This is a genomic window from Burkholderia sp. D-99, assembly GCF_011605345.1.
Taxonomy (GTDB): domain Bacteria; phylum Pseudomonadota; class Gammaproteobacteria; order Burkholderiales; family Burkholderiaceae; genus Burkholderia.
On record NZ_JAAOXM010000009.1, the window covers coordinates 1 to 56,315 of the forward strand.

Annotated in this window: 49 protein-coding genes, 1 tRNA gene, 1 rRNA gene and 1 pseudogene (1 of these 52 running past the window's edge); 28 read left to right on the forward strand and 24 right to left on the reverse strand. The window is 64.7% G+C overall.

The genetic code is table 11. The features are described from left to right. Nucleotides 1-3: 3 nt before the first annotated feature. Nucleotides 4-116, forward strand: a 5S ribosomal RNA gene (gene rrf, locus HAV18_RS26960). 192 nt (nt 117-308) lie between these two features. After that, complete coding sequence (locus tag HAV18_RS26965) at nt 309-1,568, forward strand: site-specific DNA-methyltransferase (protein ID WP_166962250.1); 1,260 nt, start codon at nt 309-311, stop codon at nt 1,566-1,568. A 4-nt stretch (nt 1,569-1,572) separates the two neighbouring features. Here HAV18_RS26965 and HAV18_RS26970 read toward each other — a convergent pair whose 3' ends face one another. Further along, nucleotides 1,573-2,319 carry a hypothetical protein gene (locus HAV18_RS26970; RefSeq protein WP_166962253.1) on the reverse strand — a complete coding sequence of 249 codons (747 nt, stop codon included), beginning with the start codon at nt 2,317-2,319 and terminating at the stop codon, nt 1,573-1,575. Beyond that, the gene (locus HAV18_RS26975) at nt 2,320-2,541 is read right to left on the reverse strand and encodes a helix-turn-helix domain-containing protein (RefSeq protein WP_166962256.1); all 222 of its coding nucleotides are present in this window, start codon (nt 2,539-2,541) and stop codon (nt 2,320-2,322) included. Nucleotides 2,542-3,230: 689 nt separating this feature from the next. Between HAV18_RS26975 and HAV18_RS26980 the strand changes: the two are divergent. Further along, nucleotides 3,231-4,303 (forward strand): annotated as a pseudogene (locus HAV18_RS26980) (IS3 family transposase). Nucleotides 4,304-4,603: 300 nt separating this feature from the next. Here the strand turns inward: HAV18_RS26980 and gyrB are convergent. The 3 genes from gyrB to dnaA form a co-directional block, all read right to left on the reverse strand. Beyond that, nucleotides 4,604-7,078, reverse strand: coding sequence for a DNA topoisomerase (ATP-hydrolyzing) subunit B (gene gyrB, locus HAV18_RS26985; RefSeq protein ID WP_166962259.1), 2,475 nt, complete (start codon nt 7,076-7,078; stop codon nt 4,604-4,606). A 191-nt stretch (nt 7,079-7,269) separates the two neighbouring features. After that, nucleotides 7,270-8,376, reverse strand: a complete 1,107-nt coding sequence (dnaN, locus tag HAV18_RS26990; protein WP_006750113.1) for a DNA polymerase III subunit beta — start codon at nt 8,374-8,376, stop codon at nt 7,270-7,272. A 168-nt stretch (nt 8,377-8,544) separates the two neighbouring features. Beyond that, nucleotides 8,545-10,119, reverse strand: a complete 1,575-nt coding sequence (gene dnaA, locus HAV18_RS26995; protein WP_243771782.1) for a chromosomal replication initiator protein DnaA — start codon at nt 10,117-10,119, stop codon at nt 8,545-8,547. 421 nt (nt 10,120-10,540) lie between these two features. On the opposite strand from dnaA, the gene rpmH reads away from it, so the two are divergent. The 4 genes from rpmH to yidC all read left to right on the forward strand — a co-directional run bounded on the left by rpmH (nt 10,541) and on the right by yidC (nt 13,170). Further along, nucleotides 10,541-10,675: a 50S ribosomal protein L34 gene (rpmH, locus tag HAV18_RS27000; protein ID WP_004198824.1), complete on the forward strand. Its 135-nt coding sequence runs from the start codon at nt 10,541-10,543 to the stop codon at nt 10,673-10,675. Nucleotides 10,676-10,690: 15 nt separating this feature from the next. Beyond that, nucleotides 10,691-11,152: a ribonuclease P protein component gene (gene rnpA, locus HAV18_RS27005; RefSeq protein WP_166962264.1), complete on the forward strand. Its 462-nt coding sequence runs from the start codon at nt 10,691-10,693 to the stop codon at nt 11,150-11,152. Between the two features lie 75 nt (nt 11,153-11,227). After that, nucleotides 11,228-11,494, forward strand: a complete 267-nt coding sequence (gene yidD / locus HAV18_RS27010; RefSeq protein ID WP_059232865.1) for a membrane protein insertion efficiency factor YidD — start codon at nt 11,228-11,230, stop codon at nt 11,492-11,494. Nucleotides 11,495-11,502: 8 nt separating this feature from the next. Then, nucleotides 11,503-13,170, forward strand: a complete 1,668-nt coding sequence (yidC, locus tag HAV18_RS27015; protein WP_166962267.1) for a membrane protein insertase YidC — start codon at nt 11,503-11,505, stop codon at nt 13,168-13,170. Between the two features lie 102 nt (nt 13,171-13,272). On the opposite strand, the gene HAV18_RS27020 is transcribed toward yidC, so the two are convergent. Continuing rightward, complete coding sequence (locus HAV18_RS27020) at nt 13,273-13,704, reverse strand: transcriptional regulator (RefSeq protein ID WP_166962270.1); 432 nt, start codon at nt 13,702-13,704, stop codon at nt 13,273-13,275. A gap of 336 nt (nt 13,705-14,040) precedes the next feature. Here HAV18_RS27020 and mnmE point away from each other — a divergent pair, with 336 nt between their 5' ends. The 3 genes from mnmE to HAV18_RS27035 all read left to right on the forward strand — a co-directional run bounded on the left by mnmE (nt 14,041) and on the right by HAV18_RS27035 (nt 17,109). After that, nucleotides 14,041-15,435, forward strand: a complete 1,395-nt coding sequence (gene mnmE / locus HAV18_RS27025) for a tRNA uridine-5-carboxymethylaminomethyl(34) synthesis GTPase MnmE (RefSeq protein ID WP_166962273.1) — start codon at nt 14,041-14,043, stop codon at nt 15,433-15,435. A 170-nt stretch (nt 15,436-15,605) separates the two neighbouring features. Next, nucleotides 15,606-16,316, forward strand: a complete 711-nt coding sequence (locus HAV18_RS27030; protein WP_166962276.1) for a hypothetical protein — start codon at nt 15,606-15,608, stop codon at nt 16,314-16,316. Nucleotides 16,317-16,413: 97 nt separating this feature from the next. After that, nucleotides 16,414-17,109 carry a hypothetical protein gene (locus HAV18_RS27035; RefSeq protein WP_166962279.1) on the forward strand — a complete coding sequence of 232 codons (696 nt, stop codon included), beginning with the start codon at nt 16,414-16,416 and terminating at the stop codon, nt 17,107-17,109. A 313-nt stretch (nt 17,110-17,422) separates the two neighbouring features. On the opposite strand, the gene HAV18_RS27040 is transcribed toward HAV18_RS27035, so the two are convergent. The 3 genes from HAV18_RS27040 to HAV18_RS27050 all read right to left on the reverse strand — a co-directional run bounded on the left by HAV18_RS27040 (nt 17,423) and on the right by HAV18_RS27050 (nt 19,479). Further along, nucleotides 17,423-18,781, reverse strand: coding sequence for a sensor domain-containing diguanylate cyclase (locus HAV18_RS27040; RefSeq protein ID WP_166962282.1), 1,359 nt, complete (start codon nt 18,779-18,781; stop codon nt 17,423-17,425). Between the two features lie 109 nt (nt 18,782-18,890). Further along, nucleotides 18,891-19,139, reverse strand: a complete 249-nt coding sequence (locus HAV18_RS27045; RefSeq protein ID WP_166962285.1) for a DUF2795 domain-containing protein — start codon at nt 19,137-19,139, stop codon at nt 18,891-18,893. A gap of 169 nt (nt 19,140-19,308) precedes the next feature. Beyond that, entirely contained in the window at nt 19,309-19,479 is a 171-nt protein-coding gene (locus HAV18_RS27050; protein ID WP_006489933.1) for a hypothetical protein, read from the reverse strand. A gap of 139 nt (nt 19,480-19,618) precedes the next feature. On the opposite strand from HAV18_RS27050, the gene speG reads away from it, so the two are divergent. From speG to HAV18_RS27065, 3 genes are all read left to right on the forward strand, one after another. Beyond that, nucleotides 19,619-20,176: a spermidine N1-acetyltransferase gene (speG, locus tag HAV18_RS27055; RefSeq protein WP_060064019.1), complete on the forward strand. Its 558-nt coding sequence runs from the start codon at nt 19,619-19,621 to the stop codon at nt 20,174-20,176. Nucleotides 20,177-20,664: 488 nt separating this feature from the next. Beyond that, nucleotides 20,665-21,012 (forward strand): surface attachment protein Sap1, encoded by a 348-nt coding sequence (gene sap1 / locus HAV18_RS27060; protein ID WP_027788811.1) that lies wholly within the window; start codon nt 20,665-20,667, stop codon nt 21,010-21,012. A gap of 189 nt (nt 21,013-21,201) precedes the next feature. Further along, nucleotides 21,202-21,756 (forward strand): YaeQ family protein, encoded by a 555-nt coding sequence (locus HAV18_RS27065; RefSeq protein WP_166962288.1) that lies wholly within the window; start codon nt 21,202-21,204, stop codon nt 21,754-21,756. 21 nt (nt 21,757-21,777) lie between these two features. Here HAV18_RS27065 and HAV18_RS27070 read toward each other — a convergent pair whose 3' ends face one another. Next, nucleotides 21,778-22,191, reverse strand: coding sequence for a VOC family protein (locus tag HAV18_RS27070; RefSeq protein ID WP_166962291.1), 414 nt, complete (start codon nt 22,189-22,191; stop codon nt 21,778-21,780). A gap of 431 nt (nt 22,192-22,622) precedes the next feature. Here HAV18_RS27070 and ada point away from each other — a divergent pair, with 431 nt between their 5' ends. From ada to gshA, 3 genes are all read left to right on the forward strand, one after another. After that, the gene (gene ada, locus HAV18_RS27075; RefSeq protein ID WP_166962294.1) at nt 22,623-23,714 is read left to right on the forward strand and encodes a bifunctional DNA-binding transcriptional regulator/O6-methylguanine-DNA methyltransferase Ada; all 1,092 of its coding nucleotides are present in this window, start codon (nt 22,623-22,625) and stop codon (nt 23,712-23,714) included. A 17-nt stretch (nt 23,715-23,731) separates the two neighbouring features. After that, nucleotides 23,732-24,670, forward strand: a complete 939-nt coding sequence (locus tag HAV18_RS27080) for a DNA-3-methyladenine glycosylase (RefSeq protein ID WP_208102150.1) — start codon at nt 23,732-23,734, stop codon at nt 24,668-24,670. Nucleotides 24,671-25,147: 477 nt separating this feature from the next. After that, entirely contained in the window at nt 25,148-26,761 is a 1,614-nt protein-coding gene (gene gshA / locus HAV18_RS27085; protein ID WP_166962300.1) for a glutamate--cysteine ligase, read from the forward strand. 115 nt (nt 26,762-26,876) lie between these two features. Here the strand turns inward: gshA and HAV18_RS27090 are convergent, their stop codons facing one another. Next, entirely contained in the window at nt 26,877-27,188 is a 312-nt protein-coding gene (locus HAV18_RS27090) for a DUF4148 domain-containing protein (protein WP_166962303.1), read from the reverse strand. 441 nt (nt 27,189-27,629) lie between these two features. On the opposite strand from HAV18_RS27090, the gene HAV18_RS27095 reads away from it, so the two are divergent. Continuing rightward, nucleotides 27,630-29,270, forward strand: coding sequence for an L-lactate permease (locus HAV18_RS27095; protein WP_166962306.1), 1,641 nt, complete (start codon nt 27,630-27,632; stop codon nt 29,268-29,270). Between the two features lie 95 nt (nt 29,271-29,365). On the opposite strand, the gene HAV18_RS27100 is transcribed toward HAV18_RS27095, so the two are convergent. Further along, nucleotides 29,366-30,283, reverse strand: coding sequence for a LysR family transcriptional regulator (locus tag HAV18_RS27100; protein WP_166962309.1), 918 nt, complete (start codon nt 30,281-30,283; stop codon nt 29,366-29,368). 229 nt (nt 30,284-30,512) lie between these two features. Between HAV18_RS27100 and HAV18_RS27105 the strand changes: the two genes are divergently transcribed. Both HAV18_RS27105 and HAV18_RS27110 read left to right on the forward strand, forming a co-directional pair. After that, nucleotides 30,513-32,687: a phosphocholine-specific phospholipase C gene (locus tag HAV18_RS27105; protein WP_166962312.1), complete on the forward strand. Its 2,175-nt coding sequence runs from the start codon at nt 30,513-30,515 to the stop codon at nt 32,685-32,687. A 217-nt stretch (nt 32,688-32,904) separates the two neighbouring features. Then, nucleotides 32,905-33,633, forward strand: coding sequence for a phosphonate utilization associated transcriptional regulator (locus tag HAV18_RS27110; RefSeq protein ID WP_166962316.1), 729 nt, complete (start codon nt 32,905-32,907; stop codon nt 33,631-33,633). A gap of 101 nt (nt 33,634-33,734) precedes the next feature. Here HAV18_RS27110 and HAV18_RS27115 read toward each other — a convergent pair whose 3' ends face one another. The 5 genes from HAV18_RS27115 to HAV18_RS27135 all read right to left on the reverse strand — a co-directional run bounded on the left by HAV18_RS27115 (nt 33,735) and on the right by HAV18_RS27135 (nt 40,381). After that, the gene (locus HAV18_RS27115) at nt 33,735-35,123 is read right to left on the reverse strand and encodes an FAD-dependent oxidoreductase (RefSeq protein ID WP_166962318.1); all 1,389 of its coding nucleotides are present in this window, start codon (nt 35,121-35,123) and stop codon (nt 33,735-33,737) included. Between the two features lie 110 nt (nt 35,124-35,233). Continuing rightward, complete coding sequence (locus HAV18_RS27120; RefSeq protein ID WP_166962321.1) at nt 35,234-36,364, reverse strand: 2-aminoethylphosphonate--pyruvate transaminase; 1,131 nt, start codon at nt 36,362-36,364, stop codon at nt 35,234-35,236. Nucleotides 36,365-36,412: 48 nt separating this feature from the next. Further along, a complete protein-coding gene (locus tag HAV18_RS27125) occupies nt 36,413-38,140 on the reverse strand; it encodes a putative 2-aminoethylphosphonate ABC transporter permease subunit (RefSeq protein WP_166962324.1) in 1,728 nt (575 codons plus the stop codon). Beyond that, nucleotides 38,137-39,228: a putative 2-aminoethylphosphonate ABC transporter ATP-binding protein gene (locus HAV18_RS27130; RefSeq protein WP_166962327.1), complete on the reverse strand. Its 1,092-nt coding sequence runs from the start codon at nt 39,226-39,228 to the stop codon at nt 38,137-38,139. The genes HAV18_RS27125 and HAV18_RS27130 overlap by 4 nt, the downstream gene beginning before the upstream one ends. Nucleotides 39,229-39,325: 97 nt before the next feature. Next, nucleotides 39,326-40,381 carry a putative 2-aminoethylphosphonate ABC transporter substrate-binding protein gene (locus tag HAV18_RS27135; RefSeq protein WP_166962330.1) on the reverse strand — a complete coding sequence of 352 codons (1,056 nt, stop codon included), beginning with the start codon at nt 40,379-40,381 and terminating at the stop codon, nt 39,326-39,328. A gap of 208 nt (nt 40,382-40,589) precedes the next feature. Between HAV18_RS27135 and phnA the strand changes: the two genes are divergently transcribed. Both phnA and phnY read left to right on the forward strand, forming a co-directional pair. Further along, nucleotides 40,590-41,828 (forward strand): phosphonoacetate hydrolase, encoded by a 1,239-nt coding sequence (gene phnA / locus HAV18_RS27140; protein ID WP_166962333.1) that lies wholly within the window; start codon nt 40,590-40,592, stop codon nt 41,826-41,828. Between the two features lie 29 nt (nt 41,829-41,857). Then, entirely contained in the window at nt 41,858-43,312 is a 1,455-nt protein-coding gene (gene phnY, locus HAV18_RS27145) for a phosphonoacetaldehyde dehydrogenase (RefSeq protein ID WP_166962336.1), read from the forward strand. A gap of 86 nt (nt 43,313-43,398) precedes the next feature. On the opposite strand, the gene HAV18_RS27150 is transcribed toward phnY, so the two are convergent. Next, entirely contained in the window at nt 43,399-43,671 is a 273-nt protein-coding gene (locus HAV18_RS27150; protein ID WP_166962339.1) for a hypothetical protein, read from the reverse strand. A 326-nt stretch (nt 43,672-43,997) separates the two neighbouring features. Here HAV18_RS27150 and HAV18_RS27155 point away from each other — a divergent pair, with 326 nt between their 5' ends. From HAV18_RS27155 to HAV18_RS27165, 3 genes are read left to right on the forward strand one after another with little or no spacing between them, the layout of a single operon-like run. Next, complete coding sequence (locus HAV18_RS27155) at nt 43,998-44,780, forward strand: amino acid ABC transporter substrate-binding protein (protein WP_166962342.1); 783 nt, start codon at nt 43,998-44,000, stop codon at nt 44,778-44,780. Between the two features lie 14 nt (nt 44,781-44,794). Next, nucleotides 44,795-45,475: an amino acid ABC transporter permease gene (locus tag HAV18_RS27160; RefSeq protein ID WP_166962345.1), complete on the forward strand. Its 681-nt coding sequence runs from the start codon at nt 44,795-44,797 to the stop codon at nt 45,473-45,475. Further along, entirely contained in the window at nt 45,472-46,230 is a 759-nt protein-coding gene (locus HAV18_RS27165; protein ID WP_166962348.1) for an amino acid ABC transporter ATP-binding protein, read from the forward strand. Before HAV18_RS27160 ends, HAV18_RS27165 begins: the two co-directional genes overlap by 4 nt. 100 nt (nt 46,231-46,330) lie before the next feature. On the opposite strand, the gene HAV18_RS27170 is transcribed toward HAV18_RS27165, so the two are convergent. Further along, the gene (locus tag HAV18_RS27170; RefSeq protein ID WP_166962352.1) at nt 46,331-47,146 is read right to left on the reverse strand and encodes an alpha/beta fold hydrolase; all 816 of its coding nucleotides are present in this window, start codon (nt 47,144-47,146) and stop codon (nt 46,331-46,333) included. An 81-nt stretch (nt 47,147-47,227) separates the two neighbouring features. Here HAV18_RS27170 and HAV18_RS27175 point away from each other — a divergent pair, with 81 nt between their 5' ends. Then, nucleotides 47,228-47,842 carry a CGNR zinc finger domain-containing protein gene (locus tag HAV18_RS27175; protein ID WP_166962355.1) on the forward strand — a complete coding sequence of 205 codons (615 nt, stop codon included), beginning with the start codon at nt 47,228-47,230 and terminating at the stop codon, nt 47,840-47,842. 54 nt (nt 47,843-47,896) lie between these two features. Here the strand turns inward: HAV18_RS27175 and HAV18_RS27180 are convergent, their stop codons facing one another. Together HAV18_RS27180 and HAV18_RS27185 are read right to left on the reverse strand one after the other, a co-directional pair. Beyond that, complete coding sequence (locus HAV18_RS27180) at nt 47,897-48,799, reverse strand: DUF3592 domain-containing protein (RefSeq protein ID WP_243771783.1); 903 nt, start codon at nt 48,797-48,799, stop codon at nt 47,897-47,899. A 356-nt stretch (nt 48,800-49,155) separates the two neighbouring features. Next, nucleotides 49,156-49,231: transfer RNA gene (locus HAV18_RS27185), tRNA-Lys, on the reverse strand. Between the two features lie 190 nt (nt 49,232-49,421). Between HAV18_RS27185 and HAV18_RS27190 the strand changes: the two genes are divergently transcribed. Both HAV18_RS27190 and HAV18_RS27195 read left to right on the forward strand, forming a co-directional pair. Further along, a complete protein-coding gene (locus tag HAV18_RS27190) occupies nt 49,422-49,826 on the forward strand; it encodes a PaaI family thioesterase (RefSeq protein WP_166962361.1) in 405 nt (134 codons plus the stop codon). 8 nt (nt 49,827-49,834) lie between these two features. After that, the gene (locus tag HAV18_RS27195) at nt 49,835-50,701 is read left to right on the forward strand and encodes a patatin-like phospholipase family protein (protein ID WP_059900461.1); all 867 of its coding nucleotides are present in this window, start codon (nt 49,835-49,837) and stop codon (nt 50,699-50,701) included. A gap of 49 nt (nt 50,702-50,750) precedes the next feature. Here the strand turns inward: HAV18_RS27195 and HAV18_RS27200 are convergent, their stop codons facing one another. After that, a complete protein-coding gene (locus HAV18_RS27200; RefSeq protein ID WP_043184746.1) occupies nt 50,751-51,764 on the reverse strand; it encodes a D-2-hydroxyacid dehydrogenase family protein in 1,014 nt (337 codons plus the stop codon). Nucleotides 51,765-52,190: 426 nt separating this feature from the next. Here HAV18_RS27200 and HAV18_RS27205 point away from each other — a divergent pair, with 426 nt between their 5' ends. Continuing rightward, a complete protein-coding gene (locus tag HAV18_RS27205) occupies nt 52,191-53,240 on the forward strand; it encodes a LysR family transcriptional regulator (protein WP_166962364.1) in 1,050 nt (349 codons plus the stop codon). A gap of 133 nt (nt 53,241-53,373) precedes the next feature. Here HAV18_RS27205 and HAV18_RS27210 read toward each other — a convergent pair whose 3' ends face one another. Together HAV18_RS27210 and HAV18_RS27215 are read right to left on the reverse strand one after the other, a co-directional pair. Next, entirely contained in the window at nt 53,374-55,998 is a 2,625-nt protein-coding gene (locus HAV18_RS27210; RefSeq protein ID WP_166962367.1) for a DNA topoisomerase III, read from the reverse strand. 193 nt (nt 55,999-56,191) lie between these two features. Continuing rightward, on the reverse strand, nt 56,192-56,315 hold the 3' portion of the coding sequence (locus HAV18_RS27215) for a thioredoxin family protein (RefSeq protein WP_166962370.1). Its footprint extends 257 nt past the window's final position; 124 of the gene's 381 nt are visible here — the last part of the coding sequence; its start codon lies beyond the right edge, outside the window — the gene reads right to left on this strand; it ends in the stop codon at nt 56,192-56,194.

Genomic DNA, 56,315 nt, shown 5'->3' on the forward strand with positions numbered 1-56,315 from the left:
TTGCCTGATGACCATAGCGAGTCGGTCCCACCCCTTCCCATCCCGAACAGGACCGTGAAACGACTCTACGCCGATGATAGTGCGGATTCCCGTGTGAAAGTAGGTAATCGTCAGGCTCCCTAAGCCAAGAACCCCCGCCCGAAAGGCGGGGGTTTTTGCATTTCGGCGGCGGATTTTCACTGCATGAAATCCACCGCACGGGCCGAGATTTCGATGAACGACGAGTCAAGGGGCACCGGTCCATGACTCATGGCAATAGCAGCATATCCATGAGATACTCTTAGTCATCATCTACTGGAAAGCTATCAATGGTCGAAAACACGATCTCCTACAACCACATTCCTGTAAAGCAGTCAACATTCAAGGGCGGACTCGGCGCATCCATCCATCGCTGGTTTCGTTTAACACCCAGTTTTGGTCCTGAATTGGTCGTGGAAATGATGTCGAAGCTTGGGTGTCAAGCGTCAGATATAGTTCTTGACCCCTTCAGCGGAGCGAGTACCACGCTGATAGAAAGCGCACTCAACGGTGTCAGCTCATATGGCTTTGAAATCAATCCGTTGCTGCACTGGGTTGGAAAGGTTTGCATTGATTGGACACCTGACACAGATGCGTTACGGCGCGATCTTGAGGCAATTCTTCAAGACTATACAAATGAAGTCTCAAAGATTTCCTTCGATGACCTTAACAACAATGGGCTCGAAATACCTCCGATCCACAACCCTTTGCGTTGGTGGCGAAAGGATGTTTTGCGGGACTTGCTTGTATTGAAAAGGTCGATTCGTCAGCAGTGTCGGGCAGAGCGGAATGTTGAATTCTTCATGCTAGCCTTCGCGGGTGTCCTTGTTCCGGAACTGACAAACGTTACTCTCGGAAAGTTGCAGCTTCATTTTATCGAACGAGAGGATGACTTGATCGACGTGAAAGGCATCTTTCAGCGACATGCCAACACGATGATCGGTGATTTAGAAGTGGCGCAAAAAATTGCCACTCCCGGTAAGGCTAAGATATTTCACACAAATTCAGTAACTCTTGAGGGCGTTGAAATTGATAAACCCATCAGCTGTGTGATTACATCGCCCCCATACCCGAATAGGTATAGCTACGTTTGGAACACCCGGCCGCACCTCTACATGCTGGACTTCTTTTCCAACGCCAAACAAGCATCGGATCTTGACAAAAAAACCATCGGCGGCACCTGGGGTACAGCAACTTCGATGTTAGCCAAGGGACGCGTGGATTCGAACTTTGAATTCTTTGAGGAATCCGTCTCGCCGGTGATCGAAGCGATTCGAGAGCAAGACAATCTCATGGCCAACTATGTGATGAAGTATTTTAATCTGTTGGCCCATCAAATTAAGGCAATGGAAGGATTGCCTCAGAACGGGCTTCGTTGCGCGTACGTTGTCGGAAACTCGCGAGTGAAAGGGGTGTATGTTGAAACAGATGTGTTGCTTGCGAAGATTTTCATGGGCCTCGGATACAGCATTGATTCGATAGAGCGAATCAGAAAGAGGAATAGTGGCAAGGATCTCCATGAGTCCATCGTTTACGCATGGAAACCCTAATCAATCAGAATTGCTTGAACGCGTAAGATGTCTTAATATCGCTCATCATTCCACCTACCTCTTTTTCAATTTCCGCTTTTACCGCGGGACGATCAAGAATTGTGGAGAGGTCCAAACCCAACAGAGCTGTAGCGAAGTCCAAGGCCGGTTGCCCGACGATAAAATTCCAACCAGCTCTTTGCAGTCTAGCTATGGCTTCCTCGCGTGGACTGATAGAGCTAAAGACAAGATAAACGGGCGTCAATCCCGCCGCCTTTACCTTTGAGGCCATATCTTCGTCTTTCCTCAAACGGGAACTGTCGTTGGGATTAAAGTTGTATCGAATTTCAATGCCAATCCCGTTTGCTATGGTTGTTTTTGGTAAATGGACGGCACACGTTGAATCAACAAAATCAGCATCCTCCACCGAAATTTGGCTAAAAGATAAGCCAATATCCAACTCTAGGCCGCCAAACTTCGGCGCAACTTGCTCTGGTGAAAGATTATATCTAGCCGCGGCCAATAATCTTGGCACTTTGTCGTAAATTTCGCCAAGTCTGCGGCCAATGCTTATGCTAACTCTTCCCATGAAGCGAATGTTAACGTATCCTGGCGTATTAAGGAAAAATCTTGGGTAAACTGGATCGCGATTTAGTTCTGCGAGTTCAGTTTCAAAATTTTCCTTTGAAAAATCCCCTTGAACCTTCTGCCGCCATCCAGCCAAATGGTGGCGCAAATGGTTGATGAATTCATTTTCTAGTTGAGTTGTCATTTAGTCATCGCTATTGTTATGGAGTAGGATTGACATCTCCACCCCAAGAGCGATCGCAATCCGCTCTATGTTCACGAGGCTAATATTTCTCTCTCCTCGCTCAACGCCGCCGATGTAAGTTCGATGCAACTCGCACCTCTCGGCCAACTCTTCCTGCGAGATATTTGCTTTCAGGCGCAAGGCTCGCACCCTGCGGCCAAAACGTGTTTTGATGTCACCCATGGATTAATGGTTGCCGATGTGATGACTATCCGTCGACAGACTATAAGTAGCACATCTCGTTCTCGTATTAATGTGGGGCTACGTGCACAGCCTATTCGACGAGCGGGATGCTCAGCATTTAGCGCGCGTAGAAACCGTGAGTTTGGCTGCTCCAAAGTTGGCATGAGAAGCCTGCGGAATAAATGATATTTGCCGTTGAAGGTGCGTTTCTGGCATGCCTCCCCCTACCCTCGATGCATCAGCGTGTCGGGGACGCACTGAGCGCGAGCTATGGTGAAGCCAGCGCGGAGGAGTAGTCAGAAAGATGTCGCGCAAAGGATGATGAAAGCCAAACAGGATGCGGATGCGTTGGGTGTCGCGGATCACCACTGCATCGATCTTGAGTAGTCTGACGCGAGTTGTTGCAGCCGTTGCGCTCGCCAGCCGGTGACGATGCGCACGAGGCCACGTAGGCTGCGTCCTATGTGGTCGAGTTGCCAAACCACCGAGGTGGTTGCCCTCTCGCATTTCGGCCACGCACTCCTCAAGCTACGGACGCGCCACGGTTGCCTTGCCCTCGTAGACGCGCGAACATCCCACCTGCTTCAACGCATCAGATTGAAGGGCGGTCGACTGATCTCGGGCACACTGACCTGCTCCCCGCGTTTCGTGCGGTGACGGTGTAGAGTCCGTTCCACCGAGGAACGGCAATGAAAAAGCGATTCACGGAAGAACAAATCATAGGCATCCTGAAGGAAGCCGAGGTTGGCCTGAAGCCGGCAGGGCTGTGCCGCAAGTACGGCATCTCGGAAGCGCCCTACTACAACTGGAAAGCGAAGTTTGGCGGGGTGACGGTCTCCGAAGCGCAGCGCCTGGAGAAGCTGGGGCAGGAGAACCACAAGCTCAAGTGCCTGTTGGCCCAATCGATGCTCGAGAAGGCCGCGCTTAAGGACCTGCTGGCTCGAAAGTAGCAAACTCGCAGGCCAAGCGCGAAGCGGTCCGAATATTGATGACCGAACGCACCATGGGTGCTACCCGGGCTTGCGGGCTGGTAGGGGTTTCGCGCTCGCTGTTCCACTACGAATCACGCCGCTGAGTTGACGACGAAGCGCTCACTGGCCGGATGATGAACATCGCCGCGCAGAAGCGCCGCGACGGCTATCGATGGATTCACGTGCTGTTGCAGAGGGATGGCTGCTTCGCCAACCACAAGCGCATCTGGTGCCTGTACAGCAAGGCGGGACTGAGCGTGCGCAAGCGGCGACGTAAACGTATTACGCCAGTCGAACGCAGATCCTTGCCGGTACCAACGGGCCCGAATCAGAGTTGGTCGATGGACTCGGCTCTGACGGGCTGGCCTATGGTCGGCGGTTTCGACGCCTGAACGTGGTCGATGACTACACGCGTGAGTGCTAGGTCATTGAGGTCGATACTTCGCTGCCGGGCTTGCGAGTCTGAGCGGCTTGCCCATATCCATCACCGTCGACAACGGGCCGGAGTTCGCTGGTAAGGTGCTGGATGCATGGGCCTGCGAAGCCGACGTCACGCTGTCGTTCATTCGGTCTGGCAAGCCGGTGGAGAAAGCCAATATCGAGAGTTTCAACGGGCGGTCCGCGATGAATGCTTGAACGAGCACTGGTTCGTCTCAACGCGCAACGCCAAGCGGCTAATTGAGGAATGGCGTATCGAGTACAACACCGAGCGGCCTCATAGTTCACTCGGCAATCTGACGCCGGTGCAGTTCGCCCGAGCGCACGATGCAAAGCAACAGTTTTTAACATGAGACTCTAACTGCAATCCGGACTAAAACAGCGGGCAGATCACGACAGCCTTTTTTACCAGTGCTGAAAGGTGAGATAGAGATATAGCTCGGCGCCACAAATCTGCCACATACGATGTGCAGAAACCTGCGCCAGAAAGCAAAACAACGCACTACATCGCAAGACGTAGTGCATTGTTTTTATTGGAAATTTTTATGAGGTGAAGGAGGGCCGAATTCCCGGCGTTTGCATTGCTATTGCAATGTACTGACCGTGCCCGCACGTCTATAAAGCTCGTGCTGGGGAAGCCGTGTGATTACCCCTCAAACATCAATATTCCCCGCCCTCAACGCATTCGACTCAATAAACGCCCGACGCGGCTCCACATCATCCCCCATCAGCGTAGTAAAGATCCCGTCCGCAGCAATCGCGTCCTCGATCTGCACACGCAGCAGTCGCCGCACCGTCGGATCCATCGTCGTTTCCCACAGCTGCCCGGGGTTCATCTCCCCCAGCCCCTTATACCGCTGCTTCGAAACGTTCCGCTCGGCATCCGCCAGCAGCCACTTCATCGCGCTCTTGAAGTCGCTCACGGCCATGCTGCGCTCACCACGCTTGATGACCGCACCTTCCCCAATAAGCCCCGTGAACGTATTCGCGGTGGCCACGAGCTGCTGATAATCCGCCGTGTGCTGGAATTCCTGGTCGATGACCGAAACCCGCACATTGCCGTGATGGGTACGTTCGACATGCAGCGACCGCTGTTCGCGAACCGGATCATACGAAGGCACCACGCGCACTTCGTTCTTCAGCGCTTCATCATGCAACGCAGTGTGCAGCGCCTTCGCCGAAGTCTCAGTCGAAGCCTCGTTGGAGAGATCGATCGCCACACCATCCATGATCGCCTCAAGCGCCGCCGGGTCATACAACCGGCTCAACCGCTCGATCACGCTCCTCGACAGCAGATACGACCGCGCCAGCTCCCCAAGCGCATCGCCGGAAATCACGGCCGCATTCTCACCCGGCACCAACTCCGACCCTTGCAGCGCCAACCGCAGCATGTGCGCGTTGAGCTCCACGTCATCCTTCAGATACCGCTCGTCCTTGCCCGCCTTGATCTTGTAAAGCGGCGGCTGCGCGATATACACGTACCCGCGCTCGATCATGTCCGGCATCTGGCGATACAGGAACGTGAGCAGCAGCGTCCGGATGTGCGCACCGTCGACGTCCGCGTCGGTCATGATGATGATGCGGTGATAGCGCAGCTTGTCGAGGTTGTAGTCTTCCTTGCCGATGCCGCACCCAAGCGCCGTCACGAGCGTGACGATCTGCTCCGACGACAGCAGCTTGTCGTAACGCGCCTTCTCGACGTTCAGCACCTTGCCGCGCAGCGGCAGAATGGCCTGGAACTTCCGGTCACGCCCTTGCTTCGCCGAGCCACCTGCCGAGTCACCCTCGACGATGTAGATTTCGCACTTCGCCGGGTCTTTCTCCTGGCAGTCCGCGAGCTTGCCCGGCAGACCAACGCCATCGAGCACACCCTTACGTCGCGTCATCTCACGCGCCTTCCGCGCCGCATCCCGAGCACGCGCAGCTTCAACAATCTTCCCGCAGATGATCTTCGCGTCGATCGGCGTTTCGAGCAGGAACTCTTCCAGCGCCTTCGCCACGACTTCTTCAACCGGCGCGCGCACTTCGGACGACACCAGTTTGTCCTTCGTCTGCGAGCTGAACTTCGGCTCCGGCACCTTCACGGAAAGCACGCACGACAGCCCTTCGCGCATGTCGTCGCCGGTCGTTTCGACCTTCGCCTTCTTCGCGATTTCGTTGTCGGTGATGTACTTGTTGATGACGCGCGTCATCGCGGCCCGCAGGCCGGTCAGGTGCGTGCCGCCGTCGCGCTGCGGAATGTTGTTCGTGAAGCACAGCACGTTTTCGTTGTAGCTGTCGTTCCACTGCATCGCGACTTCGACGCCCACGTTATCTTTCTCGCCGGTGGCGAAGAAAATCGTCGGGTGCAGGTTGGTCTTCGTCTTGTTGATGTACTCGACGAAGCCCTTCACACCGCCGGCGAACGCGAAATCGTCTTCCTTGCCCGAGCGCAGGTCCGTGAGACGAATCCGCACGCCGTTGTTCAGGAACGAGAGTTCACGCATCCGCTTCGCGAGGATGTCGTAGTGATACTCGACCGTGCCGAAAATGGTCGGATCGGCCATGAAGTGCACTTCGGTACCGCGGTTCTCGGTATCGCCGGTCACCAGCATCGGCGACACTTCCACGCCGTCCACCGTATCGAGCACGCGATCCTGCGCGACGCCGCGGTGGAACTCCATGAAACGCTTCTTGCCGTCGCGGCGCACGGTGAGGCGCAGCCAGCTCGACAGCGCGTTCACGCACGACACGCCCACGCCGTGCAGGCCGCCGGACACCTTGTAGCTGTTCTGGTCGAACTTGCCGCCGGCATGCAGCTCCGTCATCACGATTTCAGCCGCGCTACGCTTCGGCTCGTGCTTGTCGTTCATCTTCACGTCGGTCGGAATCCCGCGGCCGTTGTCGGTCACGGAAATCGAGTTGTCGGCGTGAATCGTCACGTGAATATCGTTGCAGTACCCGGCCAGCGCTTCGTCGATCGAGTTGTCGAGCACCTCGAACACGAGGTGATGCAGACCGGTGCCGTCCGACGTGTCGCCGATGTACATCCCGGGGCGCTTGCGCACCGCTTCCAGACCTTCGAGGATCTGGATCGACGAGGCGCCGTAGCTGCTGTTATCGGGTTGCGTATTGTGCTGTTCACTCATGGATATCTTCCGGTTCTGCGAGGCCACTCTAGTGGCGGCGCGGTGCGTTTCAGCGAGAAATCGCCGGGCCGCTCCAGTTTCCTGGCTCGTCCACGGTGCCGGTCAGGCACCGAAAGGACGGGTTGTCGGTTCGCCATAAAAACGCCAAAGGGGCTTGCCGCCCCCTGGTGTGTGTCTTGATGTCGTGCGCGTCAGATGCGCATCGGCATCACGACATACTTGAACTCTTCGTTCTCGGGCACCGTGATCAGCGCGCTCGAGCTGGCGTCGCCGAGGCTCACCTGCACGGTGTCGACCTTCAGGTTCGCGAGCACGTCGAGCAGATACGTGACGTTGAAGCCGATGTCGACGGTATCGCCCTGGTAGGCGATTTCCAGTTCTTCCTGCGCCTCTTCCTGATCGGCGTTGGTCGACATGATCTTCAGCTGGCCCGGCGCGATGATGCAGCGCACGCCCTTGAACTTGTCCGAGGTCAGGATCGCCGCGCGCTGCAGCGAGCGCTGCAGTTCTTCACGGCCGATCTCGAACGTGTTCTTGTGCGCCTTCGGGATCACGCGCTGGAAGTCGGGGAACTTGCCCTCGACGAGTTTCGACACGAGCTCGACCTGGCCGAACGTGAACTTGGCCTGGGTTTGCGCGATGTCGATGGTGACGGTGTCGTCGATGTCTTCGAGCAGGCGCTGCAGCTCGAGAATCGTCTTGCGCGGCACGATGACTTCCTGGCGGCCGAACGTGCCGCCTTCGAGCTTCATCGACGAGAACGCGAGGCGGTGGCCGTCGGTGGCCACGGCCATCAGCTGGTCGCCGTCGACGACGAGCAGCATGCCGTTCAGGTAGTAGCGGATGTCCTGCTGCGCCATCGCGAAGTGCACCATGCCGAGCAGCTGGCGGAACGACTTCTGCGGGACGGTCAGGGTCGCGCCGAAATCCTTCGCCTGCGCGACGGTCGGGAACTCGTCGGCCGCCAGCGTCTGCAGTGCGAAACGGCTCTTGCCGGATTGAACGGTGAGGCGCTTGTCGGCGAGCGACAGCGTGACCTGGCCGTCAGGCATCGCGCGCAGGATGTCGAGCAGCTTGCGCGCCGCGACGGTGGTCGCGACCTGGTCGCCGCCGACGCCGAAATCGGCGCGCGTGGTGATCTGCAGCTCCAGGTCGGTCGACAGGAACGAAACGTCCGGGCCGTTCTTGGTGATCAGCAGGTTGGCAAGGATCGGCAACGTATGGCGGCGTTCGACGATGCCGCTGACCGTTTGCAGCGGCCTGAGGAGGGTGTCTCGTTCGGTCTTGACCAGTTGCATAGAGTTCCTTCGTTGAGTAACGGCCTGCAGCGCAGCAGCCTCGCAGCGCCCCGCCGGCCGGGCTCTTGGCCCGCCACCACCGGGGCGGTCAAACCAGTATTGTGCCTCAAAACCGAACCGCCCCCCTTAAATTGGGGCGGAGGCCGAATTATCAAGCGCGCCTCGCGCTCAGCCCTTCAGCGTCTGTTCCAGCACGTGCAGCTCATGGTTGAGCTGCGCGTCCTTGCTGCGCTCGTCGGCGATCTTGCGCACCGCGTGCAGCACGGTGGTGTGATCGCGCCCGCCGAACAGCTCGCCGATTTCCGGCAGGCTCTTCTGCGTGAGTTCCTTCGCGAGGTACATCGCGATCTGCCGCGGCCGCGCGATGTTCGCGGGGCGCTTCTTCGAATACATGTCGGCGACCTTGATGTTGTAGAAGTCGGCGACGGTCTTCTGGATGTTCTCGACCGAAATCTGCCGGTTCTGCACGGTCAGCAGGTCCTTCAGCGCTTCCTTGGTCAGCTCGATCGAGATCTCGCGGCCGTGGAACTTCGAATACGCGAGGATCTTGCGCAGCGCGCCTTCGAGCTCGCGCACGTTCGAGCGCAGGTGCTTCGCGACGAAGAACGCGACGTCTTCCGACAGGTTCACGCCTTCCGACTGCGCCTTGCGCATCAGGATCGCAACGCGCATTTCCAGCTCGGGCGGCTCGATCGCGACGGTGAGGCCCGAATCGAAGCGCGAGATCAGGCGATCGTCGATGCCCGAGATTTCCTTCGGATACGTGTCGCTGGTGATGATCACCTGCGCCTTGTTCGCGACGAGCGCCTCGAACGCGTAGAAGAATTCCTCTTGCGTGCGCGACTTGCCGGAGAAGAACTGGATATCGTCGATCAGCAGCAGGTCGAGCGAGTGGTAGTAGCGCTTGAAGTCGTCGAACGCCTTGCGCTGGTACGCCTTCACCACGTCGGACACGTACTGTTCCGCATGGATGTAGCGGATCCGTGCGCCGGCCTTGTCGAGCAGCAGCTGGTTGCCGATGGCGTGGATCAGGTGGGTCTTGCCGAGGCCGACGCCGCCGTACAGGAACAGCGGGTTGTACGAGATGCCGGGGTTGTCCGCGACCTGGATCGCGGCGGCGCGCGCGAGCTGGTTCGCCTTACCGGTCACGAAGTTGTCGAACGTGAGCACGGGGTTCAGCTTCGAACGTTCGTACATCGAATCGGCTTCACCGCCGGCGGCGGGCGCGGCGCCCGAGCCCGGTCGCCACGTACGGCGGCCGGCGGCTGCTTCGTGCGCGGGCAGGCTTGGCAGGTCGATGTCGGCGTCGTCGGCGTTCAGGTGGTGCGCGGCGGCCGCAGACGGCGCCATCGGCACATTGGCCGGCGCAGCAGCGGCATTCGCGGCGAGGTTGGCGGCGATCGCGGCGACCGTCGCGGCCGGGCCGCTCGGGGCCAGCGGCGCGCGCGGGGCAGCTGGTGCGGCGCCGGTCGCGGGCGCTGCGCTGCGCATGCCTGCCTTGGGATCGAGGACGAACTGGACTTCGATCGGCGCATTCCAGAAATCTCGGGCCAGATCGGAGATCCGTCCCGAAAACTGGCTCTTGACCCAGTCCAGCTTGAAACGGTTCGGCGCGGCGATGGACAGCGTGTTCGCCGACGCATCGAAGGCCACCGGGGCCAAGGGTTTGATCCACGTCACGTACTGCTGGGGCGTCAGCTCGCGCTCCAGCAGTGCGGAACAGTGTTGCCAGAAATCGTTCATCAAGTAACTGTCGTTTTTTGCGTGCACAGCGCGGCTCGCCGGCGCCCTTGTCGCGGTGGCGCAACAAGGCCCGAAGCGGTCGTGCGAGCGTGCTTCGGACGCCTGCATCACAGTGTTGGACGGGCAGGCGCGAGCCGAAGCGGCGTGCGGGATTCTTGGAGATAAGGCGAGATTCTACCGCCAAACGCGGCCACAGCGGGACTTATCCACAGGCTGTGATTGTGGGTCGCGGGGTCGGATCGGCCGGGGCGGGCACAGGCGAGCGACTCCTAAAGTATTGACCGTCAAGAGAAAAACGGTTTAAATAGCGGGTTCCGCGAAAACCAATCCTGTATTCCCGGCGATTGCGTTCGCCCGAATGCCTACGGTTAAGGGCACGCGGTCCCCTGAATTTCGACATTCTCGAACAAGTGAGAACATCATGAAACGTACTTACCAACCGTCCGTGACGCGCCGCAAGCGCACCCATGGCTTCCGTGTCCGTATGAAGACGGCAGGTGGCCGCAAGGTCATCAACGCTCGCCGCGCGAAGGGCCGCAAGCGCCTCGCCATCTAAGGCAGGTTGCGCGCTGTGTCCGCCGTCCGCAGTCCTGCGGAAGGTGCCGTCGAGCCGGGTGCGAATCCGTCGCAGACGAAAGCCGCCTTCCCGAAAGCTGCGCGACTTCTGAAAACGGATGAATTTTCATCCGTTTTTCGTTTGCGCCCGTGGCGGCGCTCCGCGCACTTCGTGATTTACGGCAAGCCGACCGGTCAGCCCGCGCGTCTGGGGCTCGTCGTCGGCAAGAAGTTTGCGCCGCGTGCAGTAACACGTAACCTCGTGAAGCGGCTGGCGCGCGATGCGTTTCGCTTGCGCCGGGCCGAATTCGCCGGTTACGACCTGCTGCTGCGGCAGCACACGCGCTTCGACAAGAAAGCGCTGCCGAGCGCGGCTTCCGCCCCGCTCGCGGCGATGTGCGCGGCCGAAATCCGCGAACTGCTCGACAGGGCAGTCCGGGAAATCGCCCGCCGGGCGTCGAAGCCCGCGTCCGAGTGACGCATCCGTGTCCGGTGCGGCGTTCGCGCCTGCCTGGCCGGTTTTGACGCGGTGCCGAACGGCGCCGCCCAAGGTATGGAAACGGTATTGATCGCCTTGCTGCGCTTCTACAAGGTTGCCGTGAGCCCGATGCTCGGCAACCGTTGCCGTTTTTATCCTTCCTGTTCGGATTACGCGCGCGAGGCAATCCAGTATCATGGCGCCGCGCGCGGCACGTATCTCGCCGTCAGGCGCGTGTGCCGATGCCATCCGTTTTCCGCGGGCGGCATCGACCTCGTCCCGCCGCCCAACTCCGACACTCGCGCTAGCGGCGAAGCCGACGCGCGGTCCCATCGACTCTGAGACAACGCATGGATATCAAACGCACCGTCCTATGGGTGATCTTCTTCATGTCAGCTGTCATGCTGTACGACAACTGGCAGCGGTCCCATGGACGCCCGTCGATGTTCTTCCCGAGTGCCACGCAAACGGCCCCCGCGGCCGCTGCCGGCGGTGCATCGGGCACGGGCGCGACGACGACGACCGCAGGTGAAGTGCCTGCCGCCGCAGCCGGCGCCGCTCCGTCGACCACTGCTCCGGCCGCCCAGGCGCAGCTCGTGAAGTTCTCGACCGACGTGTATGACGGCGAAATCGACACGCGCGGCGGCACGCTCGCCAAGCTGACGCTGAAGAAGCAGGGCGACGGCAAGCAGCCCGACCTGTACATCACGCTGTTCGACCACACGGCCGGCCACACGTATCTCGCACGCACGGGCCTGCTCGGCGGCGATTTCCCGAACCACAACGACGTCTACACGCAGCTGAACGCGGGCTCGACGTCGATGACGGGTGACCAGAACGCGCTGAAGCTGTCGTTCGAATCGCCGGTGAAGGGCGGCGTGAAGGTCGTGAAGACCTACACGTTCACGCGCGGCAGCTACGTGATCGGTGTCGACACCAAGATCGACAACGTCGGCACGGCGCCTGTCACGCCGACGGTCTACATGGAGCTGGTGCGCGACAACACGGCCGTCGAAACGCCGATGTTCTCGCACACGTTCCTTGGGCCGGCGGTCTACACGGATGCGAAGCACTTCCAGAAGATCAACTTCAGCGACCTCGACAAGAACAAGGCCGACTACGTGACCTCCGCCGACAACGGCTGGGTCGCGATGGTGCAGCACTACTTCGCGTCGGCCTGGATTCCGCAGCAGGGCGTGAAGCGCGACATCTACGCTGAAAAGATCGATCCGACGCTGTACCGCGTCGGCGTGAAGCAGCCGGTCGCAGCCATTGCTCCGGGCCAGTCGGCCGACGTGCAGGCACGCCTGTTCGCCGGTCCGGAAGAAGAGCGCATGCTCGAAGGCATCGCGCCGGGCCTGGAACTCGTGAAGGACTACGGCTGGGTGACGATCATCGCGAAGCCGCTGTTCTGGCTGCTCGAGAAGATCCATGGCTTCATCGGCAACTGGGGCTGGTCGATCGTGTTGCTCACGATCCTGATCAAGGCAGTGTTCTTCCCGCTGTCGGCTGCGAGCTACAAGTCGATGGCGCGCATGAAGGAAATCACGCCGCGCATGCAGGCGCTGCGCGAACGCTTCAAGAGCGATCCGCAGAAGATGAACGCCGCGCTGATGGAGCTGTACAAGACCGAGAAGGTCAATCCGTTCGGCGGCTGCCTGCCGGTCGTGATCCAGATCCCGGTGTTCATCTCGCTGTACTGGGTGCTGCTGGCCTCGGTCGAAATGCGCGGCGCGCCGTGGGTTCTGTGGATTCACGACCTGTCGCAGCGCGATCCGTTCTTCATCCTGCCGGTGCTGATGGCCGTGTCGATGTACGTGCAGACGAGCCTGAACCCGACCCCGCCGGACCCCGTCCAGGCGAAGATGATGAAGTTCATGCCGATCGCGTTCTCGGTGATGTTCTTCTTCTTCCCGGCCGGCCTCGTGCTGTACTACGTCGTGAACAACGTGCTGTCGATCGCACAGCAGTACTACATCACGCGCAAGCTCGGCGGTGCCAAGAAGAAACCGGCCTGACGCCGGTTGCACACGCGGGTGGCGAGCCGCCCGCGATGCACGCAAAAAAAGCCGCATGGTTCGCTCCATGCGGCTTTTTGCTTTTGCGGTTCCGGTGCGGGTTCAGCCCTTCTTTGATTCGCCCGAGTCGCCGTAGAACTGTTCGACCAGTTCCTGCACGAGGTAGCGATGATGCGGCGACAACGCTTCGATCTTCGACGCGAGCTCGATCGTCTCGGGCGTCGGCGGATAGCGCTCGTCGCGCGGCAGCGGTTGCGGTGTCGGGTGTTCGATCACGCTCGGCGACGGGCCGTAATGCAGCCAGTGGAGTTCGACGCGCAACCATTCGGCGAGCGTGGCGAGTTTGTCCGACGTCGGAATCGTGCGGCCCGTCAGCCACTTGTGCGCGGTTTGCGGCGAAACGGGTTGCGTTCCGCGGTGGCGCAAATTGAATCGGTTCGCCAGCTCAGTCGCACCGGTGACCTTCTCCGGGCTGCGCCGCAGGGCGAATTTCAGGCGTTCCGAGAACGCGGCTTTTTCTTCGGATGTCGGCATGGGGGAGATTGTGCAATTCCACCGCCATGTTTCAGACAACCATTCGGGCTAAACGTATCTCGTTCAGACGAATCCCAATCTCGATCAGAGTGGGGAACAAAATTGAGGGCCACATCGTTGGGCCGCTCCAGCAGGCATACTCGTCCGAAACGACTGCTGTGACATTGCGCTGGACTGATACTTGGCTTATCCCCGGCGGGATAAATTCGGGCGCGTCCGAATCCTGCGCGGCGACCGATGGTGTATGAGCCGGCACGCTACAATGCCGGCGTTCCGATGCCCGAACTGTTGCGCGGGCGCACCATATTCACTGATCACCCGATTCATCCGATTCCCATGCTCGCTACCGATTCCGATCCGATCGTCGCCATTGCCACTGCTGCCGGCCGGGGGGGCATCGGGGTCGTCCGCGTGTCGTTTGGGCGTGGCGGCGAGGCGGCCGCGTTGCCGCTGATCGACGCGTTGTGCGGGCAGAAGCTCGTGCCGCGCCATGCGAGCTACGTGCCGTTCCTCGACGAGCACGGCGCGCCGCTCGACCGCGGGATCGCGCTGTATTTCCCGGCGCCGCATTCGTACACCGGCGAGCATGTGCTCGAGCTGCAGGGGCACGGCGGCCCGATCGTGATGCAACTGCTGCTGCAGCGCTGCCTGGACGCGGGGCGCGGTTTCGGGCTGCGGCTTGCGGAGCCCGGCGAATTCACGCGACGCGCGTTCCTGAACGACAAGCTCGACCTCGCGCAGGCCGAGGCCGTTGCCGACCTGATCGAGGCGAGCACCGAAGCCGCGGCGCGTTCGGCCGGGCGCTCGCTCGACGGCGCGTTCTCGCGACAGATCCATGCGCTCGTCGACGACGTGATCACGCTGCGGATGCTGGTCGAGGCGACGCTCGATTTTCCCGAGGAAGAGATCGATTTCCTGGAAGCGGCCGACGCGCGCGGCAAGCTCGCGAAGATTCGCGAGCAGCTCACGCACGTGCTGGGCGATGCGCGGCAGGGTGCGCTGCTGCGCGAAGGGTTGTCGGTCGTGCTCGCGGGGCAGCCGAACGTCGGCAAGTCGTCGCTGCTGAACGCGCTGGCCGGCGCGGAGCTGGCGATCGTCACGCCGATCGCCGGGACGACGCGCGACAAGGTCGCGCAGACGATCCAGGTCGAAGGGATTCCGCTTCACATCATCGATACGGCCGGGCTGCGCGAGACGGAGGACGAGGTCGAGCGGATCGGTATCGCTCGCACGTGGAGCGAGATCGAGCGTGCGGACGTCGTGCTGCATCTGCTGGATTCGCGTAACGGGATGACGGCGGATGACGAGACGATTGCCGCGCGGTTTCCGGGCGGCGTGCCGGTGGTGCGCGTGCTGAACAAGACGGATCTGACCGGTGTGGCTGCGTACGTCGAGCATCCGGCGGCGGAAGGTGATCTGACCGAGGTGCATCTGTCGGCGAAGCGCGGCGACGGGATCGATATGCTGCGCGCGGAGCTGCTGCGGATCGCCGGGTGGCAGGCGGGGGCGGAAGGCGTGTATCTCGCGCGGGAGCGGCATCTGATCGCACTGCGGGCCGCGCAGGAGCATCTCGCGCAGGCGGCGGATCACGCGGAGCAGCGCGCGCAGTCGCTCGATTTGTTTGCCGAGGAACTGCGGCTCGCGCAGGAACGGCTCAATGCGATTACCGGGGAGTTCACTTCGGATGATCTGCTGGGGGTGATTTTCAGCAGGTTTTGTATCGGGAAGTGATGCCCGCGCATGTGAAGCTCGACAGCCCTTCGGGGCGCGTCATTCGCATTTAATCGAATAACCCGATCACGGTCGTTCTCCCGTTCGCATCATGCGGCCTGTCGTAAAATCGACCAGCCGGGCAATCTCGACACAACAAATCCCGGCCTCATAACAAAGAGAGGGCATGCATGGGATTCGGATTCGGGAAACGCAGCGAGTCATCGGGCAACTCGACGGAAGACATGGCGAAAAGCCAGTCATCACGAGCGAACGATCGCTTCGCCGTGGATCTTGCGTTACGCCGGGCGTTGGCGGTCTTCGAGTGTTGCGCATCGCACGGCGCTTATATTGAGCTCCACGATGGCAAAGTCGGGTGGGACTATCTAAAAGAAAAAGGCCTGATTTCGACCGATCTGGATGCCGAATGGATCGCATCGGAACGCATCCTGCTGACCTATTACAACGCAGGCGTACTCGCCTCGTCGGATAAGGAGCGCGTCCGGCGCCAGGTGGACGTCATCGAGGAACAACTCCAGGCCGTGCGTGGCGAGGTGGTGGGCGTCGTGGACGCCGTTTCCGCACTCAATCTCGCCCAGCTCAAATATCCTTCGAGGAGCTGGATCGTCGATGGCATATTCGCGGCCGTATTCGGCGCGGTGGGCGGCACGGTCCTGGGTCTCCTGGCAGGCGACCTTACCGACCATGTGCCGGCCGTCGAGAATGTCGTTTTCGGTCTCGTGATACTCGGTTCGGTTCTCTTCGCGCGCTACCGCCATCAGAAGAGCATCGTCGCGGCCGACGCGAAAATTGCGGAGGCACAAGCCGAGGTCGATCGCCTCGTCGTTCGGAACCTGTCTCCTTCCGCCCCGCCACCGATGACGGCAGCGGGCGCTGCCTGACTTCTCTACCGGACGTCGCGCGCCAGCCGCAAACGTCTGCCGAAGTTGAATCCTGTCGCGTGGTCGATGTTGGCCGCGTGCTGCAACGAGTTCTCCTATGCCAAGCAATTCGAGCAAGCGTCACGCCATTCTTCGCGCCGTCTTTGCCGACGATGCGCCGTATCCCGACCTGACGCCGCGTCATGTCGCGCTGATGAGGCGGCTTCAGGTCATGTGGCTGCCGATCGAATCCGGTGCGCCGGGCATCGTTCCCGAGTCACCGCTGACGGGAAGCGGCGCGACGATCGATCTCGCCAAGGCGATCCTCGAAACCGATGATGACGTGCTGGCCATTCGCACGCTGGCGGAACTCGGCCACGTCGTGCCCGAATTCGTCACGGTCGCGGGCACGTTGTCGCCGGGGCAATACGTGATCCCGGAGGCACTGCGCAAGGCGTTCGATTTTCCGGAAAGCGGCGTCGACCCATCGGGGCGTTTCGAATTTCGCGCCGAGCATCTCGCGATACTGCGAGGGACTATCTGGAGAACGCTCGACGATTACTCGATCGATGCGGTGCTGGAGGAGGATGACTTCTGGCCGCTGTCCTACATCGACGGCAAGCGGCCCTACGGAGAGTGCACGTACTTCCAGATCGACATGGCCGAACTGCTGGGCGAACCCTACCAGTTCGATGCCGAACGGGATCTGATCGAAGACGCGGAGAAGGATGCGCGCCTCGAGCGTCTCCATTACGAAACGCTCGCCGCGCTACAGGTGTTTCTGATGCATGCCGAGCTGACCGCGCCGACTTGATGGCGTGAGGGTCCGGGTCGACCCATCCGGATCCTCACCCACCTCAATCCCAATGATGGTGATGGTAATACCCGCCACCACCGTAGTACCCGCCGTCAGGCACCACGATACAGCCGCTCAACAGCACGGCGACGCTGGCAATCAGCAAAAGGGTCTTCTTCATCGCGTTCACCTGCTCGGGTTCAATATGAAACCCAGCATAGCGAGCGCGCGCAACACCGGCTGTAAGCGATCGTATCCCTGTTCCGCAATCCGTAACGGCGGATTATTCCGGTCACAATGACCGTAACAAATACCCAAACAGCAGACGTTTTCAGGCGGTGACGACCCTGTTTCGCCCCGTATCCTTCGCACGATACAGCGCGGCATCGGCGGCTTCGATCAACGCATCGGGTGTCGAGAGATCGTCGGCCGCCACGGTCGCGCAGCCGACGCTCACGCTCACGCGCCCGGCGGGTGATGCCGGCATCGCGAGATCGAGCCGCAATACCGCCTCGCGCGCTTCCTCGGCGACCACCCGCGCGCCGCGCGCGCCCGTGTTCGGCAGCACGATCGCGAACTCCTCGCCGCCATAACGCGCGACCATGTCCGCAGGCCGCCTCACCGCGCCGGCCAACGCATTCGCGACCGCGATCAGGCACGCGTCGCCCTTCACGTGACCGAACGCGTCGTTGTATGCCTTGAAGCGATCGACGTCGACCATCAGCAGCGACAGCGGTTCGCCTTGCCGTCGCGACTGCAGGAACAGCGTGTGGAAATGATCGTTGAAGTGCATGCGGTTGAACGCGCCCGTCAGACCGTCGCGCGCAGACGAACGGATCAGCGTCGCGTGTGCCTCGAACAGCCGCTGGTACAGCATCGTCACTTCCCACGCGAGCACGCACACGAGCACGCCCGGCGTGAACATGCTGAACACGCGCGCGAGATACCAGCCGACCGTGAAGCGATTGGTGCTCATCAGGTTCAGCGTCGTGTCGGTGAGGCACGCGAGTACCGCGATCGCGAGCCACAGGTCGAGCGTCGTGCGCAGCCGGCCGGTGGCCAGCACGGCAACGAGCGCCAGCGCGTTGAGCAGCCACACGATCAGCGCGACGCCGTTGACGGGCAGCACGGCCGCGTCGCCCGGCGGATGAAACGCGGGCGGCAGCGACACGTTCAGCGCGAACAGGCACAGCAGCCCCGCGACGACAGCCGGCCCGCCGATCAGCGCGAGCGTCCACCAGCGTGTCTGCTGCGCGCCGACCGGTGCACGCGCCAGCCGCGCGCGCGCGAGCAGCGCGACCATCACGAAACTCGGGAAGCCGGCATGCCAGAAGATCCACATCCACGCGGCGCTTTGCGGTTGCGCACCGAACAGCCCGTGCGGCGCAAATACGCCGGGAAAAGTGAGCAGCTGCAGCGCGACGGCGAGCGCGGTGAACGCGTAGGCGCCGCCGAGCGCGCCGAGCACCGGCTGGCGTGTCACGGTGAACTGGGCACCGAGAAAGAACGCCGCGATGCTCGCGGTGGTGAACACGGTGAGCGCGCACATCGGCATGAACGGCTCGACGGCCGGCAGCGAGACGTTCGCGTGCGGCGCGGCGATCCCGAGCGCGAGCACGATGACGAGCGCCGTCAGTGCGCCGAACCAGAGCTGACGGCGGGTCGTGTGCTGGATCAGGATGCCTTCCATGGAGTTCCCCGGGCACGTAGGCGGAAACGCCCGGTCTTGCGCCGGGCGACAGGCAACCGGCCGCTGCGCGACCGGTGCGGCCTGATCCTATCGCGTTATGGGTGCGCGCTCAAACCCCGAGGCCGGGACCGAAGTTGCCGGCGACCCAGTGCGTGACGGCGTTGACGTCCGCGTAGTCCTGTTCGGGCAGGCCGTCGAGCATCGACAGCACTTCGTTGCTGGCGCCTGCGTCGCGCGCGGCATCGACGATCGCATCCTTGTTGGCCGGGTAGCGGACGGCTGCCAGCACGTCGGCGATCTGCAGGTCGATCGTTTCGCCGGGAATGTCGTGCGGAGGCTGGGCGGGCTGGTCGTTCACGGCGGTGTCTCGCGGAGTGAGCAGAGTGAGCGGGTTGAGCGGGAATCGGATCGAGGCTGAATTCGGGGGCGTTACAGGGTGCGTAACGGAGTGCAGAACGGGGGCGCGTCACGCGTTCACATTCCAGGGCGGCCCGGCCGGCGCGCCCCGCGGATGAACGCCAATCGACTCAATGCCCGCGTCGCACGCGGCGCCACGGATGCTTCCAGTCGATGTGCGGTGCGTTTTCGTCGCGCGGATGCTGGCGCCGATGTTCCTGCCAAAGTTCGTCGGAAAACAGCGCCGCTACGATCACGAGCGGCAGCACGAGAAAAATTCCGAGTATGACTTGCTCGATCACGATAGCCTCCTTGCGGTGGCAGGAACCCTAGCTCCCATTCTAGGCTCTGAACTTCGCCCGCGTTCAATTTCTTACAGTGCGTGACAGGCCCGGATGCGGCCTTGCCGCACGTGCGCCGGCATCAAAAAAGGATATGAACATGCAACTCCAGAACGATACCAACACGCTCGCGCTGCGGCCGCTGGAGCGCCAGGACCTGCGCTTTGTCCACGAGCTGAACAACGACGCGAAGATCATGCGCTACTGGTTCGAGGAGCCGTATGAAACCTTCTCGGAACTGTCACAACTGTACGACCGTCACGTGCACGACCAGCGCGAGCGCCGTTTCGTCGCGGTCGACGCGCAAGGCGAACTGGTCGGCCTCGTCGAGCTGATCGAGCTCGACTACATCCATCGCCGCGGCGAGTTCCAGATCATCATCGCGCCGCAATGCCAGGGGCGCGGCTATGCGGGCCAGGCGACGCGCCTCGCGATCGAGTACGCGTTCAAGGTGCTGAACATGCGCAAGCTGTACCTGATCGTCGATACGTCGAATGCGGCGGCGATTCACGTGTACGAGAAATGCGGATTCCAGCACGAGGCCGAATTGAAGGAAGAATTTTTCGGAAACGGCGCGTATCACAACGCTTATCGCATGTGCATTTTTCAGCGCGATTATTTCGAGCGTCAGCAATCCAGTCCGAATAAAGCAGGGTAAACGCGCTGGTGAAAGGCGCTTGCCGCGGGTTTTTCGCGGGCACCGAATACATTCGGGGAACTACGGATAAATACGGATTCGCTTATACCTGGCATTTTTCTTGTATCAGGTATTTGCGATTCCGCGTTGCGGTAAAGTTGATTCGTTTCGAATGACTTTATGTGCAGCGCATCAAAATGATCCGGATAGCGAAATGGATTATCCAAACCGTTCAATCGCTGCGATGTAATTCGGATGAAAGTCTTGCCAGATAACGCTTTCCGCCCGGCGTGACGGGCCTGTTCGCCACGCAACAGGTGTTGTCCGCCGCACGCGTCGCGCGAAAAACGGGCTGCGCACGGGGTGCGACAATCCGCCGCTATTGCGGTCGCACAACAAATGTGCTTGCTATCGCTTGCCGGTCTTCTAAAGTGAAAAACGCGGGTTCACGATCACCTTTAAACACATAGCTAACCCAAGCCTGGTGCCTGCAAGCCTGGAGACAGAACATGATGAAGCGTACCGGTATCCTTTTTGCCCTCGTCGGCGCATTTTGCGCGGTGTCGATTGCCCAGGCAGGCGGTGATTCGGCCGTCAAGCCGACGCAGGAAATCCAGTTGACGAAGAACGCATGGGGCTGCCTGTCGAAGGACAATCTGGACTCCGTACTGAGTCACGAGCGTGACGGCAAGTCGCAGGCGAAGCAGCAATACTTCGACGACTACCGTTGCCTGTCGGTGCCGGAAGGCCAGCGTTTCCGCGTCGTGTCGGTCGACCAGGGCGACGTGCAGTTCGTCAGCGCCGACAACAGCGACCAGCAGGGTCTCTGGACCGATTCGCGCTTCGTCAAGCAGTAACCGTTCATTCACCGCGCAGTCACACGACGCGCGAGCGCGCCGGCCCGATGAGCCGGCGGCGCGAACCGAACACGGCCCGGCCCATGCCGGGCCGTTGCGCTGTGAGTGGCGCATGACACGCGCCGGACGGCGCGCATTCGGTATCATCACGGCCCGACCGAACCGAATGCCCGCCCGGGCCGCATCCGCATGGCGCTGAAATCCACGATCTACAAAGCCGAACTGCAAATCGCCGACATGGATCGGCATTACTACGCCGATCACGCGCTGACGGTGGCGCGCCATCCGTCGGAAACCGACGACCGGATGATGGTGCGCATCGTCGCGTTCGCGCTGTTCGCGCACGAACGGCTCGAATTCTGCAAGGGGCTGTCGGACGTCGACGAGCCCGATCTGTGGCAGAAGGACCTGACCGGCGCGATCGACGTCTGGATCGAAGCCGGCCAGCCCGACGAGCGGCGCATCTCGAAGGCGGCCGGCCGCGCGGGGCAAGTCACCGTGATCGCGTACGGCGGCAAGACGTCGGACATCTGGTGGCAGGGCGTGCGCAGCAAGGTCGAGCGGCTGCGCAACGTGCAGGTGCTGTCGCTGGCCGACGGCGTCGCGGCCGCGCTCGGGCAGCTCGCGGAGCGCTCGATGCGCCTGCAGTGCACGGTGCAGGACGGCACCGCGTGGATCTCGAGCGCCGACCACGATCCGGTCGCGGTCGAATGGACGGTGTTGAAGGCGCGCGCGGACGCGTGACGGCCCGCGCGCCGGCCGCGTTCAGCCGATCGCGGCCGGCGGCCCCTTGAATTCGAGCATGTTGCCTTCCGGGTCGAACAGGTAGATCGACGGCCCGTAGCCGCCGGCACCGTAGCGTTCCGCGGGCGCGCCCGGCCGTGCGCCATGTGCGGCGAAATGGGTGATCAATGCATCGGGATCGAACGGCTCGACGCGCAGGCACAGGTGATCGAGGTTGCGCCCCGTGCCGGGCGGGCCGCTGTCAGGGCGATCGATCGGGCCGCCGACGGACAGCAGGTCGATCAGCGCGTCGCCGGCGCGTAGCTGCACGAGGCCCAGATCGGGCTGTTCCTTTTCCACATGGCAGCCGACGGCGTCGCAGTAAAAGCGCGTCATCGCGGCCATGTCGGTCACGCGCAGCACGATGTGATCGATGCCGCGGATGGTCGGTTTCATGGGCAGGCACTCCTTCACAGTCGACGAGCATCGAGTGTAGACGCATCGCGCCTGCGCCGCCGGCCGGAACGCGGCACAATCGACGGACGAAAAAAAGCCCGTTCACGCAGAGCGGAACGGGCTTAATCCATATCAGGAGGAGACATGGAGGAGACAGTTCCAACTATACACACGGCGATGGTGCGACGCAATATTTCGAATGCAAAAAAACGTCAGGACGGCGATTTGTCGCATCCGCAGTGCAACAAAATGGTGACGGGACGATGACGAAAACCGCGCTGTAACAGCCGGCGCGCGCGTTTTGTCGGATTTATCTTCAATCGATGTGTCCCCGGTTCGCCGGTGCGAATCACAGAGCAAGATTCGGGGCGCGACGGCACATGCCGATGTCTAGAGTAGGCACCATCTACACTAGGGAGTGCGAGGTTCAGATGAAAGCCGCCTATCCGACCGATGATGCCCGCTGGGGCGCCGTGACCGAGCGCGATCCGCATGCGGACGGCGCGTTCTTCTACGCCGTGAGCACGACCGGCGTGTTCTGCCGTCCGACCTGTGCGTCGCGGCTGCCGCGTCGCGAACATGTGTCCTTCTTCGCCGATCCGGCCGCCGCACGCGCGGCCGGCTTCCGGCCCTGCAAGCGCTGCCAGCCGGAAGGGCTGCCGCGCGAGCTCGAGATCGTCAACCGCGCGTGCGCGGTGCTCGACGCGCATGCCGAGCGGCTCACGCTGCAGCAGCTGAGCGATGCCGTGCACGTGAGCCCGTTTCATCTTCAGCGGCTTTTCAAGCGCGTGGTCGGCGTGTCGCCGCGGCAGTACCAGGCCGCGCAGCGCGGCGCCGCGCTGCGGCAGGCGCTGCAAAGCGGGCAGCCGGTCACGCAGGCGGCTGTCGACGCGGGCTTCAACTCGCCGTCGCGGCTCTATGCGTCGGTGCCGCGCGAGCTGGGGATGGCGCCGTCGGCGTTCCGCCGCCAGGGTGCCGGCCTGCGGATCGACTATGCGACCGCCTCGACGTCGCTCGGCACGGTGCTCGTCGCGGCGACCGGGCAGGGGATTTGCCGGATCGCGTTCGGCGACGAACCGGCCGCGCTCGTCGGCGAGCTGAAGGACGCGTTCGCACGCGCCGAGCTGGTCGAGGCGTCGGCACGGCTCGCGCCGTTCGTCGCGCAGATCCGCGCGTACCTGGACGGCACGCGGCACGCGTTCGACCTGCCGCTCGACATCGCGCCGACCGCATTCCAGCAGCGCGTGTGGGAGGCGCTGACGCATATTCCGTACGGCGAAACACGCAGCTACTCGGAGATCGCCGAGGCGCTGGGCGCGCCGCGCGCGGTGCGCGCCGTCGCATCCGCGTGCGCGTCGAATCCGGTCGCGCTCGCGATCCCGTGCCACCGCGTCGTACAAAAGGGCGGCGCGCTTTCCGGGTATCGTTGGGGCGTGCGCCGCAAGGCGACGCTGCTCGCGTCCGAGGCGCGTCATGTGCGCGACGATGAAACCGAATCCGTTGCGGAGGGCAACGCAGTTTGAGCATTGCAAGAACAACGATGACGTCCATCGTGAACGGCGGCCATGTGCCGCCGTCCGCGCAAATGGAACTGCGCTTCAATGCGCCTTACGACTGGGCGCGGGTACTGCGCTTCTTCAGCGGGCGCGCGATTCCGGGCGTCGAGCAGGTGGCGGACGGCGTGTATCGCCGCATCGTCGACGTGCACGGCGACGCCGGCCGGCTCACGGTCGCGAAACATCCGCGCAAGCATTGCCTCGTCGCGACGGTCGAAGGCGCGGTCGCGCGTCATGTCGATGACGCGTTCGCCGCGCGCGTCGCGACGATGTTTGACCTCGGCGCCGATCCGGCCGCAATCGGCTGCGGGCTTGCGCGCGATCCGTGGTTCGTGCCGCTCGTCGACGCTGCGCCGGGGTTGCGCGTGCCCGGCGCGTGGTCGGGATTCGAGCTGGCCGTACGCGCGATCGTCGGCCAGCAGGTGAGCGTGAAGGCCGCGACGACGATCGTCGGCCGGCTCGTCGAGCGGGCCGGAGAGCGGGTGGTGCATGACGACGACGGTGCGCCCGCGTGGCGTTTTCCGACGCCTGACGCGCTGGCCGCCTGCGATCTCGACAAGATCGGGATGCCCGGCAAGCGGGTGGCGGCACTGACGGGCACGGCGCGCGCGGTGGCGGCCGGCGACGTGCCGGTCGATCGCGAGCACGCCGATCTCGCGACGCTGCGCAGTGCGTGGCTCGATCTGCCCGGCATCGGCCCGTGGACCGTCGAATACATCGCGATGCGCGCGTGGCGCGATCCGGACGCATGGCCGGCCTCCGATCTCGTGCTGATGCAGTCGATCGCCGCGCGCGATCCGGCGCTCGACCGGCTCGCGACCCAGAAGCGTCGCACCGAAGGCTGGCGGCCGTGGCGCGCGTACGCGGCGCTGCATTTGTGGAACGAAGTGGCCGACCGGGCGGGCGGCGCGCGCGGCGGGTGAGGGTGGCCGGTGATCGCTGAGGCTCGCGGCCGGGTGCGACCCGACGAAGCCGTGATGCAACCCGTTGCGCAGGTCGTGCCGGTATTCGCAGGCTACCCGCCGGACACCGGTCATCACGGCCATTCCGCGAATCCGTCGTCCGCCGCATGGCGGGCGCACGCCCCATACTTTTCCTTCTTTTAGCCGCCGGTTCGGCGGCACGGTTGCACCTGCCGCCACCCGTGTACGCGTCACGTTCCGTCGGACGAATTCGCGTAACCGGCGTGCCCGTTGCCGCCGCCTGGAACCGGTGGCAGATGCGGCGATCGCCGCGACCGGCCCGTCCGGCGGCCCGCTCCGGCCCGTGCGCCCTGCCCGGGGCCACCTCAAGCGCGTGTTTCGGCGAGATGTTAAAGTGCCCGCTACCAACGAAGCGACCAACAATCCAGCCGGCCGCGCGCGGCGTTCTGCGCGCGGCCGTCACGCACTTGCGTCTCCATGTCGAACACCATGACTCACCGCCAGTCCGAACTGCTGCTGAATCGCCTCGAAGCGCTGAGCTCGGGCCCGACGCGGCAGCATCTGCCCGACGGCCTGCGCGGCATCGAAAAGGAAAGCCTGCGCGTGACGCGCGACGGGATGATCGCGTTCACGCCGCATCCGCGCGCGCTCGGTTCGGCGCTCACGCATCCGTCGCTGACGACCGACTATTCCGAAGCGTTGATCGAACTGATCACGCCTGCGGAACGCGACGCCGCGATCACGCTCGAACGTCTCGACGATCTGCATCGCTACGTGTATTCGTCGCTCGGCGACGAGATGCTGTGGAACGACTCGATGCCCGGCCTGCTGCCGGCCGACGACCAGATTCCGATCGCCGACTACGGCACGTCGAACATCGGCCGCCTGAAGACGGTGTACCGGCGCGGCCTCGCGTATCGCTACGGCCGCACGATGCAGTGCATCGCCGGCATCCACTACAACTACTCGCTGCACGAGGAAGTGTGGCGGCGCCTGCATGCGGAAGAAGGCTCGACGGCCACGCTCGTCGATTACCAGTCGGAGCGCTATCTCGCGCAGATCCGCAACTTCCGCCGCCGCAGCTGGCTGCTGATGTACCTGTTCGGCGCGTCGCCCGCGCTCGATACGAAGTTCCTGCGCGGCAAGCCGCACAAGCTGGACACGTTCGATGCCGACACGCTGTACCTGCCGTATGCGACGAGCCTGCGGATGAGCGATCTCGGCTACTCGAACACGACCGCCCAGGCCGCGCTGCACGTCGACTACAACACGCTGCCCGCCTATCTCGACGCGCTGTCGAAGGCCGTGAGCGAGCCGTATCCGGCGTACGAGGCGATCGGCACGCATCGCGATGGCGAGTGGATCCAGATCAACACGAACGTGCTGCAGATCGAAAACGAGTTCTACTCGACGATCCGGCCGAAGCGCGTCACGTATTCGGGCGAGCGGCCGCTGCATGCGCTCGCGTCGCGCGGTGTGCAGTACATCGAGGTGCGCTGTCTCGACATCGATCCGTTCGAGCCGACCGGCATCGCACTGGAAACCGCGCGCTTCATCGACGCATTCCTGCTTGCGTGTGCGCTCGACGAGAGCCCGGCGCTCGACTGTCCCGCGTACCAGGAAGCGAACGCGAACTTCGGCAGCGTGACGATGGAAGGGCGCAAGCCGGGGCTGACGCTGCAGCGCGACGGCCAGCCGATCACGCTGCAGGCGTGGGCGGACGAACTGATGACCGATATCGAAACCGTCGGCCGCCGTCTCGACGAAATCCGCGGCGGCGACGAGCATGCGCGCGCGATCGCCGCGCAACGCGAGAAGCTCGCTGATCCGGAGCGCACGGCGTCCGCGCGCGTGCTGCGCACGATGCGTGAGAACGGGCAGTCGTTCCTCGGGTTCGCGCTGGCGCAGAGCGAAGCGCATGCCGCGCAATTCCGCGCGCGCCCGCCGTCGGCGGATACGCTGTGCACCGAGCAGGCGCTCGCCGCGAAGTCGCTGGCCGAGCAGGCCGAGCTCGAAGCGAAGGAGGCCGGATCGTTCGACGCGTTCGTCGCGGCCTATCGCGCCTATACGTTGAACCGCTTCAGCGTGTGATACCTGGCGCACGTGCACCGCGTCGTTCGGCGCGGTGCACGATGCGCGTCTCCGCCTCCGCCTCCGTCGCCGGTCGGCGTGCGCCGTTGTGCACCCGATCCGGTTCGATCCGCTGTCAGTGGTGTGCGTACGTGCCGCGATCGATCGCGTGCGGCAGCGCCGGCTTGCCCGATTCCACGTTTACCCCGGCGTCGCCGCCGTAGCCGGTGTCGTCGCCGCGCGCCTGCGCGGCACGGTGCATGATCGCCTGCATGTTTTCCGGAAAGTCGGGACTGCTTGCCAGGCTCGTCCGGTAGCCGGCGGCCTGCAGCTCCACGAGCTCCTGGCGAACCTCGGCGCGCGTCAGCGTCGACGCGGCCTGCGCGTGCGCGGCGACGGCCGCGCCGATCAGCACGCATGCGCATGCTGCCTGTTTCATCGTCTTCATCGTGTTCACTCCGTGAGGTTCCGGCGCCGTGCCGTGGCCGGCGCGGGTGGAATCGATGCGACCAGTCTAGGCTTCGGACGCCAAACGAAACATCCCGCCCGCCGTCAGGCACCTTTGCCGCACGTGCAACATTGCGCGGGTGACGCCGCCGCGCCGCGCTGGTGAGCCGCGCGTGACGGGCGTCCTGTCGAACGCGACAGCGGCCCGCCCGCTGCCGGTCAGCATGCGGCGGCGGGTTCGGATCGGTTCGGCATGCATCGGGCTTGTCCCCCCTTGTACAAGCGCCGCGCGCCTCCTAACCTCATTTAAGCGACCGATCGGTTGGCCGTGCGACGTCGTTGCGTGCGCAAGCGCCTGATCGCCGTCGCGACTGCAGAAGGACCGCTTTGCACCGAATCCGGGGGCGCCGTAGCGCCAACCCGGGTCGACTTTGGAGACGCGATGAATCCCACCGACGCCCTACCGCCCGGCATCGTCTTCGCACAGCCGTTGACGCCGGTCGCCAACTCGCTGCTGCTGTCCTTCCTCGTCGCCGCGATCCCGATCGCGGTCGCGCTGATCGCGCTGGGCGTGTTGCGCCGCCCCGCGTGGCAGGCGTCGCTCGCCGGGCTGGTCGCCGGCCTCGCGGTCGCGATCGGTGCGTGGGGGATGCCGGCCGGGCTCGCGTTCAACGCGGTCGGCGCGGGCATGGCGCTCGCGGTCGTGCCGGTGATGTGGATCGTCTTCAACGCGCTGCTGCTGTACAACATCGCGGTGAAGTCGGGCCGCTTCGACCAGTTCCGGCAGTGGATGCTCGACAACCTGCCCGACGATCGCCGCCTCGTGCTGCTCGTCGTCGCATTCTCGTTCGGCTGCCTGCTCGAAGGGATCTCCGGATTCGGCACGCCGGTCGCGATCACGAGCGCACTGCTGATCGCGCTCGGCTTCCCCGCGCTCGAGGCGCTCACCTATACGCTGTTGTTCAACACGGCGCCGGTCGCGTTCGGCGCGCTCGGCGTGCCGATCACCGTGCTCGGCGCGGTGACGTCGCTGCCGCCCGCGACACTCGCGCAGATGGTCGGCCGCCAGTTGCCGTTCTTCGCGCTGCTGTTGCCGTTCTACGTGGTCGGCGCGTACGGCGGGCTGCGCTCGATCTCGAAGCTGTGGCCCGCGCTGCTCGTGTCGGGCGCCAGCTTCGCGATCGCGCAGTTCGTCACGTCGAACTTCCTCGGCTACCAGCTCACCGACGTGCTGTCGTCGCTCACGTCGCTGATCGTCACGATCGGTTTCCTGCAGGTGTGGAAGCCGCAGCCCGATCCGCAATACGCGCTCGCGCGCAGCGTGCCTGCAACGGCCGGCGCCGCGCGCGCGGGCTTTGGCGGCTGGCTGCCGTGGCTCGTCGTGTCGGTGGTCGTGATCGTGTGGGTGCACGCGAACATCGCGGCGATCGGCGACGTGAAGATCAAGTGGCCGGGCCTGCACAACGCGGTGTTCGTGTCGCTGTACCACAAGCCGTATGCGGCGATCTGGGACTTCCAGCCGCTCGGCACGGGCACCGCGATCCTTTTGTCGGCGATCATCACGGCCGCGCTGACGCGCACCGGCGCCGGCGCGTTCCTCGAATGCGTGGTGAAGACGTGGCGGCAGACGTGGATCGCGATCGTCACGGTGATGATGATCGTCGGGCTCGCGTACCTGCTGAACTACTCGGGGATCAGCTACACGCTCGGCACCGGCGTCGCGTCGACGGGCGCGCTGTTCCCGCTGGTGTCCGCGTCGCTCGGCTGGATCGCGGTGTTCCTGTCCGGCAGCGACACGTCGGGCAACGCGCTGTTCGGCAACCTGCAGGTCGTCGCCGCGCGGCAGCTCGGGCTCGATCCGGTGCTGATGGCCGCGACCAACTCGTCGGGCGGCGTGATGGGCAAGATGATCTCGCCGCAGAACATCGCGACGGGCGTGTCGACGACGGACCTGAAAGGGCAGGAAGGTGTCGTGTTTGCGCGCACCTTCTGGCACAGCGTGATCCTCACGCTGCTGCTCGGCGTGCTGGTGTTCCTGCAGCAGCACGTGCTGACGTGGATGATTCCGGCACTGCCGAAATGATGTGAGCGCAACGACAGAAGGAAGGCACGAGGAAAAACGAGGGAAGGCGCGGGAAAAGCGCCGATAACGTGCGGAACCGGCGAACGCGCGACAGTTCAGCGCGCGTTCGCCCGCCGCGCCGTTCGTCCTGCGTCGGCTGTCCCGGCTGCTTCGGCACCGGCCGGCAGGATGCATGCAAGGAACGCGTCGATCGCGGGGCTCTGGCGGCGCGCCTTCAGGTAGTACACGTATTCGTCGATCGTCGTGTCGACGCCACGCAGCGCGATCACGCGCAGGTCCGGATGGCGCTCGGCCTCGCCGAGCGGAAACAGGCTGCCGCCCACGCCGTGCAGGATCGCCTCGCGGATCGCTTCGCGGCTGCCGATCTCGGCCACCGATACGGCCGCGACACCGGCCGCCGCGAGGATCGTCTCCGTGCAGCGGCGCGTGACCGAGCCTTCCTCGCGAATCAGCAGCCGCACGTCGGCGAGCTGCGCCGGATCGATCGCGTCGAAGCGCGCGAGCGGATGCGTGCGATGCACGACGAGCACGAGCGGGTCGGTCGAGATCACCTTGCGTTCGAGGCCTTCGGCATCGTTGCGCTGCGACGAGACGGCGAGATCGATGCGGAATTCCTGCAGCGCCTGCAGGATTTCCTCGGAGTTGCCGATCCGGCACGTGAGCGCGATCGACGGATGCGCGTTCGAGAAGCGGCCGACCGCATCCATGATGTAGTACGGCCCCGTCGCACCGATCCGCAGGTGGCCTTCGAACAGGCCGCCGACGTTGCGCAGCATGATGTCGGCCTGCGCCTCGAGCGCGATCATCTTCTCGACGAGCGGCAGCAGCTCGATACCCGTCTCGGTGACCTCGAGCTTGCGGCCGCTGCGGTAGAACAGCTCGACGCCGTACAGCTGCTCGACCTGCCGGATCTGCGCGGCGATCGTCGGCTGGCTCACGCCCAGGTGGCGCGCGGCGCGCGTGATGCTGCCCTGCCGGACGGTCGCGTGGAACGCCTTCAGCTGATCGAACACGACTCGGCTTCTCCCCTCTTCATCGCGCGTCAGCGTAGCGCACACGTGTGTCGGCCGCATGAAAGGCGCGTCGTGCGTTGCTTCGAAAAATTCTTGTGGGTAACCAAAAGAAACCTGCTGGAACCAGTCACGGCCGGGACATGCCGGTGCGGGGTAATAGCGCGTAACACACCGACTGCCGGCCCCGCTCGACCGGCACCCCATTCCTACCGACAACAGGGTTCCCTTCATGTCTTCGAACAATCGACGCGATTTCCTGCGCCTTGCCGCGCAGTCGGCCGGCGCGATGGCCGCCTACGCGGGCTTCCCGCCCGCGATCCGCAACGCGCTGGCGATGCCGGCCGCCTATCGCACGGGCACGATCCGCGACGTCGAACACGTCGTGATCTTCATGCAGGAAAACCGTTCGTTCGACCATTACTTCGGCGGGCTGCGCGGCGTGCGCGGCTTCAACGACCCGCGCCCGCACCTGCTGCCGAGCGGCGCACCGGTGTGGCAGCAGCCGCCGGCGTCGGTGTTCACGAAGAACTACCATTCGCGCGGCCTCGATCCGTCGGCGCCTTACGTGCTGCCGTTCTACCTCGACCCGAAGCAGACGACCGAATTCCAGCCGGGCACCAACCACGGCTGGAGCAGCGGCCACCTGTCCTGGAACAACGGCCAGTGGGACCAGTGGGTGAACCAGAAGCAGGACGTGCTGACGATGGGTTACCTGAAGCGCCAGGATCTCACGTACCACTACGCACTGGCCGACGCGTTCACGATCTGCGATTCGTACTTCTGCTCCGCGCACGCCGACACCGCGCCGAACCGCATCTACCTGTGGACCGGCACGGTCGACCCGCGCAACATCTACGGCACCCCGCCGAACGGCCCGGGCATCGGCGAGCGTGACGACGTGAACGGCTACACGTGGACGACCTATGCCGAGCGCCTCGAGAACGCGAAGGTCAGCTGGAAGGTGTACCAGGGCGGCACCGGCATCCCGGGCGACCCGACCGACAACTACACCGACAACTCGCTGATGTTCTTCAAGAAGTTCCAGGTGAAGGAAGGCGCGAGCGGCCCGCTGGTCGACAAGGGCGCGTCGGACCACACGCTCGCCGAGCTGAAGGCCGACGTGCAGGCCAACCGGCTGCCGCAGGTGTCGTGGATCGTCGCGCCGTACAAGTACAGCGAGCACCCGCAGGCATCGCCGACCGACGGCGCGTTCTACATCAACATGGTGCTCGAGGCACTGACGTCGAACCCGGAGGTGTGGGCGAAGACCGTGTTCATCCTCAACTACGACGAGAACGACGGGCTGTTCGACCACGTCGTGCCGCCGGTGCCGCCGGTCACGAGCGGCGTGGGCGGCCAGGGCATCGTGTCGTCGAACCTGCTGTCGAACCTCGGCGACGAGCTGCTCGACCTGAACAAGTACCCGGGCGAAATGAGCCCGCTCGTGCCGGGCGCGGACCCGGGCGGCATCCAGCCGATCGGCCTCGGGCCGCGCGTGCCGCTGATCATCATCTCGCCGTGGACGAAGGGCGGCTGGGTCTGCTCGGAGACGTTCGACCATACGTCGGTGCTGCGTTTCCTCGAAGCGCGCTTCGGCGTGAAGGAGCCGAACATCAGCGCATGGCGCCGCTCGATCTGCGGCGACCTCACGTCGGCATTCGACTTCTCGGCACGGCCCGACACGCGCACGGTGAGCTTCACCGTGCCGCAGCACATCGCGACGGCCGGCCAGGCGTACCAGGTGCCCGCGCAGCAGGCGATGCCGGCGCAGGAGCCCGGCACGCGGCCCGCGCGGGCGCTGCCGTACGAGCTGTTCGTGCACAGCCGCGTGAGCGGCCATGACGACAACGTGTCGCTCGACTTCGCGAACACCGGCGACGCGGGCGCGTCGTTCTACGTGTACGACCGCCGCAACCCGGCGACGCCGCCGCGTCGTTATGCGGTGTCCGCGCACGATCGCTTCGTCGACACGTGGAACACGTCCGCCGCGCGCGGCGACTACCATCTCGCGGCATACGGCCCGAACGGCTATCTGTGCGAGTTCCAGGGCAACACGCGGCTCGCGGCGGACGGCCGCCACGCGAACCCCGAAGCGCGGATCGGCTACGACGTGCGCAACCGCCACGTGTACCTGCAACTGCGCAACAGCGGGCGCGCGACGTGCCGCGTGACGGTCGACAACGCATACAGCCACAAGCATGCGCGCACCTACACGCTGGAGCCGGGCGAGCGCGTCGAGGATCACTTCGAGCTGTCGTCGAGCCACGGCTGGTACGATCTGACGATCACCGCGACGACGCTGCGCGGCGGCGACGACAAGGTCGTGCGCCGCTTCGCGGGCCACGTCGAGACCGGCCGGCCGAGCCATAGCGATCCGGGGCCGGTGAAGCACACGACGGCCTGACGGCCGGCACGTGTCGCGCGATGCGGGCGAGGTCGGCCCGCCGCGCGACCGCCGCCTGCCGGCGGTGTTCCAACTGCATCCCGGTTGCATCCCGGCAGGCGGAATTGGCTTTTGGAAACTGAAAACTGTTGACAATGTGCCGGGCCGAGGGTATATAAGGATCATTCGCCGATATGGCGCCCTCGTTCTCTACCGCAGCCTTGCTGCCTGCCCGACCATGACAGCCCCGAACGCGCTCAGCGCCATCGAACTCCTGCAAAGCCAGTCGCTCGCGATGATCGTCCAGGACATGCTCGAGCGCGCGATCGTCTCCGGTGAATACGCCCCCGGCGAGAAGCTCAACGAAGTCGAGATCGCGACCAGGCTGAACGTGTCGCGCGGCCCGGTGCGCGAAGCGTTCCGGGCGCTCGAACAGGCCGGCCTGCTGCGTAACGAGAAGAACCGCGGCGTGACGGTGCGCGTCGTGCCGCTGCGCGAAGCCGAGGAGATCTACGAAGTGCGGGCGATGCTCGACGAGTCGGTCGCGCGCGCGCTCGCGAAGCGCATCTCGCCCGACACGCTGAAGGTGCTGAAGGGCATCATCCAGTCGATGAAGGACGCCGCGAAGACGCACGACGTCACGCGCTATACCGAGCTGAACGTGCAGTTCCACGACGCGATGGTCGTCGGCGTCGGCAATACACACCTCACCGATACCTACCGCCGGCTCGTGCGCCAGCTCGGGCTGCTGCGTCAGGCCGCGATCGAAGCCGAGGAAGACGCGATCGCGGTGTCCGCCGCCGAGCACGACAAGATCGTGCAGGCGCTCGCGGGCGGCGACGAGGAGCAGGCGGTCGCGCTGGTGCGCGAGCACGTCTCGCATGGCCTCGCACGCATGCGCCGCACGCACGAGCAGGGGCTGCCTGCGACGGGCAAGGCGGCGCGGGAGAAAACCGTGCGCGCGTAAGCGCCCGGCAAGGCCCGCGCGGGTTGCCGCGCCACATCAAGGGGACGCTTCGCCGCGTCCCTGTTTCATTGCGTCTTCAGGTTCTGCAGGTCAATACATCGTCACGCCTTGTCGGCCTTCCCGGCTGCGCTCGCAAACTTCGCGAGCCACGTATCGACGGCCGCCGGCGGCCGGCTCTCGTCCTCCGCACGCTCCTTGCGGCGGATCGCATTGCGCACGACGTGCGCGCCGACATAGCGGATCGGCTCCGGCGGGAAATGGCCGAGCGGGCCGCGCACGATCGGGCTGCGCGTCCATGCGTTGTCGAGGCCGAGCACGAGCGACGACAAAATCTGCCCGCCCATGTAGGTCGGCCCGACGCCGTTGCCCGAATAGCCGAAGCCGTAGAACACGTTCGGCGCATCGTCGAGGCGGCCGAAGAACGGGAAGCCGGTGACCGAGCGATCGGACGGCCCGTTCCAGCTTGCCGTGACCGGCACGCCCGCGAGCGACGGGAAGAATTCGCGCAGGCTTTGCGTGAGCTGCGCCTCGTAGGGCGAGCGCCGGTCGAACACCGGCGCGATGCGGCTGCGCCACGAGAACGTGTTGCCGCCCTTGCCGAGCATCAGCCGCCCGTCGGCGGTGGTGCGGTAGTAGTAGACGAAGATCCGCGAATCGAGCACCGACACGCCGTCCACCAGCCCGGTCTTCTCGAGTAGTTCCGGGCATTTCTCGGTGATGACCATGTCGCTCGACACGACCGCGATCGTGCGTTCGAACTGCGGGAAGCGGCTTGCCATCCACGCGTTGATCGCGAACACGAGCTTGCCGGCGCTCACGCTGCCGGACGGCGTGCGCACGACGGCCGGCTGCCCGGGCGTGAAGTCGAGCATCGGCGTGCGTTCGTAGATCCGGATGCCCATCGCGAGCGCGACGCGGCGCAGCCCGCGCACGAGCTTGCCGGGATGCACGGTCGCGGCGATCGGCGAGTAGACGCCGTCGAGGTTGCGCGCGGAGCCCGAGCGGCGCGCGACTTCGGCGGGCGGCAGCGGCTCGTAGCTGTGGATGCCGCATGCGGCGAGCGCGTCGAGTACCGGCGCGAGCGTGCCGACCTGCGCGCGCGACGTCGCGGTGTACAGCGTGCCGTCGAGCCGCAGTTCGGCGTCGATGTCGTGCGCGCGGCAGAAATCGGCGATGTGCTGCACGGCTGCTTCGGACGCCTTGACGAGTCGGATCGCCTCGGCTTCGCCGAACAGGCGCCGCAGCGTCAGGAATTTCGCGGACCACGTGAGCAGGCAGCCGCCGTTGCGGCCGCTCGCGCCGGCGCCGCACAGGTCGGCCTCGACGATCGCGATGTCGAGCGCGGGGTTCTCCTGCTTGGCCTGGATCGCGGTCCAGAGCCCGGTGAAGCCGCCGCCGACGATGCAGACGTCGGCCCGTGTCGCACCTTGCAGCGCGGGGGCGAGATCGCCGTCGTTGAACAGCGCTTGTTCGATCCAGAAGGGTCGCATTGGAGGGTTCGCCGAAAGGGGGCCGTGCCGCGCACCGCCCGAAAAAACTGGCCGCCGCATGCGCACATGCACGCGGCGGGATCCATCACATCACGTCGTACTGCGTCACGTCAGGCGGCCGCTTCGGCCGATACGCGGCGCACGCCCATCGCGCGCAGCGTGTCGGCGATCGCGGCGACGGCGCCCGGGATGCCGGCTTCGCCGAAGTGGCCGATGCAGCCGACGCGGAACGTCTCGACCTCGGTCAGCTTGCCCGGATACAGGATGTAGCCGCGCTTCTTGACCTCCTGGTAGAACCGCTTGAAGTCGTAGTTCGGATCGTCCGGCGCATGGAACGTGACGATGATCGGCGCCTGGATCGCCGGATCGAGGAACGGCCGGAAGCCGAGCGCGAGCATCCCGTCGATCAGCGCGCGATAGTTGCGCTGGTAGCGGCCGCCGCGCGCGGCGAGCCCGCCTTCGTCGACGTATTGCGCGACGGCCGCGTCGAGCGCCGCGACCACGTGGGTCGGCGGCGTGAAGCGCCACTGCGTCGTGCGCTGCATGTAGACCCACTGGTCGTACAGGTCCATCGCGAGCGAGTGACTGTTGCCTTCGCAGCGTTCGAGCGTGCTGCGTTTCGCGATCACGAAGCCGAGCCCCGGTACGCCTTCGAGGCATTTGCCGGAGGCCGCGATCACCGCGTCGAACGGCGTCGTGCGCGCGTCGATGTCGATTGCGCCGAACGAACTCATCGCATCGACGATCAAGGCGCGGCCGTGCTTCGCGACCACCTGTGCGATGTCGTGCAGCGGATTCAGCACGCCCGCGCCCGTCTCGCAGTGCACGAGCGCGACGTGCGTGATGGACGGATCGCCGGCGAGCGCGCGTTCGACGTCGGCCGGATCCACGCGGCGATCCTCGCGGTAGTCGATCGTCGTCAGCTTGCGGCCGAGCACTCGGCAGATCTTCGCGATGCGCTGGCAATACGCGCCGTTGTTCGGCACGAGCACGTGGCCGTCGCGCGGCACGAGCGTGCCGAGGGCCGCCTCGACCGAGAACGTGCCGCTGCCTTGCAGCGGTACGCATTCGTGCGTGCCTTCGCCGTGCACGATCTGCAGCAGGCGTTCGCGCAGCCGCGCGGTGATCGCGTTGAAGTCGCTGTCCCACGATCCCCAGTCGCGCAGCATCGCGTCGCGCGTGCGGTCGGAGGTCGTCAGGGGGCCGGGGGTGAGCAGGATGGGCTGGGCGGCGAGCGTCATGGTGTCTCCTTGATGAAGTCGGGACGTCACGTGAATGCGGCGAGGAAATCAGTGGCGATGCGGGGTGCGCCAGGCCTGCGTACGGCGCAACAGACGATGCGAGATGCACGCGAACAGCACGCACGCGAACGATGACGTCGCGAGCACGAGCGTCGCCATCGCGGCGGCCGGACCCATCTGGCCCGCGTCGTCGAGGTTCAGGATCGCGACCGATGCAGGTTGCGTGTCGGGCGAGTAGAGGAACGCGACGGCCGAGACGGTCGTCATCCCGTTCACGAACAGGTAGCGCGCGATCAGCAGGATCGCAGGCAGGCACACGGGTACGGTCACACGCAGGAAGGTCTTGTAGAACGGCACCTTCAGCGATGCGGACACCGCCTCGAACTCGCTGTCGATCTGCCTGAGCGCGGTGACGGCAGTCAGGTGGCTCGATGCGTAGTAGTGCACCACCGTGACGATCGCGAGCAGCCACAGCGAGCCGTACAGCCCGTTCAGCGGATTGCCGGGCGCGTTGAACAGGAAGATGTAGCTGATGCCGAGCACGAGCCCCGGCACGCCCATCGGCAGGATCGCGCACAGCGCGATGAAGCCGCGCAGCCAGCGCGCGCCACGCGTCTTCTCGATCAGGTACGCCCCGCCGAACACGACGATCGTGCCGCCGATCGCCACCGTCGCGGCCATCCGCAGGCTGTTCTTGTACGCGTCGAAGATGCCGGCACCGATCAGCCCCATCTTGTAGTGCTGCACCCCGAGGCTCATCTGGTACGGCCAGAACTTCACGAACGACGCGAACACCGAGATGCCGACCACCGCGATGAAGAACGCGCACACCAGCGTGCAGTACGCGAGCATCGCGGCGTCGAAGCCGCGCGACGGTTTCGGCTGGTACGGCGTCGAGCGCGCGCCGAGCTGCGACTGCTGGCGGCGGCGGATGAAGAAGTCGACGCCGAACGCGACCAGTGCTGGACACAGCAGCATCAGGCTCACGACCGCGCTGCGGTTGAAGTCCTGCAGGCCGATGATCAGCTTGTAGATGTCGGTCGACAGTACGTTGTACGAACCGCCGATCACCACCGGCACGCCGAAGTCGTTGATGCACATCGTGAACGCCACCATCGTCGCGCTGATCAGCCCGTACTTCGCGCCCGGCAGCGTGATCGTGAAGAACTTGCGCAGGCGGCCCGTACCCATCGCGTCGGCGGCCTCGTAGAGCCGGCCGTCCGCGAGCGACAGCGCGGTGACGAGGATCATCAGCACGTGCGGGAACGACGCGTACACCATGCTCAGCACGATGCCCGGCAGCCCGTAGATCGAATGGCCGTGCAGCAGCGGCTTCAGCAGCCCCGCGTTGCCGAACCAGTAGATGAACGACACGGCCGACAGCAGCGTCGGGGCGAGCAGCGGCAGCAGCGCGATCGTGCGCGCGGCGTTCTTCAGCGGCATGCACGAGCGCGTCAGCGCGTACGCGAACGTGAACGCCATCGGCACGACGATCATCGTGACGAGTGCGCCGACCGTCAGCGAATGCAGCATCGAGCGCAGCACGCCGCTGTCCTCGAGATAGTCGACGAAGTTGTGCGCGCCGACGAATCGCCCGTCCGCGTCGACGAAGCATTTCTGCACGACGAGCGCGAGCGGCAGCAGCAGGAACAGCGACATCAGCGCGGCCATCGCGACGAGCGCGAGCTGCGCGATGCGGTCGTGCCAGTGGGTGATCTGCCGCACGTCGGCGGGGGCGGACGCGCCGCGGCGGCGCTCGGTCAGGACGGTGCTCATTGCAGTCGCTCCTTCGCGCACGGGAACACGCGGACATGCTCGCGATCGAGCGCGAGGTCGATGCGCGCGCCGGCCGCTACGCCGGTGCGGTCGACGTCGTGATACGACAGGTCGGCGACGATCTCCTGGCCGTCGAGCCCGTCGATCCGGAAGCTCACGCGGCAGAACGCACCGAGGAATTCGAGCTTCTCGACGCGGCCCGCGAGCACGTTGTCGGCCGTTTCACCCGGCACGCGGATGCGCAGGTCTTCCGGCCGCACGTAGACCGACACCGCCGCGCCCTGCGCGGGGCGGGTAGTGCCATGGCGGCAGTCGAGGCCGACGCCGCCCGCGCGCAGCGAGCCGTCGGGTGCGACTTCGGCGGGAATCGTGTTGACGCGGCCGATGAAGTCCGCGACGAACGGCGAAGCCGGCTGCCGGTAGATTTCGAGCGGCGTGCCGATCTGCTCGATCACGCCGTGGTTCATCACGACGATGCGATCGGCCATCGACAACGCTTCTTCCTGGTCGTGCGTGACCATGATCGTCGTCACGCCGAGCCGCTGCTGCAGCGCGCGGATTTCCTGGCGCAGCCGCACGCGTACCCGCGCGTCGAGTGCCGACAGCGGCTCGTCGAGCAGCAGCAGGCCGGGGGACGTGGCGAGCGCACGCGCGAGTGCGATGCGCTGCTGCTGTCCGCCGGACAACTGGCCCGGATGCTTGCGATGGCTGTCGGGCAGCCCGACCAGCGCGAGCAACGTATGCACGCGCTCGTGGATCGCGTCGCGCTTTATCTTCCGGTTCACGAGCCCGTACGCGACGTTGTCGTACACGGTGAGGTTCGGGAACAGCGCGTACGACTGGAACACGATTCCGTAGTCGCGCAGTTGCGGCGGCAGCCGCGAGATGTCGCGGCCGTCCTGCATGATGTGGCCGGCGTTCTGCGTTTCGAGCCCCGCGATGATCCGCAGCAGCGTGGTTTTCCCGCAGCCGGATGGCCCGAGGAAACAGATCATTTCGCCCTTCATCACGCTCAGGTTGATGTCGGTGAGGACCTGCGTGTCGTTGTACCGCTTCTCGATGCGTTCTACGCTCAGATAAGGTGCCATGCGCGCCTCCATGCTGGGGCGGCCCGGGGGCCGGATTCGACGAGGGGAAGGGTGACGCGGGGCGGCGCGCGGCGCGGCCCCGCTGCCGGTCGACGCATTACTGCTGCGTTTTCGAGCCGTAGCGCTTCTGCCACGTGTCGAGAATCGACTGGCGGTTCTTCGCCGACCACACGAAGTCGTTCTTTACGAGGAGGTCCGAGTAGTTGTCGGGGATGCCGGCCAGCTTTCGCGCGACGCCCGGATACGCGACGATCGCCCACCAGCGCGCGGTGATCTCGTTCGCGTCCTTGCTCGCCATGAAGTCGGCGAGCTTCTTCGCGGCGTCGGGCTGCTTCGTCGTCTTCATGATCGCCGTGCCTTCCATGTCCCAGCCGAGCCCTTCCTTCGGGAACACGAGATCGATCGGCGCGCCCTGCGACTGCAGTTCGTGGCCGCGGAACTCGAACGAGATGCCGATCGGGAATTCGCCGGTGCCGGCGAGCGTGCAGGGCTTCGAGCCCGAGTGCACGTACTGTGCGACGTTCTTGTCGAGCGCGTCCATGAATTTCCAGCCTTTGTCGTCGCCGAAGGTCTGCAGCCACGCGGTCACGTCGAGGTAACCGGTGCCGGATGAAACCGGGCTCGGCATCACGATCGCGCCTTTGTAGACCGGCTTCGTCAGGTCTTCCCACGACGTCGGCTTCGGGATGTTCTTCGCCTGCGCGGCGACGCGGTTGTAGCAGATCGTCGCGCCCCACACGTCCATGCCGACCCAGTGCGGCGGCGTGTTCGCGTCGCTGTACTTGCGCGTGAGCTGGTCGAAGCCCTTCGGCGTGTACGGCATCAGCATGCCCTGCAGGTCGAGCAGCGTGAGGCTCGACGCGGCGAGGCCGAGCACGACGTCCGCGCGCGGATTGTTCTTCTCCGCGAGCAGCTTCGCGGTGACCGAGCCGGTCGAGTCGCGCACCCAGCGGATCTCGATATCGGGGTTCGCTTTCTCGAACGCGTCCTTGTAGGGCTTCATCGCCTCGTCTTCCAGCGCGGTGTAGACGAGCAGCGACGTCTTCGCGTGCGCTGCCTGCGCGGCGCCGAGCGCGACCGCCGCGGCCAGCGCGAAACGGGCCGCGCCCGCCGCCCATGCATTCAAACGCTTGTTTACCGGCACTTCGTTCATCTTCAGACCCCTTGACTGTGGCGCCGCGGCACACGGCGGATGAGTGGAGACCAGCCCTCTTGCTGCACCGTTGTTTTGCTTTCTGTTCTCTGCATGTTGTTGACAATCTACAAATCATCAATTTTAATGTCAAGCATGGAAAACACCTCCCTTCGGCGCGACGCGGGCGCCGACGGCTCTACCCTTCGAACTGAAAGGAATGAACGTCATGATTGAAACGCCTGTATCCGTGGAAGTGAACGGCCGCCGCTACAACTGGATGAGCCGGCCCGTGGTGGTCGTCTGCGTCGATGGCTGCGCATACGAATATCTGGAAGAAGCGGCCGAGGCCGGCGTCGCGCCGTTCCTGCGCACGCTGCTGAAGCCGGGCACGGCGCTCAAGGGCGAGTGCGTGGTGCCGAGCTTCACAAACCCGAACAACCTGTCGATCGTGACCGGCGTGCCGCCGGCGGTGCATGGGATAAGCGGCAACTACTTCTACGATCGCGACACCGGCGCCGAGGTGCTGATGAACGATCCGAAGTACCTGGTCGCACCGACGGTGCTCGCGACCTTCGCCGAACAGGGCGCGCGCGTCGCGGTCGTCACCGCGAAGGACAAGCTGCGCCGCCTGCTCGGCAAGGGGCTGAAGGGCATCTGCTTCTCGTCGGAAAAGGCCGACGAGGCGAGCGTCGAGGAAAACGGCATCGACAACGTGCTCGAGCTGGTCGGCAAGCCGGTGCCGAGCGTGTACAGCGCGGACCTGTCGGAATTCGTGTTCGCGGCCGGCGTGCGCCTGCTCGAGACGCGCCCGATCGACCTGATGTACCTGTCGACCACCGACTACGTGCAGCACAAGTGCGCGCCTGGCACGGAAGGCGCAAACGCGTTCTACGCGATGATGGACAAGTACCTGCAGCGTCTCGATGAACTCGGCGCGATCGTCGCGATCACGGCCGACCACGGGATGAACGCGAAGCACGACGATGAAACCGGCGAACCGAACGTGATCTACCTGCAGGAGCTGTTCGACGAGTGGCTCGGCCACGACGCGGCGCGCGTGATCCTGCCGATCACCGATCCGTACGTCGTGCACCACGGCGCGCTCGGTTCGTTCGCAACCGTCTACGTGCCGGCGACGGCCGATGCCGAGGCGCTGCGCGTGCGGCTCGCCGCGGTCGACGGCATCGAGGTCGTGCTGACAGGTGCCGAGGGCTGCGCGCGCTTCGAACTGCCGCCGGCGCGGATGGGCGACCTGATCGTGATCTCGAAGCAGGACGTCGTGCTCGGCACGCGCCGCATCAAGCACGACCTGTCCGGCCTCGACGTGCCACTGCGCTCGCATGGCGGCATCTCCGAGCAGATCGTGCCGCTGATCTTCAGCAAGCCGGTCGCGACCGACGTCACGGGCCGCGCGCGGCTGCGCAACTTCGACATCATCGACATCGCGCTCAACCATCTGCAGTGATGCGCACGCATCCGTAAGGGGACACACTCATGAACGCCATTGCAGCATCGACGGACGTCCGCGAGATTCGTCGCGAAGCACTGCGAATCGACGACGAAAGGATTCATCGGGACGCGGTAATCGAAGTGCGCAACCCGTACGACGGTGCGCTGGTCGGCACCGTGCCGAAGGCGACGCTGGACGACGTGCGGCGCGCGTTCGCGGCCGCGCGTGCCTACCGGCCGACGCTCACGCGCCATGATCGTGCGGCGATCCTGCGCCGTGCGGCCGACATCGTGCGCGCGCGCACCGCCGAGATCGCGGCGCTGATCACGGCCGAGGCCGGGTTGTGCATCAAGGATTCGACGTACGAAGCGGGCCGCGTGGCCGACGTGCTGACGTTCGGCGCCGGCGAAGTGCTGAAGGACGACGGGCAGATCTTCTCGTGCGACCTGACACCGCACGGCAAGAAGCGCCGCGTGTACACGCAGCGCGACCCGCTGCTCGGCGTGATCTCGGCGATCACGCCGTTCAACCACCCGATGAACCAGGTCGCGCACAAGATCGTGCCGTCGGTCGCGACCAACAACCGGATCGTCGTGAAGCCTTCGGAGAAGGTGCCGCTGTCGTGCTACCTGTTCGCGGACATCCTGTACGAAGCCGGCCTGCCGCCGCAGATGCTGCAGGTGATCACCGGCGATCCGAGGGAGATCGCCGACGAGCTGATCACGAACCCGGCGATCGACCTGATCACGTTCACGGGCGGCGTGTCGATCGGCAAGTCGATCGCGTCGCGGATGGGCTACCTGCGCGCGGTGCTCGAACTCGGCGGCAACGATCCGATCATCGTGATGGAAGACGCCGATCTCGACGAAGCGAGCACGCTCGCGGTGTCGGGTTCATACAAGAACTCGGGGCAGCGCTGCACGGCGATCAAGCGGATGCTCGTGCACGAGTCGGTGGCCGATCGCTTCACCGAGCTGGTGGTCGAGAAAACGCGCGCGTGGTCGTACGGCAATCCGTCCGATCCATCGGTCGACATGGGCACCGTGATCGACGAGGCCGCCGCGAAGTTCTGCGAGCAGCAGGTGAACGATGCGATCGCGCGCGGTGCGCGGCTGCTGGTCGGCAACGTGCGCGACGGCGCACTGTATTCGCCGACGGTGATCGATCGCGTGACGCCCGACATGCCGCTCGTGAAATACGAAACCTTCGGCCCCGTGTCGCCGATCATGCGTTTCAGCGACATCGACGAAGCGATCCGGATGTCGAACAGCACCGACTATGCGCTGTCGTCGTCGGTCTGCACGAACCGCTTCGACAACATCACGCGTTTCATCACCGAGCTGGAAGTCGGCAGCGTGAACGTGCGCGAAGTGCCGGGCTATCGACTCGAGCTGACGCCGTTCGGCGGCGTGAAGGATTCGGGGCTCGGATACAAGGAAGGCGTGCAGGAAGCGATGAAGAGCTTCACGAATACGAAGACGTATTCGTTGCCCTGGTAAGCGGCGCGTGATGCGGGCGCGCCGGCTCGAAGGCCGGCGCGCGGAATGTCTGGCGGGATGCAGCCGCAGCGGCCGTCAGGCGACGGTCAATCGTCGTCGCCGTGGTGATGTCGCCAGCCGCGATGCCAGCCGTTGTCGTGCCGGTAGCGGCGATAGCGATAGTCGCCGTAGTACGGGCCGTAATAGACGGGCGCCGGCTCGTACACGACGGGCGGCGGCGCGTAGTAGACAGGCGGTGGCGCCTCGATCACCGGCCCCGGCACGCCGAAGTACACGCCGATGTCGGTGTGCGCGAATGCGCTTGCCGACAGGCAGGCGGTCGCGATGCCGACGGCGCAGGACAACAGGATGCGTTTCATTTGCCGTTCACTCCGTTCGTGGGTGCGAAGGCCCGCGAGCAATCGGTTCACCTGTCTTCATGGTACGTAGCGTGTGCCGAATGGGTGATACCGCGGTGTCGCTTCTGTAACTGCCGGTAACGAGCCGTCGGCCGGGTCGACGCGCGGGGTTGCGACGGATTTCGTCAGTGGAATGAGTGGTTGATCGGTGCGTTATTCGATCGGCTCATATGGTTAGCCGATTTGCGTTTTTGCCGGGCCTCGACGCGTCGGTAGAATTCGCGGACCTCTCGAACGGCACGCGCGTGCCGCGGGATCATTCCCTCCAATCATTCGGGGTCCGCACCATGAAATTTCTTCGCTCCATCCTGGTCGTCGCCATGCTGCAGGCCATTTCGGTCACGAGCGTACTGGCTGCCGACGACCTGTCGCAGATCAAGTCGTCCGGCGTGTTCCGGGTTGGTACCGAAGGGACGTACGCGCCGTTCACGTACCACGACGAGAGCGGCAAGCTGACCGGCTTCGACGTCGACATCGCGACCGCGATCGCGCAGCGTCTCGGCGTGAAGCCGCAGTTCGTCGAAGGCAAGTGGGACGGGTTGATCGCGGGCCTCGACGTGAACCGCTACGACGCGGTCGTCAACGAAGTGTCGATCACCGACGCGCGCAAGGCGAAATACGATTTCTCCACGCCGTACATCACGTCGCGCGCGGTGCTGATCGTGCGCGCGGACAACACGACGATCCGCTCGTTCGACGACCTCAAGGGCAAGAAATCCGCGAACACGCTGACCAGCAATTTCGGCAAGCTCGCGGCCGCGCACGGCGCGGATGTCGTGCCCGTGCAGGGCTTCAACGAATCGATCGACCTGCTGAGCTCGGGGCGCGTCGACGCGACGATCAACGATTCGCTGTCGTACCTCGATTTCCGCAAGCACAAGCCGGACGCGAAACTGAAGATCGCGGCGACCGACACGGGTGGCGCCAGCGACGCATCGGGCGTGCTGCTGCGCAAGGGCAGTCCCGCGCTGGTGGCCGCGATCGACAAGGCGCTCGCGGACATCAAGGCCGACGGCACCTACGCGAAGATCTCGCAGAAGTATTTCGGTCGCGACGTGTCGCAGCCGTGACGCGAGGCTGAACGATGCCGGCCTGGCTTCACCTGATGGCGGAATCGCTGCGGCCCCTGCTCGTCGCGGGGCTCGTGTTCACGGTTCCGCTCACGCTTGTGTCGTTCGCGATCGGCCTGCTGCTCGCATTCGGCGCGGCGCTCGTGCGGCTGTTCGGGCCGCGCTGGGCGCAGGCCGCCGTGCGCTTCTATATCTGGCTGTTTCGCGGTTCGCCGCTGCTCGTGCAACTGTTCGTGATCTTCTACGGCCTGCCGAGCGTCGGCATCGTGCTCGATCCGCTGACGGCCGCCGTGATCGGCTTCTCGCTGAACGTCGGCGCCTACAACGCGGAGGTGATTCGCGGCGTGATCGAATCGATTCCGAAGGGACAGTGGGAGGCTGCGTACTCGATGGCGATGACGCGCCCGCAGGCACTGCGCCGCGCGATCCTGCCGCAGGCCGCGCGCGTCGCGCTGCCGGCGCTGTCGAATTCGTTCATTTCGCTCGTGAAGGACACGTCGCTCGCGGCCGTGCTGACCGTGCCGGAGATCTTCCAGGCCGCACAGCGGATCGCGGCCGTGACCTACGAGCCGATGATTCTCTATACGGAAGCCGCGCTGATCTACCTGCTGCTCAGTTCGGTGCTGTCCACGCTGCAGCGCCGCCTCGAAACCCGCTTCGGCCGTCATGCGCTGTTCCAGGCGGAGTGGCGATGATCCGGCTCGAACGCATCGACAAGTCGTTCGGCACGCATCGTGTGTTGCACGGGATCGATCTCGCGTTGCAGCCCGGCAGCGTGACGGCATTGATCGGACCGTCCGGCAGCGGCAAGAGCACGCTGCTGCGTTGCGTGAACCTGCTCGAAGTGCCCGAGACAGGTGCGCTGACGGTCGGCGACGCACGCATCGACTTCTCGCCGGCGCACCGGCCGGCGCGCGACGCCGTGTTCGCGGTGCGCCGACAGACCGGCATGGTGTTCCAGAATTTTCAGTTGTTTCCGCACCTGAGCGTCGTGCAGAACGTGATGGAAGGGCTCGTCACGGTGCAGCGCTGGCCGCGCGAACGGGCCCGCGAACGCGCGCTCGCGCTGCTCGAGAAGGTTGGCATTGCGAACAAGGCCGACGCGTGGCCCGGCACGTTGTCGGGTGGCCAACAGCAACGCGTCGCGATCGCACGTGCGCTTGCGCCGTCGCCGCAGGTGCTGTTGTGCGACGAGCCGACGTCGGCACTCGATCCGGAGTTGTCCGTCGAAGTCGTCGAGGTGTTGCGCCAGCTTGCGCGCGAAGGCACGACGATGCTGATGGCGACGCACGACCTGCGCCTGGCCGCGTCGATCGCACACGATGCGGTGTTTCTCGCGGAGGGGCGCATCGTCGAGGCCGGTGCATCGCGCGACCTGTTCGGCGACCCGCGCGATCCGCGCACCGCGAAGTTCGTGTCGACGCTCGCGCAGGGCGTGCCGGTGTTCTGACGCGACACGGGACACGGGACAAGCGACACGGGACACGCGACAAGCGACAAGCGACAAGCGACAAGCGACAAGCGACAAGCGACAAGCGGTACAGGCGGCGTCAACCTTGCCCGGGCCAGTCGAGTACCGCCGCGACGATCGCTTCCGGCGCATCTTCCTGCACCAGGTGGCCCGCGCGCGGCACCCTGATCAGCTGGCCGTGGGCGATGCGATCGGCAAGCGCCTGCCCCTGTTCGAGCGGAATCCACGCGTCGTCTTCGCCCCACACGATGCGCACCGGAAAATCCGGCGGCGCATAACGGGCCTCGGCTTCCTCGATGTAGCGCTGGCGCATCTGCGCGATCTGCCGATAGAACGCGGGCTGGCCGGCTGGCGTGAGCCACGGCGCGCGGTAGATCGACAGCGCCTCGTCGCTTAGCGGCCGGGCGACCGCATTGCCGAGATAGGCCGACACGAGCGCGTGATGCGCATACGAGGGCAATCCGGTGAAGGCGGCTTCGTGCTGCGCGACGTGGCGCACGAACGGCGAACCCTGCGGCGCAATCGCGACCGGATTCACGAGCGTGAGATCCGCATAGGCGACGCCGTCGAGAAAGTGCGCGCGCAGCACGGTTGCGCCGCCGTAGTCATGCGCGAGCACGCGCGGTCGCGAAATTTTCCACGCGTCGAGCATCGCGCCGAACAGCATGTTCTGGCGGCCGAGCGACACGTCCGCATCCGGCATGTCGGATTGACCGTAGCCGAGCAGGTCGTAGAAGAACACGCGATGACGCCGCGCGAGCCACGGCGCGATCCGGCGCCACACTTGCGACGAGAACGGCGTGCCATGCACGAGCACGAGCGGCGGGCCTTCGCCGAGCATTCCCCAGGCAATCCGGTGGCCTTCGAAATTGAAGCGGTTGGCGAGTTCGAGCATCGGCCTCTCCGTGCTAACCTGTTTTGGTTGCTAACAGGTTACTCCGGATTGTCCGGGTATGAAACCAATAGGTGCAAATAAATGGTTACTCGACACGAGCCCGCGCGACACGCGCCTGAATGGAGCGCAGCCGATTTCGTCGGCGGCCATCCGGCGCTCGACTTCCTCAACACGGTGGCCGACACGGGCAAGACGCGCGACGCGGACAAGCTCGTCGACTGGCCGGCCGTGCATGCGTGGGCGGAACGATCGGGGTTGCTGGCGCCGGCCGATCTGGTGCGGCTTCTGCGTCATGCCCGGCAGGACGACGCTGACGCGCTGGTGGCACTGCATCGTTTTCGCGAGGACGCTTACACGGCGATCGCGCACCTGACGGCCGGAGGTGGCGGCACTGCCGGCGCACGCGCGGCGGGCCGGCTCGCCGTCGCGATTCGCGAAGCGATCGGGCGCAGCGCGTTCGACGCGGTCGGCGGCCGGTTTGCGTGGCGGCCCGACGCGCGCGCCGCGTCGCGCTGGGTCGACGCGTCCGCACTCGGCTTCGAGCAACTGCTGCGCAGCGACGATTTCGCGCGGGTGCGGCAGTGTGGCCGGTGCACGTGGTTCTTCGTCGATCGCGGCCGCGGCGTCGGGCGTCGCTGGTGCGACATGCGCACCTGCGGAAACCGCGCGAAGGTGGAAGCGTTCAGGGAGCGGTGACGCGCGCGCCGGGCCGGTTGGCGTGCCGCGCGGTGGTCAGCCGGCGCGCGAACGTCATTGTGCGATTTCGTGCGGCGGGTGTTCCGGCCACAGCGTCGCGGCGATGAACAGCCCGGCCGCGAGGAACGGCGCGCCGATCGCGAACAGGATGGCCGTGAGGCCCCAGTGATCCCAGAAGCGGTCGACGACAGCGCGCTCGGGGGTGACGGGGTCGTACAGCACGTTGACTGCGTCGCCTTCGTGCAGCCCCGGATGCGACGACGCCGAGCCCTGGGCGAACGTGATCTGGCGTCCGCTGTCGGTCGTGAACGCGACGATCGCCGAATACAGCGACGTGCGTGCGCGGGGCGAGCGCGCGTTTTTCGCGATCTCGACGACATGGCCGGTGGAACGCGCATAGTGGTGGATGATCTGCCACTGGCGCAGGCCGGCCGCGCCGGCGCCGGCGACGAAGCCCGTGCCGATCGCGATCGGAATCAGGACGATCGCGATATTCCAGCGGCTGCGTGCGTGCTTGCGGGCGGGGTGGGCCGGTGGTGACTCGGATGACCGGCGGCGCTCGCCGGCGATCAGCAGGCCGGCGATCGCGAACGACGCGATGGCGAGCAGCGCCGGCACGATCGCCGGAAACCAGCGTTGCGCGAAATCGTCGATCAGCGCGGGGCGTTCGGGGTGGCTGGGGTCGAGCCAGATCTCGACGTTCTCGCCGATGTCGTAGGCGGGGACGGTCGATGCGGTATTGCCGGCGATTTCGCGGCGTTGGCCGTCGTTCGCAAGGTACGCGACGATCGGCCGGTACGCGCGCATCGCGTCGCTGTCCTGCACGATGCGCACGACCGTGCCCGGCGCGCGGACCAGCTGGCCGGTCGCCTGGCCGGCCGTCACGGCGAGCATGCCGGACAGCACGAGCAGCACGACGCCGAGCGCCATGGCGACGAGCGCGTCCTTACCCGGCATGACCGGATCCGGTTCGTGCTTCGCACTGCGGATTCCGGCTTGATCGGGGGCGTGGCGTGTCCCGACGGACTGGCCGATATCGGCGCAACCTGGCTCTCTGAATGGTCGCGTCCCGTTCACATGCTTCCATGTCTGACGTCCCATGCTCTCTCAGTGCCGGCGGGCAAGCGGCAGTGCTTGCGCCGGTCGTGTGATATTTGTCGGACGATTCTAGCGGAAACGATGCGGAAGATGCGTGCGGTCGCGTACCGGGGGAGGCGTGCACCCCGGAGCGAGGCGACGTAAATGGAAGGCAGCAGGAAAACGGCGTAAACGGAAAAGGCCGGTCAGCTTGCGCTGACCGGCCTTTGAATTCCTGGTGGGGCGTGAGTGACTCGAACACTCGACCTACGGATTAAGAGTCCGCTGCTCTACCAACTGAGCTAACGCCCCCAACAGAAGAAAGATTATGCACGAGCATTTCAGGCTTAGCAAGCCCTTTCTGCGAATCTCCTGAAAATATTTCGTCACGACGACGGCAGCTGTCGGTCAGATAACGAGCGATCGTACTTCCCGTGCTCCCGGTATGATGACGCCACACGTGTTGCGCGGCGGTCGCGCAACGCTTTCTGGGCTTTCGAAGATGGACGAAAACGCAGTCCGCGAATTGCTGGATCGCCTGCTGGCCCCCTGGGTCCGCTCGCTCGGTCTGGCTCCCGTGTCGATCGGCGACGACAGCGTCACGCTGCGCCTGCCGTTTTCCGGCGAATTCCGCCATTCGGGCGGCGTGATCTGCGGCCAGGTGTTCACGGCGGCCGCCGACACCGCGATGGTGGTCGCGATCTCGGCCGCGCTCGGCGAGTTCCGGCCGATGACGACCGTGTCGTTGAACACGAACTTCATGCGTCCCGTGCGCAAGGGCGACGTACTCGTCACCGCGCGCGTGCTGCGGATGGGCCGCAACCTCGTATTCGGCGAAGTCGAGCTGTTCGACGAAGACGGCAAGATGGCCGTGCACGCGACGTCGACCTACGCGCTCGTCAGCTGAGCGGCGCGATGTTCGACCAGATCGTCTTTGCGGGCGGCGGCAATCGCTGCTGGTGGCAGGCCGGCTTCTGGGACGTCGCGCAGCCGGCGCTCGGCTTGCGCCCGCGCGTGATCACCGGTATCTCGGCCGGCGCGGCGACCGCGTGCATGCTGTATACACGCGACGCCGCATGGGTGATGCGCTATTACGAAGAGGCGCTGCGCCACAACCGGAAGAATGCGTACTGGGGCAACCTGTTCGGGCGCGAGCCCGTGTTTCCGCACTACCGGATTTACCGTCAGGCGCTGCTCGACATCTACGGCGAACCGTTCGCGAAGCTGGCCGCGGCGCCGGAGATCCGCATCGGCGTGTCGCACGTGCCGCGCTGGCTCGGTGCGCGCAGCGCAGTCGCCGCCGGTCTCGTCGCGTACAACATCGAGAAGTACGTGCGCAAGACGCTGCACCCGACGCTTGGGCGCACGCTCGGCTTTCGGCCCGAATTCGTGCGTGCGCAGGCCTGCACGCAAGTCGACGAACTCGCCGACCTGATCCTGCAGTCGTCCTGCACGCCGCCGTTTACGCCTGTGCTGCGCCGCGGCGGCCGGCCCGTGCTCGACGGCGGGATGGTCGACAACGTACCGGTCGATGCGCTCGACCCGACACCGGGCGACGTGCTGGTGCTCGTCACGCGGCTGTATCCGCGACCGCAGATGTTCACGGTTGCGCATGGCGAGCAGCGTCGGCTGTACGTCCAGCCATCGAGCAAGGTACCGATTTCGAGTTGGGATTACACGAGCCCGTCGCAGATGCGGCATGCGTACGACCTCGGGCGGCGCGACGGCGAGCATTTCCTCACGCGCGTCGGCGCGATGACGGGCGGCCGCGTGGCCGCCTGACGATCGTGAATGGAGGAGCGGGGCCGCGCGGCGTGCGCGGCCCGTGCGGTCAGCGCTTGCGGATCGGTGTCAGCGCTTCCGGGTTGGCAACGCTCGACATGTCGCCGTCGTCGAACGCGAGGATGTTGCGGAACGCCGCGCTGAAGTAGAGCTCGTAGCTTTCGCGCTCGACGTAGCCGATGTGCGGCGTGCAGATCACGTTTTCCATCCGCAGCAGGCTGTAGCCCTGCAGGATCGGCTCGCTCTCGAACACGTCGATCGCGACCATCCCCGGACGGTTGTGTGACAGCGCGTTGACCAGTGCATTTTCCTCGAGCAGTTCGGCGCGGCTCGTGTTGACGAGCAGCGACGTCGGCTTCATCCGCATCAGGTCTTCCTGCTTCACGATCCCGCGCGTGTCGTCATGCATGCGCAGGTGCAGCGACAGCACGTCGCTCTGCTCGAACAGCGCTTCACGGCTTTCGGCGGCCGTGTAGCCGTCGGCGCGCGCGGCCTCGAGCGAGTGCTCGCGGCCCCAGATCAGCACGTTCATCCCGAACGCCTTGCCGTAGCCGGCAACCAGCCGGCCGATCTTGCCGTAGCCCCAGATGCCGAGCGTCTGGCCGCGCAGCACCTGGCCGAGGCCGAAGTTCGGCGGCATGGCCGACGTCTTCAGGCCCGACTGCTGCCAGGCACCCTGCTTCAGGTTCGCGACGTACTGCGGAATGCGTCGCTGGGCGGCCATCACGAGCGCCCAGGTCAGCTCGGCGGGGGCAACCGGCGAGCCCGTGCCTTCGAGCACCGCGATGCCGCGGTCGGTGCAGGCCTCGAGATCGATGTGGCTCGATACGCGGCCGGTCTGGCTGATCATGCGCAGGTTCGGCAGCTTGGCGAGCAGTTGCGACGAAATCGGGGTTCGTTCGCGAATCAGCACGAGCGCCTCGACTTCCGCCAGACGGCTGGCGAGTTGCCCCAATCCGCGCACCGTATTGTTGAAGACCTTCACGTCGTGGTCGGCAAGCATCTCGAAGCAGTTCAGCTTGCGGACGGCGTCCTGGTAGTCGTCGAGGATGGCAATTTTCATGGTGAGCGGGTGTCGCGCGTTGAAAGCGGCGGTGGCGGCGGCGCACATCGCGCACCCGTCCCGCCCGGCCGGGGCCGACATGATGCTACGCCGGCCGCCTTCATGGTGTCTTTTTAACAGGTTGTTACGCTCCGCCGCAATTGGCGGCAGCCTGACCCGGAGCCGCTTGCGCGACGGGCGGAAGGGTGCGCTGTTGTGTCGCATCAAATACGTCCTTCCTGATTCGGCCGCTTACTCGACGAGGTTCACCCAATTGTTGCTTCAATCAGAATAATTGGATCAACTATCCGCAGAGGGCGAGGATTTTTGACTATTTTTATCGCCAACCGGGGCCTTGTTGAGCAACTCTGCATCATTTCCGCTGTCGTAGGAGAATTACGCATTTGCTTCATCTTTTTGAAGTTGTAACAGCGGCAGGAGTCGTTTATGGATCATTTGCAGTCGATGCGCGTGTTCGTCAAGGTTGCAGATCTCGGCAGTTTTGCGCGGGCCGCGAGTGCAATGGATATCTCCAACGCGGTCGCGACGCGTCACGTCGCCGACCTGGAAGGCAGGCTTGGCACGCGCTTGCTTAATCGCACCACGCGCAGCCTCTCCCTGACGGAGTCAGGCCAGGTCTATCTGGAGCGTGCCCGCCAGATCCTCGATGAACTGGAGGACGTCGAGCAGATGGTCGTCGCGCGCAATCACGAGCCGGTCGGCACGCTGCGCATCGTCGCGCCGGTCGTGTTCGGCCTGCACAACCTCGCGCCCGTGTTGCAGTCGTACACGGAGAATTTCCCGAAAGTGGTGCCGGATCTCACGCTGGTCGACCGGCAGGTCGATCTGGTCGAGGAAGGTTTCGATGTCGGCATCGTCGTCACGCGCCAGATGCGCAGCGCGAGCATCGTCACGCGGCGCCTGACCACCGGCTGCATGACCGTGTGCGCGACGCCGAGCTATCTGGAGAAGCACGGCGTGCCGACCCATCCGGAGCATCTCGCCGCGCATCCGAGCCTGAGCCTGCCGACCGAATACTGGGGCGATGAGCGTGTGTTCACGGGGCCGGACGGCGAAGTGCGCGTGCGCCCGACCAACGTGATCGTCGCGAACAACACCGCGATGCTGCGCCAGTTCGCGCTGCTCGGGATGGGTGTCGCGATCCTGCCGAGCTACCTGATCGGCGGCGACATCGCGCGCGGCGCGCTCGTGCGGCTGCTGCCGGATTTCCGGCTGCCGCAGGTCGAGATCAACATCGCTTACCCGAGCCGGCGCCATCTGCCCGCGAAGGTGCGCACGTTCATCGACCACCTCGTCGAGCATTTCAGCCACTCGACCGACGCGACGATGGGCGAACAGTGGGCTGCGCAGAATTCCGTGCTCGCGCCGATCGGTGTCGAGACGCGTGCCGAGCAACCGGAATCGGCCGACCCGAACCTGTCGCCGCGCCTGCCGCGTTCGCCGCGCACGCGCGTCGCGGTGCCGTCGCCGCTGTAACGGCGCGACGGCCCGGCGTAAGTTACCGCCGGCACAAAGAAAAAACGCGGATCGAGCAGTCGATCCGCGTTTTTTTATGGCTGGCTGCCGAAGCCGGATACGCCGGGGAAAGCCAGCCCCGGCGGCCAGGCGATTACGAACCCGTCTTGCGCGCCGTCGTCTTGCGGGCCGCCGTCTTGGTGGCTGCGGTCTTCGCGGCGGTCTTGCGGGCCGGTGCCGGTTTCTCTTCGGCGCCTTCCGTCACGGTTTCGGCATCCTTCGTCGCCGATTTTGCCGTCTTCTTCGCGGCGGCGGCCTTCGGTTCCTTCTTCTCGAACTCGAAGCCGATCTTGCCGTCCGGCTGCTTCACGAGGAACGCCTTGAAGTTGCGGCCCGTGCGCGACGACTTGAAGTTCGGCAGCAGATCCGTGCGGCCGTCGGCCAGCAGCTTGCCCATCTGTTCGCGCGTGATTTCCTGCTGCAGGATCACCTTGCCCGAGCGGAAGTCGCAAGTCTTCGGGTTGGCCACCGAGTGCTCGCACACGTAGCTCATCCCGTGCTCGAACACGCGGCCCTTGCACTTCGGGCACGCGCCGACCGGCTCCTGCGCGGAGAAGTCGGGTGCTTCGCCTTCCTCGCCGCCCGTATCCTGGCCGAAGTCGAATTCGAGCTTGTAGTTCTTCGTCTCGTCGTCGAACGAGAGCTTCAGGATCGCCGAGAACGGGCGGCCCATCTTGCTGCGGAACCCGGACAGCGGACCGATCGTCTTCTCCCGCAGCAGCTCCTCGACTTCCGGGATCTCGAATTGCCGGCTGCCCGGGATCTTCGAGATCGAGAACTCGCACTTCGTGCACGCGAAGCGGCGGTAGTTTTCCTTCACCTGGCCGCCGCAGTTCGGGCACGGCGTCTCGAGTGTCGCGTAGTCGCCGGGGATCGTGTCGGAATCGTATTCCTTCGCGCGCTTGACGATCTGCTGCGTCATGCGGGCGATTTCCTGCATGAACGCGTCGCGCCCGAGGTTGCCGCGCTCCATCTGCGACAGCTTGTATTCCCATTCGCCGGTGAGCTCGGGCGCGGTCAGTTCCTTCACGCCGAGCCCGCGCAAGAGCGTCATCAGCTGGAATGCCTTCGCGGTCGGGATCATTTCGCGACCCTCGCGCAGCAGGTATTTCTCGCCGAGCAGGCCTTCGATGATCGCCGCGCGCGTGGCCGGCGTGCCCAGTCCCTTCGCGGCCATCGCCTCGCGCAGCTCGTCGTCCTCGACCAGCTTGCCCGCGCCTTCCATCGCGGACAGCAGCGTCGCTTCCGAGTAGCGAGCGGGCGGTTTCGTCACGAGTGCGACCGCGGCGATCTCGTCCGTCTTCACCTTCTCGTCCTTCTGCACCGGCACGAGGTTCGCGTCCGCGCCTTCGGCGTCGCGGCCGTACACCTGCAGCCAGCCCGGCTCGACGAGCACCTTGCCTTCGGTCTTGAAGTGATGGCCGGCGACTTCGGTGATCCGCGTCGTGACGCGGAATTCGGCGGCCGGGAAGAACACCGCGAGGAAGCGCTTCACGACCAGGTCGTACAGCTTCTGCTCGGGCTCGGACAGCGCCTTCGGCGCCTGCAGCGTCGGGATGATTGCAAAGTGGTCGCTGATCTTCGAGTTGTCGAAGATCCGCTTGTTCGGCTTCACCCAGCCCTTGTCGAGCACCTGCTTCGCATGCGGCAGGTAGTTGTTGCTCTCCTTGAGCATCTCGAGCGTGGACTGGACCGTCGAAATGTAGTCTTCCGGCAGTGCGCGCGCATCGGTACGCGGGTAGGTCAGCACCTTGTGCTTTTCATACAGCGCCTGCGCGAGACCGAGCGTGTTCTTCGCGGAGAAGCCGAAGCGGCCGTTCGCCTCGCGCTGCAGGCTCGTCAGGTCGAACAGCAGCGGCGACAGTTGCGTCGACGGCTTCGATTCCTCGGAGACCGTGCCGACCTGGTCACGGCATGCGGCGACGATCGTTTCGGCGGCAGGCAGGCTCCACAGGCGGGAGTCGCGTCGCTCCGGATCGAATTCGTCGCGCTTGAATTTCGGGTCGTACCACTTGCCTTCGTAGAAACCGCCCGCGCATGCGAATTCGGCCTTCACTTCCCAGTAGTCGCGCGGGACGAAACGGCGGATTTTCTCTTCGCGTTCGACGACGATCGACAACGTTGGCGTTTGAACGCGGCCGACTGTCGTCAGGAAGAAGCCGCCGCCCTTGCTGTTGAACGCGGTCATCGCGCGGGTGCCGTTGATCCCGACGAGCCAGTCGGCTTCCGAGCGGCAGCGTGCGGCGTCGGCGAGCGGCTGCATGTCGGAGTCGCTGCGCAGGTTCGCGAAGCCGTCGCGGATCGCCTGCGGGGTCATCGACTGCAGCCACAGGCGCTGGACCGGCTGCTTGGCTTTCGCGTGCTGCGCGATCAGGCGGAAAATCAGCTCGCCCTCGCGCCCCGCGTCACATGCGTTGATCAGGCGGTCGACGTCCTTGCGCTTCATCAGCTTGGTGAGCACCTTGAGGCGCGACTCGCTTTTTGCGATCGGGTTCAGGTCGAAATGCGGGGGGATGACGGGCAGATGCGCGAAGCTCCATTTCCCGCGCTTGACCTCGTACTCTTCCGGGGCGGCGATTTCCAGCAAGTGGCCGACAGCGGACGAAAGGACGAAATCGTCGCTCTCGTAATACTCGTCATGCTTGGTAAAGCCGCCCAAAGCGCGTGCGATGTCGTTCGCGACAGAAGGCTTTTCCGCAATGATCAGTGCTTTGGACATGACAGGTGTGTGTTGGTAGACCGGGTTCGCCGGTTGTGGGTCCCTTTTACGACCGCTTTATAGCACACGCCGCAGCGACGGCGGCTCAGCGTGTAAAAAGCGGCTCATCATAGAGGGGGGCCGCAACGGCGGCAAGCGCCCGGCGCGGCGGCGCGCGTAAACGCGGACAAAACCACCGGGCCGGCTCGTGAATTCAGGCTTCGACGGTGAGGACGTTGCGCAATTTCGGTGCGTGCGGCGCACCGGGTACTGCGCTCAGGTCGGACAGCATCCGCTCGACGATCGCCGCATGCGGCAGCACCGTGCCGAAGAAGCGT

Excerpts from the sequence above, each read along its gene's own strand:
- HAV18_RS27210 (WP_166962367.1), bottom strand. The coding sequence starts at position 55,998 with ATGTCCAAAGCACTGATCATTGCGGAAAAGCCTTCTGTCGCGAACGAC.
- HAV18_RS27195 (WP_059900461.1), top strand. The coding sequence starts at position 49,835 with ATGTTCGACCAGATCGTCTTTGCGGGCGGCGGCAATCGCTGCTGGTGG.
- HAV18_RS27095 (WP_166962306.1), top strand. The coding sequence starts at position 27,630 with ATGAATCCCACCGACGCCCTACCGCCCGGCATCGTCTTCGCACAGCCG.
- HAV18_RS27020 (WP_166962270.1), bottom strand. The coding sequence starts at position 13,704 with ATGCCGACATCCGAAGAAAAAGCCGCGTTCTCGGAACGCCTGAAATTC.
- HAV18_RS27065 (WP_166962288.1), top strand. The coding sequence starts at position 21,202 with ATGGCGCTGAAATCCACGATCTACAAAGCCGAACTGCAAATCGCCGAC.
- HAV18_RS27115 (WP_166962318.1), bottom strand. The coding sequence starts at position 35,123 with ATGCGACCCTTCTGGATCGAACAAGCGCTGTTCAACGACGGCGATCTC.
- HAV18_RS27170 (WP_166962352.1), bottom strand. The coding sequence starts at position 47,146 with ATGCTCGAACTCGCCAACCGCTTCAATTTCGAAGGCCACCGGATTGCC.
- HAV18_RS26965 (WP_166962250.1), top strand. The coding sequence starts at position 309 with ATGGTCGAAAACACGATCTCCTACAACCACATTCCTGTAAAGCAGTCA.
- HAV18_RS27165 (WP_166962348.1), top strand. The coding sequence starts at position 45,472 with ATGATCCGGCTCGAACGCATCGACAAGTCGTTCGGCACGCATCGTGTG.
- HAV18_RS27150 (WP_166962339.1), bottom strand. The coding sequence starts at position 43,671 with ATGAAACGCATCCTGTTGTCCTGCGCCGTCGGCATCGCGACCGCCTGC.
- HAV18_RS27135 (WP_166962330.1), bottom strand. The coding sequence starts at position 40,381 with ATGAACGAAGTGCCGGTAAACAAGCGTTTGAATGCATGGGCGGCGGGC.
- HAV18_RS27155 (WP_166962342.1), top strand. The coding sequence starts at position 43,998 with ATGAAATTTCTTCGCTCCATCCTGGTCGTCGCCATGCTGCAGGCCATT.
- HAV18_RS27160 (WP_166962345.1), top strand. The coding sequence starts at position 44,795 with ATGCCGGCCTGGCTTCACCTGATGGCGGAATCGCTGCGGCCCCTGCTC.
- gyrB (WP_166962259.1), bottom strand. The coding sequence starts at position 7,078 with ATGAGTGAACAGCACAATACGCAACCCGATAACAGCAGCTACGGCGCC.
- rpmH (WP_004198824.1), top strand. The coding sequence starts at position 10,541 with ATGAAACGTACTTACCAACCGTCCGTGACGCGCCGCAAGCGCACCCAT.
- HAV18_RS27080 (WP_208102150.1), top strand. The coding sequence starts at position 23,732 with ATGACGTCCATCGTGAACGGCGGCCATGTGCCGCCGTCCGCGCAAATG.
- HAV18_RS26975 (WP_166962256.1), bottom strand. The coding sequence starts at position 2,541 with ATGGGTGACATCAAAACACGTTTTGGCCGCAGGGTGCGAGCCTTGCGC.
- HAV18_RS27110 (WP_166962316.1), top strand. The coding sequence starts at position 32,905 with ATGACAGCCCCGAACGCGCTCAGCGCCATCGAACTCCTGCAAAGCCAG.
- HAV18_RS27030 (WP_166962276.1), top strand. The coding sequence starts at position 15,606 with ATGGGATTCGGATTCGGGAAACGCAGCGAGTCATCGGGCAACTCGACG.
- phnA (WP_166962333.1), top strand. The coding sequence starts at position 40,590 with ATGATTGAAACGCCTGTATCCGTGGAAGTGAACGGCCGCCGCTACAAC.
- HAV18_RS27070 (WP_166962291.1), bottom strand. The coding sequence starts at position 22,191 with ATGAAACCGACCATCCGCGGCATCGATCACATCGTGCTGCGCGTGACC.
- ada (WP_166962294.1), top strand. The coding sequence starts at position 22,623 with ATGAAAGCCGCCTATCCGACCGATGATGCCCGCTGGGGCGCCGTGACC.
- HAV18_RS27125 (WP_166962324.1), bottom strand. The coding sequence starts at position 38,140 with ATGAGCACCGTCCTGACCGAGCGCCGCCGCGGCGCGTCCGCCCCCGCC.
- HAV18_RS27090 (WP_166962303.1), bottom strand. The coding sequence starts at position 27,188 with ATGAAGACGATGAAACAGGCAGCATGCGCATGCGTGCTGATCGGCGCG.
- sap1 (WP_027788811.1), top strand. The coding sequence starts at position 20,665 with ATGATGAAGCGTACCGGTATCCTTTTTGCCCTCGTCGGCGCATTTTGC.
- HAV18_RS27130 (WP_166962327.1), bottom strand. The coding sequence starts at position 39,228 with ATGGCACCTTATCTGAGCGTAGAACGCATCGAGAAGCGGTACAACGAC.
- HAV18_RS27200 (WP_043184746.1), bottom strand. The coding sequence starts at position 51,764 with ATGAAAATTGCCATCCTCGACGACTACCAGGACGCCGTCCGCAAGCTG.
- HAV18_RS27175 (WP_166962355.1), top strand. The coding sequence starts at position 47,228 with ATGGTTACTCGACACGAGCCCGCGCGACACGCGCCTGAATGGAGCGCA.
- phnY (WP_166962336.1), top strand. The coding sequence starts at position 41,858 with ATGAACGCCATTGCAGCATCGACGGACGTCCGCGAGATTCGTCGCGAA.
- HAV18_RS27105 (WP_166962312.1), top strand. The coding sequence starts at position 30,513 with ATGTCTTCGAACAATCGACGCGATTTCCTGCGCCTTGCCGCGCAGTCG.
- HAV18_RS27190 (WP_166962361.1), top strand. The coding sequence starts at position 49,422 with ATGGACGAAAACGCAGTCCGCGAATTGCTGGATCGCCTGCTGGCCCCC.
- yidD (WP_059232865.1), top strand. The coding sequence starts at position 11,228 with ATGGAAACGGTATTGATCGCCTTGCTGCGCTTCTACAAGGTTGCCGTG.
- mnmE (WP_166962273.1), top strand. The coding sequence starts at position 14,041 with ATGCTCGCTACCGATTCCGATCCGATCGTCGCCATTGCCACTGCTGCC.
- HAV18_RS27120 (WP_166962321.1), bottom strand. The coding sequence starts at position 36,364 with ATGACGCTCGCCGCCCAGCCCATCCTGCTCACCCCCGGCCCCCTGACG.
- HAV18_RS26970 (WP_166962253.1), bottom strand. The coding sequence starts at position 2,319 with ATGACAACTCAACTAGAAAATGAATTCATCAACCATTTGCGCCACCAT.
- dnaN (WP_006750113.1), bottom strand. The coding sequence starts at position 8,376 with ATGCAACTGGTCAAGACCGAACGAGACACCCTCCTCAGGCCGCTGCAA.
- gshA (WP_166962300.1), top strand. The coding sequence starts at position 25,148 with ATGTCGAACACCATGACTCACCGCCAGTCCGAACTGCTGCTGAATCGC.
- yidC (WP_166962267.1), top strand. The coding sequence starts at position 11,503 with ATGGATATCAAACGCACCGTCCTATGGGTGATCTTCTTCATGTCAGCT.
- HAV18_RS27180 (WP_243771783.1), bottom strand. The coding sequence starts at position 48,799 with ATGCCGGGTAAGGACGCGCTCGTCGCCATGGCGCTCGGCGTCGTGCTG.
- HAV18_RS27040 (WP_166962282.1), bottom strand. The coding sequence starts at position 18,781 with ATGGAAGGCATCCTGATCCAGCACACGACCCGCCGTCAGCTCTGGTTC.
- HAV18_RS27205 (WP_166962364.1), top strand. The coding sequence starts at position 52,191 with ATGGATCATTTGCAGTCGATGCGCGTGTTCGTCAAGGTTGCAGATCTC.
- speG (WP_060064019.1), top strand. The coding sequence starts at position 19,619 with ATGCAACTCCAGAACGATACCAACACGCTCGCGCTGCGGCCGCTGGAG.
- HAV18_RS27035 (WP_166962279.1), top strand. The coding sequence starts at position 16,414 with ATGCCAAGCAATTCGAGCAAGCGTCACGCCATTCTTCGCGCCGTCTTT.
- dnaA (WP_243771782.1), bottom strand. The coding sequence starts at position 10,119 with ATGAACGATTTCTGGCAACACTGTTCCGCACTGCTGGAGCGCGAGCTG.